This is a genomic window from Pseudomonas sp. S31, from assembly GCF_016648105.1.
Taxonomy (GTDB): domain Bacteria; phylum Pseudomonadota; class Gammaproteobacteria; order Pseudomonadales; family Pseudomonadaceae; genus Aquipseudomonas.
On record NZ_JACVVE010000020.1, the window covers coordinates 1 to 57,671 of the forward strand.

A 57,671-nucleotide genomic window follows, 5' to 3' on the forward strand; every position below is an offset into this window, starting at 1 on the left:
CCACCCCCCCCCCCCCCCCGGGCCCCCCCCCCCCCCCCCCACCTTGGGGGGGGGGGGGGCCCCCCCCCCCGCGAAGGTGCCCCCCGATGCACCTGGCTGGCGCAACCATTCATCCCCCCTGGTTGAAATCCTCCCCTCCTCCCCCCATATGAGTCTGCATCAGGCATTTTCGCCCCGCTGCGTGGAGACTCTCCCTTGACCACCATCGTTTCTGTCCGCCGTAACGGCAAAGTCGTCATGGGCGGCGACGGCCAGGTATCCCTCGGCAACACCGTGATGAAAGGCAACGCCAAGAAAGTCCGTCGCCTGTACCACGGCCAGGTCATCGCCGGCTTCGCCGGTGCCACTGCCGACGCCTTCACCCTGTTCGAACGCTTCGAAGGCCAGCTGGAAAAACACCAGGGCCACCTGATCCGTGCCGCCGTCGAGCTGGCCAAGGAATGGCGTACCGACCGCTCCCTGAGCCGCCTGGAAGCCATGCTGGCGGTAGCCAACAAGGACGCATCCTTGATCATCACCGGCAACGGTGACGTGGTCGAACCGGAAGACGGCCTGATCGCCATGGGTTCCGGTGGCGCCTACGCCCAGGCCGCAGCCCGCGCCCTGCTGAACAAGACCGACCTGTCGGCCCGTGAAATCGCCGAGACCGCCCTGAACATCGCCGGTGACATCTGCGTGTTCACCAACCACAACCTGACCATCGAGGAGCAGGACCTGGCCGAGTGAATCAGTTGTTTTGGCGTCCCGCTCGCAGCGGGACTTTTCCACACTGATCGCTCCGTACAAGGACCATTTTCATCATGTCCATGACCCCCCGCGAGATCGTCCACGAACTCAACCGCCACATCATCGGCCAGGACGACGCCAAGCGCGCCGTGGCCATCGCCCTGCGCAACCGCTGGCGGCGCATGCAGCTGCCCGCCGAGCTGCGCGCCGAGGTGACGCCGAAGAACATCCTGATGATCGGCCCCACCGGCGTCGGCAAGACCGAAATCGCCCGCCGCCTGGCCAAGCTGGCCAACGCACCGTTCCTCAAGGTCGAAGCGACCAAGTTCACCGAAGTGGGCTACGTTGGCCGCGATGTCGAGTCGATCATCCGCGACCTGGCCGACGCCGCGCTGAAGATGCTCCGCGAGCAGGAGATCATCCGCGTGCGCCACCGCGCCGAAGATGCCGCCGAAGATCGCATCCTCGATGCCCTGCTGCCGCAGGCACGGGTCACCAGTTTCAGCGAGGAAGCCGCGCAGACCAGCAGTGATTCCAACACCCGCCAGCTGTTCCGCAAGCGCCTGCGCGAAGGCCAGCTGGACGACAAGGAAATCGAGATCGAAGTCGCCGACAACGTGGGCGTCGAAATCGCCGCGCCGCCCGGCATGGAAGAGATGACCAACCAGCTGCAGAGCCTGTTCGCCAACATGGGCAAGGGCAAACGCAAGGCACGCAAGCTCAAGGTCAAGGACGCGCTGAAGATGGTGCGCGACGAAGAAGCCAGCCGCCTGGTGAACGAGGAAGAGCTCAAGGCCAAGGCCCTGGAAGCGGTCGAGCAGCACGGCATCGTGTTCATCGACGAGATCGACAAGGTGGCCAAGCGCGGTAACGTCGGCGGTGCCGATGTGTCCCGCGAGGGGGTCCAGCGCGACCTGCTGCCGCTGATCGAAGGCTGCACCGTCAACACCAAGCTGGGCATGGTCAAGACCGACCACATCCTGTTCATTGCCTCGGGTGCGTTCCACCTGAGCAAGCCGAGCGACCTGGTGCCTGAACTGCAGGGCCGCCTGCCGATCCGCGTCGAGCTCAAGGCACTCACCCCGCAGGACTTCGAACGCATCCTGCAGGAGCCGCACGCTTCGCTGACCGAGCAGTACCAAGCCTTGCTCAAGACCGAAGGCCTGAACATCGAGTTCGCCGAGGACGGCATCAAGCGCCTGGCCGAGATCGCCTACCAGGTCAACGAAAAGACCGAGAACATCGGTGCCCGCCGCCTGCACACCCTGCTCGAGCGTCTGCTCGAAGAGGTGTCGTTCAGTGCCGGCGACCTGGCCAGTGCTCACGACGAAGCGCCGATCCGCATCGACGCCGCGTACGTCAACGGCCATCTGGGTGAGCTGGCGCAGAACGAAGACCTGTCGCGTTACATTCTGTAAGACCGGCGCCGGCTTCTTCGCGGGTAAACCCGCTCCTACAGGGGGAGTGCTAAACCTGTAGGAGCGGGTTCACCCGCGAAAGGGCCCTTGAATCCCCGCCACAGAAGCTGGAAGCTTGCGCTATCAGCTCCGGAGAGATTCAGCCCATGGCCCGCCTGCCCACCGCCATCAACCTGCACAAAGCCTCCAAGACCCTCACCCTCACCTACGCCCCCGGCGAGGTCTACCACCTGCCCGCCGAGTTCCTGCGCGTGCATTCCCCCTCCGCCGAGGTCCAGGGCCACGGCAACCCGATCCTGCAATACGGCAAGCTCAACGTCGGCCTGAGCGGCCTGGAGCCAGCCGGCCAGTACGCCCTCAAGCTGACCTTCGACGATGGCCACGACAGCGGCCTGTTCACCTGGGAATACCTCGAGCAGCTGTGCCTGCGCCAGGAGCAGCTCTGGGCCGAGTACCTCGACGAACTGCACAAGGCCGGCAAGGCCCGCGACCCGGCGCAGGCAGTGGTCAAATTGATGCTCTGAAATGAGTCTGTCGCAATTTAGAGCGCATTTTCTAATGCCATTTGTTTGAATGCCTTACGCACAAGCTGTCTTGCGCACTCGAGCAAAGTCAGGTAACCAATGGATCTTGAATTTACCTGCCGCCCTTTCCAGGGCCCTCAGTAACACCGCTGTTTCTTATCACTGGTCACCCGAGTAGCAGTACCGGGCACAGCAACCGGTACTCGTCTCAGGACAACGGAGCGTCGTAGATGAGTAACAAGAACAACGATGAGTTGCAGCGGCAGGCCTCGTCGAACACCCTGGGCTTGAACCCGATCATCGGCATCCGCCGCAAAGACCTGCTGAGCTCGGCGCGTACCGTGCTGCGCCAGGCCGTGCGCCAGCCCCTGCTCAGCGCCAAGCACGTGGCGCATTTCGGCCTGGAGCTGAAGAACGTGCTGCTGGGCAAGTCCACCCTGCAGCCCGCCGGTGACGACCGCCGCTTCAACGACCCGGCCTGGGCCAGCAACCCGCTGTACCGCCGCTACCTGCAGACCTACCTGGCCTGGCGCAAGGAACTGCACGACTGGATCGGCAACAGCGACCTGTCACCCCAGGACATCAGCCGTGGCCAGTTCGTCATCAACCTGATGACCGAGGCCCTGGCGCCGACCAACACCCTGTCCAACCCGGCCGCGGTCAAGCGCTTCTTCGAGACCGGCGGCAAGAGCCTGCTCGACGGCCTCTCCAACCTGGCCAAAGACCTGGTCAACAACGGCGGCATGCCCAGCCAGGTGAACATGGATGCCTTCGAGGTGGGCAAGAACCTGGGCACCAGCGATGGCGCCGTGGTGTACCGCAACGACGTGCTGGAGCTGATCCAGTACCAGCCGATCACCGAACAGGTCCATGCGCGCCCCTTGCTGGTGGTGCCACCACAGATCAACAAGTTCTACGTCTTCGACCTGAGCCCGGACAAGAGCCTCACGCGCTTCTGCCTGCGCTCCAGCCAGCAGACCTTCATGATCAGCTGGCGCAACCCGACCAAGGCCCAGCGCGAGTGGGGCCTGTCGACCTACATCGATGCGCTCAAGGAAGCGGTGGACGCGGTGCTGGCGATCACCGGCAGCAAGGACCTGAACATCCTCGGGGCCTGCTCCGGCGGCATCACCTGCACCGCCCTGGTCGGCCATTACGCCGCCCTGGGCGAGAAAAAGGTCAATGCCCTGACCTTGCTGGTGAGCGTGCTCGATACCACGATCGACACGGAAGTCGCGCTGTTCGTCGACGAGCAGACCCTGGAAGCGGCCAAGCGCCACTCCTACCAGGCCGGCGTGCTCGAAGGCAGCGACATGGCCAAGGTGTTCGCCTGGATGCGGCCCAACGACCTGATCTGGAACTATTGGGTCAACAACTACCTGCTCGGCAACGAGCCGCCGGTGTTCGACATCCTGTTCTGGAACAACGACACCACGCGCCTGCCTGCCGCCTTTCACGGCGACCTGATCGAGATGTTCAAGAGCAACCCGCTGACCCGCCCCAACGCACTGGAGGTGTGCGGCACCGCCATCGACCTGAAGCAGGTGCAATGCGACATCTACAGCGTCGCCGGCAGCAACGACCACATCACTCCATGGCCATCATGTTACCGCTCGGCGCACCTGTTCGGTGGCAAGATCGAGTTCGTGCTGTCCAACAGCGGGCATATCCAGAGCATTCTCAACCCGCCGGGCAACCCCAAGGCGCGCTTCATGACCGGCGTCGACCGCCCCGGCGACCCGCTGGCCTGGCAGGAGAACGCGGTCAAGCATGTCGATTCCTGGTGGCTGCACTGGCAGACCTGGCTGGGTGAGCGGGCCGGCGAGCTGAAGAAGGCGCCCACACGCCTGGGCAATCGGGCCTATGCCGCCGGCGAGGCCGCGCCGGGGACCTACGTCCACGAACGTTGAGCCGTGCTGCCGTGGCGCCCTACGGCGCCACGGCGTTTTACCTACCACAGCGCTGCGGCGTTTCCCCCTAGATAGAGTCACGTGCATGCCGCAACCCTACGTTTTCAGGACCGTCGAGCTGGATGACCAGTCCATCCGCACCGCCGTACGCCCAGGCAAGCCACACCTGACGCCGCTGCTGATCTTCAATGGCATCGGCGCCAACCTGGAGCTGGTGTTCCCCTTCATCGAGGCGCTGGACCCCGACCTGGAGGTGATCGCCTTCGACGTGCCGGGCGTCGGCGGCTCGTCCACGCCGCGTCATCCCTACCGTTTTCCCGGCCTGGCCAAGCTCACCGCGCGCATGCTCGACTACCTCGACTACGGCCAGGTCGATGTCGTCGGCGTGTCCTGGGGCGGTGCACTGGCCCAGCAGTTCGCCCACGACTACCCGGAGCGCTGCAAGAAACTGGTGCTGGCCGCCACCGCCGCCGGGGCGTTCATGGTGCCGGGCAAGCCCAAGGTGCTGTGGATGATGGCCAGCCCACGGCGCTACGTGCAGCCCTCCCATGTGATCCGCATCGCACCGCTGATCTACGGAGGCGCCTTTCGCCGCGACCCGGAGCTGGCCATGCATCATGCCTCCAAGGTCCGCTCGGGGGGCAAGATGGGCTACTACTGGCAGCTGTTCGCGGGCCTGGGCTGGACCAGCATCCATTGGCTGCACAAGATCCACCAGCCGACCCTGGTGCTGGCTGGCGACGACGACCCGCTGATCCCGTTGATCAACATGCGCCTGCTGGCCTGGCGAATTCCCAATGCCCAGCTACACATTATCGACGACGGCCACCTGTTCCTGATCACCCGCGCCGAGGCCGTGGCACCGATCATCATGAAGTTCCTCCAGCAAGAGCGTCAGCGAGCGGTGATGCACCCGCGCCCTGCTTCCGGTGGCTAGCACCGCAAGCAGGACGGGGCAGACGAAGGAGTGTTGCCATGAAAGACAAACCGGCCAAAGGAACGCCAACGCTTCCCGCCACCCAGATGAACGTGCACAACGCCATGGTCGGCCTGCGCGGCCGCGACCTGTTGTCGACCTTGCGCCATGTCGGCCGTCACGGCCTGCGCAACCCTCTGCATACCGCTCGCCACCTGCTCGCTCTGGGCGGCCAGTTGGGCAAGGTGATGCTCGGTGACACGCCCCTGCAGCCCAACCCCCGCGACGCTCGCTTCAGCGACCCGACCTGGGCGCAGAACCCGTTCTACCGGCGTAGCCTGCAGGCCTACCTGGCCTGGCAGCGCCAGACCCGCCTGTGGATCGAGGAAAGCCAGCTCGATGCCGACGACCGCGCCCGCGTGCACTTTCTGTTCAACCTGCTCAACGACGCCCTGGCGCCCAGCAACTCGCTGCTCAACCCGCTGGCGGTCAAGGAGCTGTTCAATACCGGCGGCCAGAGCCTGGTGCGTGGCGTCGCCCACCTGATCGACGATCTGCGCCACAACGACGGCCTGCCGCGCCAGGTGGACGAGCGCGCCTTCGAAGTGGGCGGCAACCTGGCCGCCACGCCGGGCGCGGTGGTGTACCGCAACGAGCTGCTGGAGCTGATCCAGTACCTGCCGATGAGCGAGAAGCAGCACGCCCGGCCGCTGCTGGTCATTCCGCCGCAGATCAACAAGTACTACATCTTCGACCTGAGCCCGACCAACAGCTTCGTCCAGTACATGCTCAAGAGCGGTCTGCAGGTGTTCATGGTCAGTTGGCGCAACCCCGAGCCGAAGCACCGCGAGTGGGGCCTGTCGAGCTACGTCGAGGCCCTCGAGCAAGCCCTCAACGCCTGCCGCAGCATCAGCGGCAACCGCGATCCCAACCTCATGGGAGCCTGTGCCGGCGGCCTGACCATGGCTGCGCTGCAGGGGCACTTGCAAGCCAAGCACCAACTGCGCCGAGTGCGCAGCGCGACCTACCTGGTCAGCCTGCTCGACAGCCAGTTCGACAGCCCCGCCAGCCTGTTCGCCGATGAACAGACCGTCGAGGCCGCCAAGCGTCGCTCCTACCAACGCGGGGTGCTCGATGGCGCCGAAGTGGCACGGATCTTCGCCTGGATGCGGCCCAACGATCTGATCTGGAACTACTGGGTCAACAACTACCTGCTCGGCAAGGCGCCACCGGCCTTCGATATCCTCTACTGGAACGCCGACAACACCCGCCTGCCCGCTGCCCTGCACGGCGACCTGCTGGACTTCTTCAAGCACAACCCGCTGACCCGGGCCGCAGGGCTCGAGGTGTGCGGCACGCCGATCGACCTGGCCCAGGTCAACCTGGACAGTTTCACCGTGGCCGGCAGCAACGACCACATCACCCCCTGGGACGCGGTGTACCGCTCGGCCTTGCTGCTCGGTGGCGAACGGCGCTTCGTGCTGGCCAACAGTGGGCATATCCAGAGCATCATCAACCCACCCGGCAACCCCAAGGCCTACTTCCTCGACAACCCCGGGCTGCCGGGCGACCCGCGCGCCTGGTTCCACGACGCCCAGCGCCGCGAGGGCAGCTGGTGGCCGCTGTGGCTGGAATGGATCACCGCGCGTTCCGGCCCGCTCAAGGCGCCGCGCACGGCACTGGGCAACGGCACCTACCCCGCGCTGGCCCCAGCGCCGGGCACCTATGTGCGCACGCGATGAGCCAAGACCACGGATGAAGACCCGCGACCGTATCCTCGACTGCGCCTTGCAGCTGTTCAACCAGCAGGGCGAGCCCAACGTCTCGACCCTGGAGATCGCCAACGAACTGGGCATCAGCCCCGGCAACCTGTACTACCACTTCCACGGCAAGGAGCCGCTGGTGCTGGGCCTGTTCGAGCGCTTCGAAGAGGCGCTGCTGCCGCTGCTCGACCCGCCCCTGGAGGTGCGCCTCGACGCCGAGGACTACTGGCTGTTCCTGCACCTGATCGTCGAGCGCATGGCGCAGTACCGCTTCCTGTTCCAGGACCTGTCGAACCTGACCGGGCGCCTGGCCAAGCTGGCGCGAGGCATGCGCAGCCTGCTCAACGCGCTCAAGCGCACCCTGGCGGCGCTGCTGGCCAGCCTCAAGCGCCAGGGGCAACTGGTCAGCGACACCCAGGCGTTGGGGCAACTGGTGGAGCAGATCACCCTGACCCTGCTGTTCTCGCTGGATTATCAGCGGGTGTTGGGGCGCGAGGGGGACGTGGGGATCGTGGTGTATCAGGTGATGATGCTGGTGGCGCCGCACCTGCAGGTGCCGGCCAGGGAGGCGGCGGAGCAGTTGGCGAGGCGGTATCTGGAGGGGTAGGTGGTGGCGCATTCGCGGGTAAACCCGCTCCTACACAGATCCCTGTAGGAGCGGGTTCACCCGCGAAGCAGGCGGCGCGGATCAGACCTGAGTAACGCTGTTCTCTGGCGCTGCACTCGGCACCGCTGCCGCCGTGGCCGCAGGGGCTGCTGCCGGTTTCGCCGCAGCCGGCTTGGCTGGGGCTTTTCTCACCGCCGGCTTTTTCGCCGCAGCAGGCTTGGTCGCCGGCTTGGCGGCCGCCTTGGGCGCAGCAGGCTTGGCTGCAGGTTTTGCCGCCGCAGTCTTCGCAGCTGGTTTCGCCGCCGCGGTCTTGGCTGCCGCGGTTTTGCCCGCAGGCTTGGTGGCTGCCTTGGCCAGTGGCTTGGCTGCAGTCTTGCTGGCCGCAGGCTTGGCCGCTGCCGAGCGCGACGAAACCGGCGTCACCGAGGCCCCGGTCAGTTTCTCGATCTGCTTGGTCAGGCTGTCGACCTGCTGGTGCAGGGCCTTGATCTCGTTGCGGCTCGGTACACCAAGACGCGAGATGGCGCTGTTCAGGCGCTTGTCGAAGGCTTCTTCGAGTTCGCTCCACTTGCCCAGCGCGCGGTCCTTGACGCCGGAAACGCGCGAGGTGGTCGACGACTTGGCGCTGTCGGTCACGTCCTCGGCGGTCTTCTTCGCCTGTTTCTCGGCCTTCTCGCCATCCTTCACCAGCGAGTCGAACAGCTTCGAGCCGTCCTGGTCGATCTTCGAGTAGATACCCAACCCCGCCAGCCAGATCTTGCGGGAGTACTTCTCGATCCCGCCGACCCAGGAGCTGCCTTCTTTGTCGGTATTCTTCTTGCCAGCCATCCTGCTCTCCTTATGGTTTGTGCGCGACGCGCTCGAGCAGCTCATGCAGCTGTTCAAGCTTGATGGACAACGCCTCAACGTCATGTTTAGACGGAATGCCGAGGCGATTCAAGGCGCGCCCGACCCGAGCGTCGAACGCCCGCTCGATCTTGTCGAGCTGCAGCTCCACAAGGCCGGGCACGCGGCTGACCTCCTCGGTCGCTTCATCGATCTGATGGTTGGCGGCATCCAGCGCCTTGTCGACGCGTTTCTTGCCACGTTTCTCGACCCCTTCACCGGCCTTGACCAGCTCCTTGAAGTAGTCGGAGCCTTCCTGGCCGACCCGCGCATAAGCGCCGATGCCCGCCAGCCAGATCTTGCGCGCGTAGCCGCGCACCTCGCCCAGGGTGCCTGTGGCGTCGTCCTTTTTCTTCACGTTCACGTTGGCCATGCTCTGTACCTCATGCTCGTTCAAGGAGGGAGGGGTGCCCGTGGAGCCGGGCTTGAGCATAAGGTAGAGAGGGATTTTAGAATCTTCACCCTAAGGTGCTTGCAGCCGGTGCTTCAGGCCAGGGCCTTGTCCAGCGCGCGCTCGATCTCGCTCTTGATGCTGCTGCCCATGATCGACAGCATCATGCCCAGCTTGAGGTCGACACGAATGCTGTCGTCGAAGATCTGCACGCTGCCGCTGGCGCCGCTGCGCGCCACGTCGACCCGGTCGCCGTTCCAGGTCGCCTTGAGGTCGTATTCGCGAGCCAGTTTGTCCACCAGTGCTTCGGCCTTGGCACGGGCGGCGTCGCGGCCGAGGGAATGTTTGCGTTCGACGCTGATCTGAGTCATGCAGGCGGTCCTGTACTGAAAAGACAATGGGCGCATTATGCCCGTGCCCGGCGGGCCGTACACCCCGCCAAGACAAAACCGCCGGTACACCCTAGAATGGCGGGTAATTTTTTCCGGTGAAGCGATATGAACGACCAGCGCAAAGGCGAACACGCCGAACCCACCACCCATTTCGGCTACCAGGACGTCCCGGAAAGCCAGAAAGCGAAAAAAGTCGCCGAAGTGTTCCACTCAGTGGCCGCCAAGTACGACCTGATGAACGACGTGCTTTCCGGTGGCATGCACCGCCTGTGGAAGCGCTTCACCATCGAGCTGTCGGGCGTGCGCGCCGGCAACCGCGTGCTGGACATCGCCGGTGGCACCGGCGACCTGGCCGCCAAGTTCTCGCGTCTTGTCGGCCCGACCGGCCAGGTGGTACTCGCCGACATCAACGATTCGATGCTCAAGGTCGGCCGTGACCGCCTGCTCGACCGCGGCGTGGCCGGCAACATCGAATTCGTCCAGGCCGACGCCGAGAAGCTGCCGTTCCCGGACAACCACTTCGACTGCGTGACCATCGCCTTCGGCCTGCGCAACGTCACCCACAAGGACGAAGCCATCCGCTCGATGCTGCGCGTGCTCAAACCGGGCGGGCGCCTGTTGATCCTGGAATTCTCCAAGCCGACCAACAAGTTGATGTCCAAGGCCTACGATGCCTACTCGTTCGCCTTCATGCCGCTGGCTGGCAAGCTGATCACCAACGACTCGGAAAGCTACCGTTACCTCGCCGAATCGATCCGCATGCACCCCGACCAGGAAACCCTCAAGGCCATGATGGTCGACGCCGGCTTCGACCGCGTCACCTACCACAACATGACCAGCGGCATCGTTGCCGTGCATCGGGGAATCAAGCCCTGATGCTCCTGGCCGGGCTGCTCGCCAGCGTCGAACATGGCCTGAACCGCGTCTTGCGCATGGACAGCACGGCCCTGCCGCGCCTGGCCGCGCTGGAAGGCAAGGTCATCGAGATCGACTGCCGCCAGCCGGCCTTGCAGGTGTTCATCCTGCCCGATGAAGACGGCCTGATGCTCGCCGCCCACTGGGAAGGCGAGGTCCATTGCAGCCTCGTGGCGCCTGCCGGCAGCCTGGTGCAACTGGCCGTGGCCAAGGACAAGACCGCCGTGCTGCACAGCCCGCAGGTCGAGCTGCATGGCGACAGCGCCGTGCTGCTCGACCTGTTCGGCGTGCTGCAAGACCTGGAGCTGGACTGGGAGCATGAGCTGCAACGCTGGCTCGGCCCGGTCGCCACGGCGCTGCTGGCCGGCCACGTGCGTCTGCGCGCGCGCTGGACCCGGCAGGGCCTGGCGCGCTTCGGCCAGAACCTCTCCGAATACCTGGCAGAAGAGTCTCGCACCCTGGTCGGCAAGCGCGAAGCCGAAGCCGCCTTCAGCGAGCTCGATGCCCTCAAGCTCGACATAGAACGCCTCGAGGCGCGCCTGCTGCGCCTCTCCCGCCACCTTGATACCAGCGATAACGCATGAAGCTGCTCGCCGTCCGCCGTCTCTTCCGCATCCAGCGCGTGGTGATCCGCTACCGTCTCGATGACCTGCTGTTCGACATGCCCCTACCCTGGTGGCTGATGAGCCTGCGTCTGCTCATGCCCTGGCGCTGGCTGCCGCGCAAGCCCAGCGAACTCAGCCGCGGCGCGCGCCTGCGCCTGGCGCTGCAGGACCTGGGGCCGATATTCATCAAGTTCGGCCAGTTGCTGTCGACCCGCCGCGACCTGCTGCCCAACGACATCGCCGACGAGCTGATGCTGCTGCAGGACCGCGTCCCGCCGTTCGACCCCAAGCAGGCCGTGGCGCTGATCGAGGCACAGCTGGGCGCCCCGGTGGCGCAGGTCTTCAGCCGCTTCGACGTCGAACCGCTGGCCTCGGCCTCGGTGGCCCAGGTGCATGCCGCGCGCCTGAAGAGTGGCGAAGAGGTGGTGGTCAAGGTGGTGCGCCCGGGCCTGAAGCCGGTGATCGCCCAGGACCTGGCCTGGCTGTTCCTGATCGCCAAGGCCGCCGAACGCGCCTCGGCCGACGCCCGGCGCCTGCATCCGGTGGAAATCGTCGGCGACTACGAGAAGACCATCTACGACGAGCTCGACCTGCTCCGCGAGGCCGCCAACGCCAGCCAGCTGCGACGCAATTTCGAAGGCTCCGAGCTGATGTACGTGCCCCAGGTCTACTGGGACCTGTGCCGGCCCAAGGTGCTGGTGATGGAACGCATCTACGGCGTGCCGGTCACCGACATGGCGACCCTGGCCGACCAGCGCACCGACATGAAGCTGCTGGCCGAGCGTGGTGTCGAGGTGTTCTTCACCCAAGTGTTCCGCGACAGCTTCTTCCATGCCGACATGCACCCGGGCAACATCTTCGTCAGCACGGTCAAGCCGTGGAGCCCGCAGTACATCGCCATCGACTGCGGCATCGTCGGCAGCCTCACCGCCGAGGACCAGGACTATCTGGCGCGCAACCTGATCGCCTTCTTCAAGCGCGACTACCGCCGCGTCGCCGAGCTGCACATCGACTCGGGCTGGGTCCCGGCGCAAACCAAGGTCAACGAGTTCGAGGCGGCGATCCGCACCGTGTGCGAGCCGATCTTCGAAAAGCCGCTCAAGGATATTTCCTTCGGCCAGGTGCTGATGCGCCTGTTCCAGACCGCCCGGCGCTTCAACATGGAAGTCCAGCCGCAGCTGGTGCTGCTGCAAAAGACCCTGCTCAACATCGAAGGACTGGGCCGCCAGCTGTACCCCGATCTGGACCTGTGGAGCACCGCCAAGCCCTTCCTGGAACGCTGGATGCGCGAGCGCATGAGCCCCAAGGCGGTCATCGGCAACCTCTACAGCCAAGCCGAGCAACTGCCGCACCTGGCCGGCATGACCCGCGACCTGCTCGAGCGCCTGTCGCAACCGCACTTGCACGACCCGCAACTGCCCGAGAGGCGTCGCCAGGGCGACCGTTGGGCCCTGCGCCTGCTCGGCGCCGGCCTGCTCGGCGGTGGTGCGGTACTGGCCGCTGGCGCCGCCGAAGCCGCCAGCCTGGCCGCGCCAGCTGCCTGGCCGGCCTGGTTGATGCTGGCCGCTGGCCTTTACCTGATCGTGCGCCAATAGCCAGCAACGCTGCTGACTGGCACACTAGCGCAAAGGGCCCGGTACGGGAGCGGGCCTGATTTGGAGTCGACGATGAAAGACTGGCTGGACGAGATCAAGTGGAACGACGACGGCCTGGTACCGGCCATCGCCCAGGACCACAAGACCGGACGCGTGCTGATGATGGCCTGGATGAACCGCGAATCGCTGGCCCTGACCGCCGCCGAACAACGCGCCATCTACTGGTCGCGCTCGCGTGGCAAGCTGTGGCGCAAGGGCGAGGAATCCGGCCATGTGCAGAAGCTGCACGAAATGCGCCTGGACTGCGATGCCGACGTGATCATCCTGATGGTCGAGCAACTGGGCCACATCGCCTGCCATACCGGCCGCGAGAGCTGCTTCTATCGTGTCTTCGAGAACGGCCAGTGGAACACCGTCGACCCGGTCCTGAAGGACCCGCACGCCATCTACAATGCAGGACACTGACATGAGCGACACCCTCGCGCGCCTGGCCGAAGTGCTGGAACAACGCAAGCAAGCGGCCCCCGACAGCTCCTACGTGGCCAGCCTGTACCACAAGGGCCTGAACAAGATTCTGGAAAAGCTCGGCGAAGAGTCCGTCGAGACCATCATCGCTGCCAAGGACGCCGCCATCAGCCACGACTGCAGCGACGTCATCTACGAAACCGCCGACCTGTGGTTTCATAGCCTGGTGATGCTCAGCGCGCTGGGCCAGCACCCACAAGCCGTGCTCGATGAACTGGAGCGCCGCTTCGGCCTGTCCGGGCACGATGAAAAGGCCGCGAGACAGCCGTCTGCCTGAAGTGCCGGGGCGCATGCTGCCCCTGTGAGAGCGGGCTTGCCCGCGAAGAACATAACGCGATGGATGGCACCGGCTTTGCCGGTGTTCGCGGGCAAGCCCGCTCCCACAGGGTGCACCGCTAGCCCTTGGGTTGATTAGATAATTCTCAGGAGTATGGATATGGGTATTTTTGACTGGAAACACTGGATCGTCCTGCTGATCGTCGTGGTCCTGGTGTTCGGCACCAAGAAGCTGAAAAACCTCGGCGGCGACCTGGGCGAATCGATCAAGGGCTTCCGTAAGGCGATGAGCGACGAAGAGAACAAGCCCGCCGAGCACACCCCGCCACCAGCCCAGCCCGTGCCACCGGTGCAGGCGCAACAGCAGGCTACCCAGCCACAGAACAGCGCCCCGCAGAACCAGGGCCACACCATCGAAGGCCAGGCCCAACCGGTCCAAGAGCCACAACGGAAAGACTGACCCATGTTCGGCATCAGCTTCAGCGAGCTGCTGCTCGTCGGCCTGGTCGCACTGCTGGTGCTCGGCCCCGAGCGCCTTCCAGGTGCCGCGCGCACCGCAGGGCTGTGGATCGGCCGGCTCAAGCGCAGCTTCAACGCCATCAAGACCGAAGTCGAGCGCGAGATCGGCGCCGACGACATTCGCCGCCAGTTGCACAACGAGCACATCCTGCAGATGGAACAGGAAGCCAAGCGCATCCTCAACCCGCAGACGCCACCTGCCCAGCAACCCACTGAGCAACCCGCCGCCACTGCGAGCGAGGTACCCGCCCCTACCGCCCCGGCAACACCGGTGCCTCCGGCCAGTGCCCCTGAGCAGCCTGAACAGCCCCAACCGCCGCGAGCCCCATGAGCGAAAACCCGGACCACGACCAGCCCATGCCGCTGGTCTCGCACCTGACCGAACTGCGCACCCGCCTGTTGCGCTGCGTCGCTGCCATCTTCCTGATCTTCATCGGGCTGTTCTCCTTCGCCCAGCAGATCTACACCCTGGTATCGGCGCCCTTGCGCGAGCACTTGCCGGCCAATGCGACGATGATCGCCACCGACGTGGCCTCGCCGTTCCTGACGCCGTTCAAGCTGACCATGATCGTCTCGCTGTTCCTGGCGATCCCGTTCATCCTCCAGCAGATCTGGGGCTTCATCGCACCCGGGCTGTACCGCCATGAAAAACGCATCGCCATTCCGTTGCTGATTTCGAGCATCTTCCTGTTCTACGCCGGCATGGCCTTCGCCTATTTCCTGGTGTTCCCGCTGATGTTCAAATTCTTCGCCGCTGCCACACCGGCAGGCGTCGCGATGATGACCGACATCGCCAACTACCTCGACTTCGTCATGACCCTGTTCTTCGCCTTCGGCGTGGCCTTCGAGATCCCGGTGGCGGTGGTGCTGCTGGTGTGGATCGGCGTGGTCGACGTGAAGTACCTGAAGAAGATCCGCCCTTATGTGATCATCGGTTGCTTCGTGGTCGGCATGATCCTCACCCCGCCCGATATCTTCTCGCAGACGCTGCTCGCCGTACCGATGTGGCTGCTGTTCGAGATCGGCGTGCTGTGTGGCAGCCTGATCCGCAAGCGCGGCCACGAAGACCCCGCCGCCGACGACCACAACGACCAGCCGCCAGCGACCCAACCGTGAACCTGTTGCTATTGGAAGAGGCCGACTTCGTCTCGGCCGACCGCGTCGTGCTGGCCGACCGGCGCTTCACCCACATGCAGGAGATCCACGGCGTGGCCGTGGGCGACACCTTGCGCGTGGGCCGTATCGGCGGGTTGATGGGCCAGGCCACGGTGATGCGCCTGGAGCAGCATGAAGCCGAGCTGCAGGTGGCCTTCGACCAGCAACCGCCGGCCAAGCTGCCATTGACGCTGGTGCTGGCCGTGCCACGGCCGAAGATGCTGCGCCGGCTGTTCCAGACCATCGCCACCCTGGGCGTGCCGCGGCTGATCCTGGTCAACAGCTACAAGGTCGAGAAAAGCTTCTGGCAGACTCCTTTCCTCAACCCTGAAAACGTGCGCGAGAACCTCATACTCGGCCTCGAGCAGGCGCGCGATACGGTGCTGCCTGAGGTGATCATCGAAAAGCGCTTCAAGCCGTTCGTCGAGGATCGTCTGCCAGCCATCGCCCAGGGCAGCCTCGGGCTGGTCGCCCATCCGGGCGCCTATCCGGCCTGCCCACGCGGCATCGAGGGGCCAGTGACCCTGGCAATCGGCCCGGAGGGCGGCTGGATTCCCTATGAAGTGGATCTGCTGGCCAAGGCCGGCCTGGCCCCGGTGCAACTGGGTGATCGGATCCTGCGGGTGGAGACTGCAGTCACCGCCCTGCTCTCGCGGATTTTCTGACCAATCGGTTAACTTTATAGCCATCAAGTTTCCCCGGCGCGGGCCGATGCCCTGGCAACACAACAATAAATCGTGCTGCCACATGCCGGGGAGTCACCTATGTACCGATGGTTTGCCCAATCGCTGGGCAATGTAAGCGTCAATCGCAAGCTGGGGCTGGGCTTCGGCCTGGTACTGTTGCTCACGCTGCTGATCACTGCCACTGGCTGGACAGGCATGGACGGCATCGTCGCACGGGGCGACAAGCTGGGTAATATCTCGGTGATCCACCAGCACACCCTGGAACTGCGCGTGGCGCGCCAGGCCTATGTGATCAAGCCCGACAGCACCACGCAGGCCCAGATCGATACAGTGCTGGACAACCTCGAGCAACAGATCCAGCGCATGCAGCCGCTGATCGAAAAGCCCAGCGACCAGCAGCGTCTGACCCAGCAACTGGACGCCGCGCGCCAGTATCGTCAGGCCTTCGCCGACTACCGCCTGGCCGGCACCGGCAGCACTGGCGCCGCCCAGGCGTTGCAGCGCATGTCCGAACTGGGCAGCGTGTTGCTCGACACCAGCCAGGCCATGACCCTGTCCCAGACCAAGGTCCGCGACGCCGACGCCCGCCAGGCCAAGGCCCTGCTCGGCGGTGCCACCGCACTGGCCCTGGCCCTTGGCCTGCTTGCCGCCTGGGCGATCACACGGCAGATCGTCATTCCTTTACGCCAGGCCCTGGCGGCCGCCGAGCGCGTGGCCGATGGCGACCTGCGCGAATCGCCACCCGTGGACCGCCGCGACGAGATGGGCCAGTTGCAGGCCAGCATGCAGCGCATGACCGAGAACCTGCGCGGGCTGGTCGGCGGCATTGGCGACGGAGTCACGCAGATCGCCAGCGCCGCCGAGGAGCTGTCGGCGGTGACCGAGCAGACCAGCGCCGGGGTGAACAACCAGAAGGTCGAGACCGACCAGGTCGCTACCGCCATGAACCAGATGACCGCTACCGTGCATGAAGTTGCGCGCAATGCTGAGCAGGCCTCGGAGGCCGCGCTGATGGCCGACCAGCAGGCCCGCGAGGGCGACCGCGTGGTCGGCGAAGCCGTGGCGCAGATCGAGCGCCTGGCCGGCGAGGTGGTGAATTCCAGCGAGGCGATGAACCAGCTCAAGGCTGAAAGCGACAAGATCGGCAGCGTGCTCGACGTGATCAAGTCGGTGGCCCAGCAGACCAACCTGCTGGCCCTCAACGCCGCCATCGAGGCGGCCCGTGCCGGCGAGGCCGGACGCGGTTTTGCCGTGGTCGCCGACGAGGTGCGCAGCCTGGCCCAGCGCACCCAGCAGTCGACCGAAGAGATCGAGGAACTGATCGCCAACCTGCAGAGCGGCACCCAGCGGGTGGCCAGCGTGATGCAGAACAGCCGCGAACTCACCGACAGCAGCGTCGAGCTGACCCGTCGCGCGGGCGGCTCGCTGGACACCATCACCCGCACCGTGTCAGCGATCCAGGCGATGAACCAGCAGATCGCCACGGCCGCCGAGCAACAGAGCGCAGTGGCCGAGGAGATCAACCGGAGCGTGATGAACGTGCGGGATATTTCCGACCAGACGTCGGCGGCGAGTGAGGAGACGGCCAGCTCCAGCGTGGAGCTGGCGCGGCTGGGGACGCACCTGCAGGGACTGGTGGGGCGCTTCAGGCTCTGACGCAGGGCTGGCACCGGCAGCGCCGATGCCAGCCCCCACCCAACCCTGCCCCTTACAACACCTGACGCAAGAACGCCTGGGCTCGCGGATCTTTCGGTGCATCGAAGAACGCCGCGGGCGCGGCATCTTCCAGCAGCTTGCCATGATCGAAGAACAGCACCCGGTCGGCCACTTCCCGGGCAAAGCCCATTTCGTGGGTCACGCAGACCATGGTCATGCCTTCCTGGGCCAGGGTCTTCATCACGTCCAGCACCTCGCCGACCATTTCCGGGTCCAGCGCCGAGGTGGGTTCGTCGAACAGCATCACCTTGGGTTCCATGGCCAGCGCCCGGGCGATCGCCACGCGCTGCTGTTGGCCGCCCGAGAGCCGCGACGGGTACTCATCGGCCTTCTGCGCGATCCCCACCTTCTCCAGCAGTGCCCGCGCCTTGGCTTCGCGCTCGGCCTTGCCCCGCTTGCGCACCACCTTCTGCGCCAGGCACAGGTTCTCCAGCACGGTCATGTGCGGGAACAGGTTGAAATGCTGAAACACCATGCCGACTTCACGGCGGTAGGCATTGATATCGGTCTTCGGGTCATCCAGCCGAACGCCATTGATGGCGACATGGCCCTGGTCGAAATGCTCCAGGCCGTTGAGGCAGCGCAGGAAGGTCGACTTGCCCGAACCCGACGGGCCGAGCACCACCACCACCTCGCCCTTGGCCACCTGGGTGGTGACGTTGTCCACCGCACGCACCACCTGGCCGCGGGTATCGAAGACTTTCAGCAGGTCACGGACTTCAATCACTTTGCGCAAGCCTCCGCTCGAGCCGGCTGGCCAAGTGCGACAGCGGCAGGTTGATCAGCAGGTACAGGCCTGCCACGCAGAACCAGATCTCGAAGGTCGAGAACGAGGTGGTGATGGCCTCTCGGCCGCTCTTGGTCAGTTCGGTGATGGCGATGACCGACACCAGAGAGGTGTCCTTGACCAGGCTGATGAACTGCCCAGCCAGCGGCGGCAGCACACGCTTGAACGCCTGCGGCAGGATCACATGGCGCATCGACTGCGCGGCGTTGAGGCCCAGCGAGCGGGCCGCCTCGTTCTGGCCCTTGGCGATCGACTGCACACCGGCGCGCACGATCTCGGCCACGTAGGCGCCGGTGAACAGCGCCAGTGCCGCCACCCCGGCGAACTCGCGGGACAGGTTGAGCACGGTGCCGATGAAGAAGTAGAAGATGAAGATCTGCACCAGCAGCGGTGTGCCACGCACCAGTTCGACGTAGACGGTCGACAGGTCGCGCAGGGTCGGGTTGCCGGACAACCGGCACAAGCCGGCGACCAGGCCGATCACCAGGCCGAGTGCACCGGACACCACCGAAATCCACAAGGTGGTCCACAGGCCCCAGGCCAGCGGGCCGGCTGCCCAATGGCGGGTCACGCCGACCGGGTCGCCTTCGGCGACATCGTCGCCACGGCTCAGTTGCAGGCTGTCCTTGGCCACGTCGAGCACCTGCTCGTCGCCATTCTCGTCCTTCAGCGTCACACGGGCGCTGTCACCAGAGACGACGATCTCCTGCACGGTGCCATTGCCGGCGGCACGCTGCGCCTCTTCCGCCTGGTAGGCGAAATACTGCGGTACGCGGTTCCAACGCCACTCGTAGGAAATCATCAAAGTGGCCATGTACAGGCTCACCGCCAGGCCCACCAGGACCAGCGCGGTCAACCCATGCCAGGGCCACTGGGCTTTCTTGTGTTTGATCACGTGGGTACTTCCGTAAATGCGAACGCGCAGGTTGTGCCTGCGCGTCGGGGTCAAAGCCGGGGCTTGTGGCCGGGGCCTTATTCCATTTCCTTCAACCAGTCCTTGTTCTTGAACCACTTGTCGTGGATACGATCGTAGGTGCCGTCATGCTTGATCTGGTGCAGGAAGTTGTTGATGAAGTTGATGCTGTCGTAGTCGCCCTTCTTCAGGCCGAACGCCAGTGGCTCGAAGGTGAAAGGCTCGTCGAGGAACACCAGCTTGCCGGCACCGATCTTCTCCACGGCCACCACGTTGTAGGGAGCATCGTAGACGAAGGCGTCAGCCTTGCCGTTGACCAGGTCCATCACCGCTTCCGGCTCATTGTCGTAGCCGTGGTACTTGGCCTTGCTGATCAGCTTCTTGGTGATCATCTCGCCGGTGGTGCCGAGCTTGGAAGTGATGCGGTACTTCTCGTTGTTCAGGTCTTTGTACGACTTGATCTCGCCCGCCAGCTCCTTGCGGATCAGCAGGGTCTGGCCAACGACGATGAACGGTTCGCTGAAGTTGACGCGCAGGTTGCGCTCCTGGGTCAGGGTCATGCCGCTGCCGATCATGTCGAACTTGTTGGTCAGCAGGGCCGGGATGATGCCGTCATAGGCGGTGGAAACCGCTTCGAACTTGACGCCCATGGACTTGGCCATGGCCTTGAGGATATCGACCTCGAAGCCAATGATCTCGCCGCGCTTGTTGGTCATCTGGAACGGCATGTAGGTCGGGTCCATGCCGACCCGCAGGGTGCCGCGCTTGACTGCCTCATCGATGGCGCCGGCCTGGGCCGCCGAGACGGCGACCAGGGCGGTGACACCGACCAGCAATCGCGAGAGGTATTTCTTGATCATCACCAGGTCCCCTAGCAAAGGAATTAGCAGATTTTTTTGTGGGCACGGCCCCAAAGGCTTGTGCGCAATATCGGAGAGGGATGCTAACGCATGGCGGCCCTGGGACCTAGCGTTGGGGGGGACTTTGTTGGCCAAAAACCGGACTGGGGCCTGAAAAGCTTCGCGGGTGAACCCGCTCCTACAGGGACGACGCGATCCCTGTAGGAGCGGCCTTGCGCCGCGAAGGGCCGCATAGCGGCCCTGATTCGATCAAGCGCCGACGAGTTCCGGCTGGCCCTCATTCTCCGGATGCAACGGCAACAGCGGCGAATGCGGATCGCTGTCGATCGAAGTGCGCCAGGCATCGATCCAGGCCGAATGATGCCCTGCCCACACCTGCTCGTGCAGCCGCGACAAGGCCACTGGATCGCTCAGCAGCGCCAGGCGGGTGGCCAGGTCGAGACCTTCCGGGCCGACCTCCAGCGCCTTGGCCACGCGCTCGGCGCGGTAGCCCTCGATAGCCGCAGACTGGCCGTGCCGTGCGGTGCCCATGGCGCAGGCCAGAGCGTTCTGCCGCGGGTCGACCACGGCGCGCACGAAGCCGTCACGCAGCGCATGCCAGCGGTTCTCGTGGGCATACTGGTCGGTGGCCAGCAGTTCCTGCGGGGTGGCGTATTCCTCAGGGATCAGGAACAGCTTCTCGTCCTTGGCCGCCAGGCCCAGGCGCACGCGGCTGGAGATCACCGAAACCGGGATCGACAGCACCAGCGAGCCGACGATCGGCGCCAGCCACCACAGGAAGCTCGGGTTCAACCAGGCCACCAGTCCGGCCCAGGCGAAGCCCAGCAGGGTCTGCGGGCCATGCCGGCGCAGCGCTTCACTCCATGGCGTGGAGTCGTCGTCGCGGCTTGGCGAATTCCAGGTCGCCGCCCAGCCGAGGAACGCGGCCAGCACGAAGCGGGTGTGGAAGATCATCCGCACCGGCGCCAGCAGCATGGAGAACAGCATCTCCATCAGCATCGACAGGGTCACCTTGATGCGCCCGCCGAACTCCGTCGCGCCCTTGGCCCAGATCAAGATGACGCTGAGCAGCTTGGGCAGGAACAGCAGCACGATGGTGGTAGAGAACAGCGCCACGGCTTTTTCCGGGTGCCACTGCGGCCACAGCGGATACAGCTGGTAGGGCTCGATGAAGTACTGCGGCTCCATCAGCGTGTTGGTCGCCAACAGCGCGGTCGACAGCACCAGGAACAGGAACCACAACGGCGCCGACAGGTACGACATCACCCCGGTGAGGAATACCGCGCGGTGCACCGGGTGCATGCCCTTGACCAGGAACAGGCGGAAGTTCATCAGGTTGCCGTGGCACCAACGGCGGTCACGCTTGAGTTCGTCGAGCAGGTTCGGCGGCAGCTCTTCATAGCTGCCCGGCAGGTCATAGGCGATCCACACGCCCCAGCCGGCACGGCGCATGAGCGCGGCTTCGACGAAGTCGTGGGAGAGGATCGCACCGGCGAACGCGCCCTTGCCCGGCAACGGCGCCAGGGCGCAGTGCTCGATGAACGGCTTCATGCGGATGATCGCGTTGTGCCCCCAGTAGTGCGACTCGCCCAGCTGCCAGAAGTGCAGGCCGGCGGTGAACAGCGGGCCGTAGACCCGGGTAGCGAACTGCTGCATGCGCGCATACAGGGTGTCCATGCCCGAGGCTTTCGGCGCGGTCTGGATGATGCCGGCTTCCGGGTTGGCCTCCATCAGGCGCACCAGGCCGCTCAGGCATTCGCCGCTCATCACGCTGTCGGCGTCGAGCACGACCATGTACTTGTACTCGCCACCCCAGCGACGGCAGAAGTCGTCGAGGTTGCCGCTCTTACGCTTCACCCGGCGCCGGCGACGGCGATAGAAGATGCGGCCGAAGCCCTTGGTTTCGCGGCAGACGTCGAGCCAGGCCTGTTGTTCGGCCACGGCGATATCGGTGTCGTTGGTGTCGCTGAGCACGAAGAAGTCGAAGCGGTCGAGGTTACCGCTGGCAGCCACCGACTCGAAGGTGGCGCGCAGGCCGGCGAACACCCGCGGCACGTCTTCGTTGCAGATCGGCATCACCAGCGCGGTGCGTGCCTCGGGGGCGATCGGCTCGCTGCCCGCGCTGCTGCCGGAGATGCGGTACTTGTCACGCCCGGTGAGCAGTTCGAGGAAGCCCATCAGGGCCGTCCAGAAGCCTGCCGAGACCCAGCAGAAGAGGATACCGAAGAGGATCAGGATGGACGTCTGCAAGGCATACGGCCAGACCTGCACCACGGTGTCCCATACCGACTGGCTGAGGATCTCGTCGAGGTCGACGAACGACCAGCCCTGGTACGGCAGGATGCCCTTCATGTACCAGCCGGCGACGATGGTCTGGCCGATCATCAAGGCCAGCAGGATATAGCGGCGGATCGAACCGACAGTACGCCAGCGCGCTGGCGGCAGTTCGCGCTTGGGCGGCTGCGGGGCGTTGCTGCGGCCGGTCAGGCGCCGCCACATGCGGATCAGGACATTGGTGCGCCAGGGCTCGGGGACCACCCGGGTACGCTGGATCGGCGGCGCGATCTTCAGGCACAGCCGGCCATTGCCGTCGACGCCGAGCATCTCGGCATCTTCCAGCTCGGCGGCGCTGCCTACGGTCAGGCGCGCGCCAACCGAGGCCTGCACGGCCTCGGCGGGGGCGGCGGCCGGGTTGGCCGCCAGGCGTTGGTGCAGCTCACCGAACGAGGTGCAGCTGGCGAGTTCCGCGCGCTGCTCATCGCTCAGTGGGAGGTGGGCCAGGTATTCGCCAAGCGATTCCGGCCTTGCGCTTGAGTTACTCATCGGCAGGCAACTGATAGCTCCAGGTCTCGGTCAGCACCTGTTCGGTGGTGGCCGGGGTCCCGTTGGTGGACGCCGCATCGGCGGCAGGTTGTTCGGCCTTGGCGGTAGCGTCCGCCTTGGTGGCCTTGTCGGCCTTGGCATGCTTGGCAGCGGCCTTGTCCTGCTTGGCGTCCTGGGCAGCCTTGGGTGCTTCGACCGGCACGTCACGCACCAGCGCAGCACGCATTTCGGTCGACTTGTTGGCTTCCTTGACCTTCAATCGCAGGGTCAGGCGCCAGCCCTTGGTCTCCGGGTTGTAGCGCAGGTTGTTCTCGACCACCTCGGCGTTGTCGTCGACGCTGATCTGGCTGCGCAGCGCGGTATCTTCCGGCAGGGCGGCCAGCGCAGGGCCGGCGAAGTCGACCAGGAAGGCGACGCTGCCGTCAGGCTGGCGGATCAGGTTGGACTGCTTGACGTCGCCGGTGGAGCGCAGGGTCTGCTTGACCCAGCCCAGGTCGGGGGCCTGGAACTTCGGCTCGTCGATGGTCCAGTGCAGGCGGTAGGCGTATTCGATCGGCTCGCCGGCCTCAGGCAGCTTCTCCGGGCTCCAGAACGCAACGATGTTGTCGTTGGTCTCGTCGGCGGTCGGGATCTCGACCAGGTCGACGGTGCCCTTGCCCCAATCGCCCTTCGGCTCGATCCAGGCGCTCGGGCGCTTCTGGTAGTTGTCGTCGAGGTCTTCGTAGCCGCTGAAGGCGCGCTGGCGCTGCATCAGGCCGAAACCACGCGGGTTCTCGACGCTGAAGTTGCTCACGGACAGATGCTTCGGATTGTTCAGCGGGCGCCACAGCCACTCGCCATTGCCGGCATGGATCGACAGACCTTCGGAGTCATGCAGGGCCGGACGGTAGTTGAGGACCTTGGACGGCTGGTTGGGGCCGAACAGGTACATGCTGGTCAGTGGGGCGATGCCCAGGCGGCTGACGTGGTCACGCAGGAACACCCGCGACTGCACGTCGACCACGGTATCGTTGCCCGGGCGCAGGATCAGCTTGTAGGCACCGGTGGAACGCGGCGAGTCGAGCAGGGCATAGATCACCAGGTGCTTGTCGGTCGGCTTGGGCTTCTCGACCCAGAACTCGGTGAAGCGCGGGAACTCTTCGCCCGACGGCAGCGCGGTGTCGATGGCCAGGCCGCGGGCCGACAGGCCGTACACGTGGCCCTTGCCGACCACGCGGAAATAGCTGGCGCCAAGCAGGGTCATGATCTCGTCCTGCTTGTCGGCCTTGTTGATCGGGTAGAGCACGCGGAAACCGGCATAGCCGAGGTTTTTGGTGGTTTCCGGGTCGTGCGGCACGTCACCGAACTCGAAGCGGCTCGGGTCGTACTTGATTTCCTCCACCGTGGTGGCGGTGACTTCGTTGATTTTCACCGGGGTGTCGAAGTGCATGCCCTGGTGATAGAAGGAAAGCTTGAAGGGGGTCTTGTCCTTGGCCCACTCCGCTTTCTCTTGCAGGAAGTGAATCTTCTGATAGTCAGCGAATTTCATGTCACGGAAAATCGCCGGCAGATTGCTTTTCGGTGCTTCGTACTTCTGGCCGGCCAGATCCTTTGCCTTGGCTGCAACATCGTCAAGATTGAACGCCCACAGCTGGCCCGCGCTCATCAGGCCGAACAGTGCCACACCGGTCATTAGCGCGCTGCGCAGCCGGGTACCTGGGATTCTTGACGCTTTTTGGGGACTTACAATCACGAGCAACCCTCGCCGAAAACAGATCATGAAACCAACGGCCAGCTACCAAAGCCGGGTTGGCGAGCACTGTTCGGACCCCGTGAGGGCGTAATGATTCCCCAAACGGATCCACACAATGCTCGAGTGGGAGTGAAACGAACCTGCGAACGCAGGCCCACGCAGCGCGCGATTATCCAGCAGGTCGCGTGACAACGCATCAGGCTTGTACAACTATTTATCGTACAAAACCCCTTGTTTTCCTACAAACACGGGGTTTTTCGACCTCATATTTGTAACATAAATGTCACAGGGCCATCATTCACCAGGTGCACCTGCATGTCCGCGCCAAACCGCCCGCTAGCCACATCGCCATGCTGGCCCTGGGCTTGTTCCAGCAGATAATCGAACAGCTCGGCCCCCAGCGCCGGGGGTGCCGCCGTGGAGAAGCTCGGCCGCATGCCGCTGCGCGTGTCGGCCGCCAGGGTGAACTGCGACACCAGCAGCAGGCCACCGGCGACATCCTTGAGCGACAGGTTCATCTTGCCCTGCGGGTCGCTGAACACCCGGTAGTTGAGCAGCTTGTGCAAGAGTTTGTCGGCATGCTCGCGGGTATCGCCAGGCTCCACCGCCACCAGCACCAGCAGGCCCTGGTCGATGGCACCGACGATTTCCCCGCCGACCTCGACGCGCGCGCCACGCACGCGCTGCAGCAGGCCCTTCATGCTTCTTCCAGGGGCAGGTCGAGCAGGCGCCGGGCCATCTGGTCGGCGGCGCGCACCAAGGCATCGGTGATGCCTGGCTCGGAGGCCGCGTGGCCAGCGTCGCGAATGACCTTGAGCTCGCTGTTCGGCCAGGCCTGGTGCAGCGCCCAGGCGTTGTCCAGTGGGCAGATCACGTCGTAGCGGCCATGCACGATCACCGCCGGCAGGTGGGCGATCGTGGGCATGTCGCGGATCAGCTGGTCAGGCTCGAGGAAGGCATCGTTCATGAAGTAGTGGCATTCGATGCGGGCGATCGACAGCGCCCGGGTCGGCTCGGAGAAGCGGTCGACCACCAGCGGATTGGGGCGCAGGGTGGCGGTACGGCCTTCCCAGGTGGACCAGGCCTTGGCCGCGTGCATCTGGGCGATCTGGTCGTTGCCAGTCAGGCGCTTGTGGAAGGCTTTGACCAGGTCGCCGCGTTCTTCGGGGGGGATCGGTGCGATGTAGTCCTGCCAGTAGTCGGGGAACAGGCGGCTGGCACCGGCCTGGTAGAACCACTCGATTTCCTGCGGCCGGCACAGGAAGATGCCACGCAGGATCAGGCCATGCACCCGCTCGGGATGCTTCTGGGCGTAGGCCAGGGCCAGGGTCGAGCCCCACGAGCCACCGAACAGCACCCACTTGTCGATGCCCAGGTGCTCACGGATGCGTTCCATGTCCTCGACCAGATGCCAGGTGGTGTTGTTTTCCAGGCTCGCATGGGGCGTCGAGCGACCACAGCCGCGCTGGTCGAAGGTGATGATGCGGTACAGGTTGGGGTCGAAGTAGCAACGGCTCTGGGCATCGCAGCCCGCGCCAGGGCCGCCGTGGATGAACACCACCGGCAGACCTTCCGGCGAACCGCTCTCATCGACATACAACACATGCGGCGCTTCCACGGCCAGATCGTGCCGGGCGTAGGGTTTGATCTGCGGATACAGGGTCTGCATTGCGCACTCCGTGTGAGGATGGGTTCGGCCGTGGGCCATCATAAACCTGAATTGCGCTTTGAGCATGTATCTGTGGCGAGATCGAGCATACGCAGCTGACCGCAAGGCCTGCCCTAGGTATCTACCACTTGCCAGCCAGGCATCGCGCCATAGTCCTCTGCCCCTCCCCTGCAATGGACTACCGCATGTCGACATCAGCCAGTATCCCACTCGGGCGCCATTACGCGACGATCGAACAGAAAATCCCCACCTGGCTCAAGGAAAGCACGCCCGAGGCGCGCGCAGGCCTGCGCAACTGGCAGCATGCCCCCGCCTGGCTGGCTGCTGCTGTCCAGCGACACCCTGAGGTTGCCAAGGCATGGCAGGAAGAACATGCCCGCCATCGCCAGCACCAGGCCAGTGTCCGCGCACTGTTCGAACACCTCCCCGACCTGGAAACCTACGCCCGCCGGTTGCTGACCGACGCAATCAAGCAGCGCTTCGGCCTGGATCTGGACGTCGACAACACCTACCTGGTGGATGCCCGCCTGATCGACGCGTCCTCCGCCATCGATGGGCGCCAGGCGGTCGAAAAGGCGACCCGTTCGCTCCTGCAGTGTGCACTGCACAATTTCGACGCCGGCGCTGCGCAGGAAAATGGCATGGACGCGCCGGATGCGCCTCTGAAGAAGTCTGTGATTCTCGACCATCGCCGCTTCATGGGCAGCGTGCCGATCAGCAACGCGGTCGAGATGGGCGCCGAAGCATTTGCCGGTCTTTGCCGCAATCTGGATCTCGGCCGCAAGTATCACGACCTGGTGCACGCCATCTACTACCCTGCCGCTACGCCAGGGTCGAGCGCGGATGAAGCGGCGTTGAAGGTATACCAGACACTCGGGCGAGCGGAAGTATCGGCATTCAGGCAGTCGCTGCACTTTGCCCGCCTGAAAGGCGACATCAGCGCAGCGCTCTACACTGGCGCACTGGCCCTCCCACTCGACCAGGCCCCGGCGGCGGGCTCACCCGTCACGATCAGCAGGCTCAGCCTCTGGGAGGCCGAGCTGACCGGTCTCGCCATCCTCGAGCTGAACGCGCCAGGGCAAGCGAGCGTGGCCCTCTACACCCCGCAAGACAACGAGTTCCCACTGAAGGAATTCGCCACGTGGGAAGCGTTGCAGGCGCACTTGAGCGACAGACTTCGCAACGACATCCACTATCTCGACCCGCACATCGCCGAACGGGACAAAACCTCGGTCGCCCTGCGCCTGAAGGATCGCCTGACACCCACCGGCTGGAGCATCCGTGGCCTGCAAGAGCCTGTATCAGACCCGCACGCGACCCTGCACCCCGTCGCCCGGCCGTTTACCCATGCCTTCCAGGGCTTCATGGCCTTTCAGAAAGCAGAGCGCCATGAGAAAGACGCGCTGTACCACGCCACACCCACCGAGATCGTCGACCGACGCAGCGCCCAGGCCCACCGCCAACGGATTGCCAACGGTGTGCTGGCCGGTTTGAACATCGCCGGTTTCTTCGTACCTGGGCTGGGCGAAGCGATGCTCGCCCTGTGCGTGACCCAGTTGGCCTTCGAGCTCTACGACGGTATCGAAGCCTGGGAGAAAGACGAACGTGACACCGCCTATGGGTACCTGGTCGATGTCATCGAGAATGTAGCGGTAATGGCCACTCTTGCTGCGGCAGCCAAGGTGTTGAAAGGTCTGCACGGTGGGGCAGGCTCCGCAGCAGAAGCCCCACCAGCAGAGCTCCCGGAGATCGAACGCATGCCAGTGGAGACTCCGTCCTTCATCGAGGAGTTGGATCACGTCGAAATGCCCGATGGCCAGGTACGTCTCTGGAAGCCAGACCTCACGCCCTACCAGCACAGCGACGTGCTGCCCCCGGAGCTGGTACCGGATTCACTCGGCCTTCGCCATTACAACGGTAAGCGCTGGCTGGAGATACAAGGCGATCGCTACGTCGTCGAGCAGGTCCACCCGAGCGCGGACTACCGCCTGCAACACCCGGAAAACCCGCACCGCTACAGGCCGGTCGTCCGGCACAACGGCGCTGGCGCCTGGCTGCATCGCACCGACCAGCCAGCGACTTGGAAGGGTATGACCTTGCTGCGCCGGATCGGCCACTTGAGCGCGCATTTCGACGACTCGACTTTACAACGCATGCTGCTCATCAGCGATGTCCACGAAGATGCGCTGCGCCGGGCGCTGGTCGAGAACCAGCGGCTGCCGGCCTTGCTTGAAGACACCCTGCAGCGCTTCAGGCTGGACCAGACGATCAGTCAACTACCCGGCAGCAGCGCGCGGTTCGCCGATTTCACGCGGGCTTATGCCGACACTCCAGTTACCCAGGCGCCAGGCCCCGAAACCCTCCGGCGGGCGTACCCACAACTGCCGTCGAGCGTGGTCGACGAACTGGTGCGTAGCGCTGATGCCAACGAACGGCAGACGCTGGCAACCGGCAAGGTGCCTCTGCGCCTTGGCGAGGAAATCCGCGTTTACCTGCAACAGGTACGCCTGGCACGCGCCTACGAAGGCCTTTATCTGGACAACGTGCGAAGCTGGGACTGCGACCAACTGATCATCCACGCCCTGCAGCGACTGCCCGAATGGCCGGCCGAAACTCGCCTGGAATTGCGCCAGCACAGATTCTGGCCCGCGCAGCGCATGAGCATCGGCCCGACCGACGCCCGTTGGCACGGCACCATCACCTGTGCCGAACAGGGTTACATCGTCCATGCCACGCCACCGTCGGACACAGCCGTGACGGCCTTGGCCAACCTGTATGCCGCCTTGTTCGAAGCACTGCCTGAAGCCATGGGGCACCTAGGCGTCAGCGATGCCGACGCACTGCGCCTGAAGCTGCAACAAAACCCACCGCCGCGCGCGTCATCACGCCAGGCACTGGGCATGCGTCCGATAAAACCTGGCTATCGTTCCCCCATGCGCCTTGCCGATGGCCGCCTCGGCTACCCGCTCAGTGGGGGGCCGACGGCTGCGGGCATCAGCCCCCGGCCCCTGCTCGAGGCCGTTGCAGCAACAGGCCTGCCCGAACGCACGCGCTGGTCGGCAGAGCAAATCCTGATGCGGCTCACCAGCTCCGGCCGCACTCAAGTGGAAATCCTCGCGTACCTGCAGCAGTTGCTGGAACAACGCCTGGAACTCCAGAGCAGGCTGGATGAATGGTACGACGGTATCGTTTCGGGGTCGGACGATGCAGCGGCGCACGAGAACGTACGCAACCAGATCATGCAGCATTGGTTCGACACCGCCCTGGACGAGGGCGACCCACATACCGCACAGCTCAGCGTGACCCGCGTGCCCCTGGCCGATATCCCGATGAATCTGCCCGACCCCTTCACTTCGCGTGTGCGCAGGCTGCATTTGCTCGATCTGACATCGGCTGGCACCGCTGGCTGGGCCCAGCACGGCCGTCTGCTGCAGCGCCTGTTGCGCCAGCTGCCGCAGCTCGAGGAGCTGGTGATCACCCGCCCCTATGATGCCCGGGCAACGCCCTCGTCCTTTCTGTTCAGCCTCGGCACCATCAGCCAGCACTTGCCTGGCTTGCGATCGCTAACCTTCACCAACCAGAACATCCCGCTCAGTGCGCAGAACCTGGTCGACGTGTCCGGCCTGCCCGAACTCCGCCGCCTGGACCTCAGTGGCAATCGGTTCGCCCAGCGCGACAGCCCCAGCCTGCACGCGTTGTCGTTGGAGTACCTGGGGCTGGATGACATGCAGCTCAGCCAATGGCCCATCGGGCTTGGCAGCGATGCCATGGGGCGGATGGGGCATGTTTCGCTGCGCAACAACAACCTGAGGTCGCTGCCGACATTCCTCCTCGAGCAACCCGACCTTGCCCTGCACAACACGGTGCTCTCGCTGGAGGGCAACGATATCAACGACGACCACCTGCAGCGCCTGTTGCTGAATGAAAGCCGCCTCACGTCGCATGTCAACGTCGACCGCTCGCCCGAACTCACCGAACGGCTGGGGCGAGTCCGCCAGGAGCGACAACAGTTGCGCGACGCCATCGACGGCTGGGCCCAGGCATCGAGTTCCAGCACACCACTGACCCAGGCCATGCTGGAGGACCGACAACGCATCGCCCACGCGATCAACCAGTTCTGGGAGAACCAGGAACGCGGCCTGCGTTACCTGCGCTTGCAACTGGCAGATGTGGCACTGGAACACTTCCCGCGAAGGCTACCGTCATTCTTCAACGAACGTGTGAATGCGTTGACGCTGACCGGCGTGAGTGGCTCCAGCGCACAGCTCGAAGAACTACTCAGCCGCTTTCCCAACATCACCCGCCTGACCATCGACGCCCACGTGGCTGCCACGCCAACGCTCGCAACGGCCCTTACCCGCCTGCGCAGGCTGACGCACCTGGAGTTTCGCAGCATGGGGCTGGAGATCGACCAGGACATGTTCGAAGCGTTCGGCCGCCTGACCAACCTCACTTCGCTGGACCTCTCCGGCAACCGCCTGGGTGTGATTACCGAGGTGCCTGCAAGCCTGGCCACACGCTTGACTTCATTGAGCCTGAGCAACATGGATCTGCAAGCCTGGCCCGCCTGGTGTGACCGCTTATTGCCGCTGGAACTGCTGGACCTGAGCAGCAACCACATTCCGCAGTTACCGGACTACGTGCTGCACAACCTGGAAAACCGCATGCCAATCTCATCGATCGCATTGTTCGACAACCCCTTGGCGGTCGATACCGTCCTGCGTATGCGCGCTTACTCGGAGAGCCAGCATAGCTTCACCTTTGGCCTGGACCCTGACAACCTGCTGCTGACCGATACCACCAGTGAAGGCTCGCTGCCCGAGCATCCGCACTTTCCGCTGACCGGTGACGACACTCCAAGGGTCGAACTATGGGCGCTGGGCAACCCGGAGCAGAACGAGGCCCTGGAAGATTGCTGGGCGCAGTTGCAGCGACTGGATGACGGCGCCAACTTGCTGCGCCTGGCCGGGCGCTTGCGCAACGCCGCACCATACGTCGACCTGACGTCGCAAGCCGACTTCTGCGAGCGCGTGCGCCTGATGCTGGTCACTGCGGCGACACACCCGCAGATGCGACCGACCATGAGCGTGATTGCCGCAGAAGGGCTACCCGACCCGGTAACCGGCTGGCAAACCTGCCACGATGGCGCGCTTCAGGCCTTCAACAACATCGAACTGTACGTCATGAACAGCCGGGTGCTGACCGATGCCGGGGATAGCTTGCAGGCGCTTTTCCGGCGCCTGCGCCAGCTGTACCGGATGGGCCAGTTGGAGCTGCTGGCCAGCCAGCGCACGGCGCCAGGCGACCACGTCTCGGTACGTCTGGCCTACCGACGCGAGCTCGCCGCTGAACTGGACTTGCCGATTGCCGACAGCATGCGCTTTCGAAGTGCTGCCCAACTGGCCCCAGGTGAATTGGCGGGCGTGCTGGAGCAGGTGCGAGCAAGGGAAAGCGGAGACGCCTTCATGCAGTCCCTGATGGCGAACCCCTACTGGACCGATCGCCTGCGTCTTGAACACGCCGACCGCTTCGCCAGGATCGTCGAACGTTTCGGTGAGCGCGTGCAGGAGCTGAGCGCGCTGGACCTGCCTTTGCAGGAAGAGCTCACGCTGCAGCAGGGGCTGCAGGATGACAAGGACCAGGAAGACAGGGACTTGCTCCAGGATCTGACCCGGCCTTTTTTCAACCACGACTGAACGACGCCGGTGCCCCTTGGCAGGGGCACTTCCTGGCGGCTACCCGTAGTGCGCCCGCCCCCAGGCCAAAAAGACCTCCAGCAGCTTGCGCAAGACCGCCTGCGTGGGCTGGGCCAGGTCCTGTCGATAAGCGAACGGCGCCACTTCGTCCATGTAGGTACTCTGGGCCAACTCCAGTTGCACCGCATGGATGTGATGGGATGGGTCACCATAGTGTCGAGTGATGTGCCCGCCCTTGAATCGGCCATTGAGTACATGGCTGTACCCCGGTGCCTGGGCGCAGGCTGCCTGCAGCTGCTCAGCCAGGCGCGGGTCGCAACTGGCCCCATCGAAGGTGCCAAGGTTGAAGTCCGGCAGCTTGCCATCGAACAGGTTCGCAATCAGCGAGCGAATCGAGTGGGCATCCCACAACAGCGCGTAGCCATGGGCTTCACGCAGACGTGCCAACTCGCGGCGGATCGTATCGTGATAGGGCCGCCAGATCGTTTCCAGGTAGGTTTTGCGTTCGTCGGCGCTCGGCTCGAGCGTTTCCTTGAACAGCGGCTCGCCATCGAACAGGGTCGCCGGATACAAGCCAGTGGTGGCGCCGGCGTACAACGGCCTGTCGTCCTCTGGGCGGTTCAGATCGATGACGAACCGAGAATACTCCGCTGCCAATACGCTGGCGCCCAGTTCGCGGGCGAAGTCATAAAGACGCGGAATGTGCCAGTCCGTGTCGGGTAGGCCGCGTGCCTGCTCGACCAAGCCTTTCTCCACAGCCGGGGTCAGCTTGAGGCCGGCATGGGGGATGCTGATCAGCAGCGGCAAACGGCCTTGGTGGAAACTCAGTACCTTGTCCATCGTGCCTCACTCAGTTGGAAATCTCATGGCCCTTGCGCACCACGCGCTTGGGCAGCTCGCCACCCAGCCAGTAGGCCAGGTCGGCGGGGCGATCGATCTGCCAGGCGACGAAGTCGGCCAGCTTGCCCGCCTCCAGCACCCCATGGCTGGCGCTCAGCCCCAAGGCGGCTGCAGCGTGCACGGTGACACCGGCCAAGGCCTCCTCAGGGGTCATACGGAACAACGTGCAGCCCATGTTCAGCATCAGCCGCAGCGACAGCACCGGTGAAGTGCCGGGGTTGAGATCGCTGGCCAGCGCAACCTTCACGCCGTGGCGTCGCAAGGTGTCCAGCGGCGGCAGCTGGGTCTCGCGCAGGAAGTAGAACGCCCCCGGCAGCAGCACGGCGACAGTGCCGGCCGCCGCCATCGCCCGGGCATCGTCCTCGGTCATGAACTCCAGGTGGTCTGCCGACAACGCCTGGTAGCGCGCCGCCAGGCTGGCACCGCCCTGGGACGACAACTGTTCGGCGTGCAGCTTGACCGGCAGACCCAGTTCACGCGCCTTGATGAACACCCGCTCGACCTGCGCTGGCGAGAACGCCAGGTGCTCGCAGAAAGCATCCACCGCGTGCACCAGGCCCTCATCGGCCAACGCCGGCAGCATCTCATCGCAAATGTGGCTGATGTAGTCGTCGGCCCTGCCGCCGTATTCCGGCGGCAGGGCATGGGCGGCCAGGCAAGTGGCGCGCACGGTCAGCGGCAGCTCGTCGGCCAGGCGCCGGGCCACACGCAGCATCTTGCGCTCGTTGGCCAGGTCCAGGCCGTAGCCGGACTTGACCTCGATCGTGGTCACGCCATCGCGCATCAACGCCTGCACCCGTTGCCGGGCACTGGCGAAGAGTTCGTCTTCACTGGCTGCGCGGGTCGCCCGCACAGTGCTGGCGATACCGCCGCCCTGGGCGGCGATCTCGGCGTAGCTCACGCCTTGCAGGCGCTGCTCGAACTCGCCACTGCGATTACCACCGAACACCGCATGGGTATGGCAGTCGATCAGCCCGGGCGTGACCCAGGCGCCGCCCATGTCGACCTCGCGATCGGCCTCGACTGGTTGCAGCTCGGTACGCGGGCCGATCCACTCGATCAACCCGGCGCTGGTGACGATCGCCGCGTCCTCGATGATCGAGTACCGGCCACCGACCATGGTTGCCGCGTGGCAGTGCTGCCATAGGGTTCGCATCAACACTCTCCTCGACTAGCGGTGCGATTCGACCACGACCTCGGCCTGCGCGGCCTGCCCCGCCCTCGGCTTGCACCAGAGCAGGTAGGACGCCACCAGGAACACCACCCAGACCACCCCGACCAGCAGTGCCGCCTGGGTGTCCGGGAAGTAACCGAGCACACCGAAAATGAACAGCATGAAAGCAATCGCCAGGGCCGGGCCATACGGCCAGAACGGCACCGGGAAGCCGAGCTGGGCAACCTCTGCCTTGCTCATGCGCCGGCGCATGGCGACTTGGGTCAGCAAGATCATCAGCCACACCCACACCGTAGCAAAGGTGGCGATCGAGGCGATCAGCAGGAACACGTCCTCGGGGATCAGGTAGTTCAACACCACGCCGACCAGCAATGCAGCGCCCATCACCACCACGGTCATCCACGGCACGCCATGTTTCGACAGCTTGCCGAACCCACGCGGTGCCTGGCCGTGCTGGGCCAGGCCGTACATCATGCGACCGGCGCCGAAGATGTCGCTGTTGATCGCCGACACTGCCGCCGAGATCACCACGATGTTGAGCACCGCCGCCGCGGAGCCGATCCCGAGGTTGCTGAAGATCTGCACGAACGGGCTGCCCTGGCTGCCGATTTGCGGCCACGGGTACAGGCACATCAGCACCAGCAGGGTCAGCACGTAGAACAGCAGGATGCGCAGCGGCACGGCATTGATCGCCTTGGGGATCACCCGCTGCGGGTCCTTGGCTTCGCCGGCAGTGACGCCGATGATCTCGATGCCGCCAAAGGCGAACATCACCACGGCGAAAGAGGCGATCAGGCCTGCGACACCATTGGGCATGAAGCCGCCGTGCTCCACCAGGTTGGCGATGCCAACCGCAGGGCTGCCATCCGCCTGGCTGAAGCCGAAGGCGATGATGCCCAGGCCGGCAAGGATCATGGCGACGATGGCGGCGACCTTGAGCAGCGACAGCCAGAACTCCAGCTCACCGAACACCTTGACGTTGCACAGGTTCAGGCCACCGATGACGAAGACGATCCCCAGCACCCAGATCCAACGCGCCACCTCGGGGAACCAGAAGCCCATGTAGATGCCGAACGCGGTGACGTCGGCGATGGCGACGATGACCATTTCGAAGGCGTAGGTCCAGCCGAGGATGAACCCGGCCATCGGGCCCAGGTAGGTGCTGGCATAGTGGCCGAAGGAGCCGGCCACCGGGTTGTGCACGGCCATTTCGCCGAGCGCGCGCATGACCATGAACACTGCCGCGCCGCCAATCAGGTAGGCCAGCAGCACGGCCGGGCCGGCCATCTGGATGGCCGAGGCGGAGCCGTAGAACAGGCCGGTGCCGATGGCCGAGCCAAGGGCCATGAAGCGGATATGGCGAGCACTGAGCCCGCGCTTGAGACCTTGAGCTTGTTGCATGTCACGTCCTTATATTGTTGTTCTGGTCGTGAAATCGAGTGGGGCTGCCTTGCAGCCCGATCGCGGCGCAAGGCCGCTCCTACAGGCCCTACGCGACCTCCGTGGTAGGAGCGGGCTTGCCCCGCGAAGGGCCGCATAGCGGCCCCAGGGCCATCAAAGGCTAGGCAGCACCCCACCCGGCAGCAGCCCGGTCAGGCTGCCCGTGGCCAACAACGCGACGGCGGCCTCGATGTCCGGCGCGAAGAAACGGTCGCGGTCGTAGTGCGGTACCTCGCGGCGCAGCACCTGGCGCGCCTGCTCCAGCTTGGCCGAGGTCTTCAGCCCCTTGCGCAGGTCCAGGCCCTGGCAGGCACCCAGCCATTCGATGGCCAGTACGCCGCGGGTGTTCTCGGCCATTTCCCACAAGCGCTTGCCCGCAGCCGGGGCCATCGACACATGGTCTTCCTGGTTGGCCGAGGTCGGCAGGCTGTCGACGCTGTGCGGGTGCGACAAGGCCTTGTTCTCGCTGGCCAACGCGGCAGCGGTGACCTGGGCGATCATGAAGCCGGAGTTGACCCCGCCGTTTTCCACCAGGAACGGCGGCAACTGCGACATGTGCTTGTCCATCATCAGCGAGATGCGCCGCTCGCTCAGCGAACCGATCTCGGCGATCGCCAGGGCGATGTTGTCGGCGGCCATGGCCACGGGTTCGGCGTGGAAGTTGCCACCGGAGATCACGTCGCCTTCGGCGGCGAACACCAGCGGGTTGTCCGATACCGCGTTGGCCTCGATGCCCAGCACCTCGGCGGCCTGGCGCAACTGGGTCAGGCAGGCGCCCATGACTTGCGGCTGACAGCGCAGCGAGTACGGGTCCTGGACCTTGTCGCAGTTCTTGTGCGACAGCGACACTTCGCTCGAATCGCCCAGCAGGTCGCGGAAACAGGCGGCTGTATCGATCTGTCCGCGCTGGCCACGGGCTTCATGGATGCGCGCATCGAACGGTGCCCGCGAGCCCAGCGCCGCCTCGACGCTCAGGCCGCCGCAGGCGATGGCCGCGGCGTACAGGTCTTCGGCCTGGAACAGCCCGCGCAGGGCATAGGCGGTGGAGGCCTGGGTGCCATTGAGCAGGGCCAGGCCCTCTTTGGCGGCCAGGGTCAGCGGCTCGAGGCCGGCCACCGCCAGGGCCTCGGGCGCCGACAGCCACTGGCCCTGGTGGCGGGCCTTGCCCTCGCCGAGCAGCACCAGCGACATGTGCGCCAGCGGCGCGAGGTCGCCGGAAGCACCCACCGAGCCCTTCAGGGGAATATGCGGGTAGACCTCGGCATTGACCAAGGCGATCAGGGCGTCGATGACCTTGCGGCGGATGCCGGAGAAACCACGGCTGAGGCTGTTGATCTTGAGCACCATGATCAGCCGCACCAGCGCGTCGTCCAGCGGCGCGCCGATGCCGGCGGCGTGCGACAGCACCAGCGAACGCTGCAGGTTTTCCAGGTCGTGGCTGGCGATGCGGGTCGAGGCCAGCAGCCCGAAGCCTGTGTTGATGCCATAGGCGGTGCGGTCTTCGGCGATGATCCGCTCGACGCAAGCGACGCTGGCATCGATGGCTGGCGCGGCGCTGGCGTCCAGCCGCAGGTGAACCGGCGCGGCATGGATGGCGCGCAGTTGGGCCAAGGTCAGGGTGCCGGGCTTGAGGGTCAGTTCGATCACTTCGCTACTCCAGTTCTGGCGAGGCCCACGGGCCCCTTCTTATTGTTCAGTATCACTCGACTTCGCCCTATGGGGCGGCGATCAACCTGTGATCATCGGCAGGTCGAGGCCCTGCTCCCGAGCGCAGTCGACGGCGATGTCATAACCCGCATCGGCGTGGCGCATCACCCCGGTACCCGGGTCGTTGGTGAGGACCCGGGCGATGCGCTCGGCAGCCTCGTCAGTGCCGTCGCAGACGATGACCATGCCCGAATGCTGGGAGAAGCCCATGCCCACGCCGCCGCCGTGGTGCAGTGACACCCAGGTGGCACCACTGGCGGTGTTGAGCAGGGCATTGAGCAGCGGCCAGTCGGAAACGGCGTCGGAGCCATCGCGCATGGCTTCGGTTTCGCGGTTGGGGCTGGACACCGAGCCCGAGTCGAGGTGGTCACGACCGATGACGATCGGCGCCGACAGCTCGCCGCTGCGCACCATTTCGTTGAATGCCAGGCCGAGCTTGGCGCGCAGCCCCAGGCCGACCCAGCAGATGCGCGCCGGCAGGCCCTGGAAGCTGATGCGCTCGCGGGCCATGTCCAGCCAACGGTGCAGATGGGCGTCGTCGGGGATCAACTCCTTGACCTTGGCGTCGGTCTTGTAGATGTCCTCGGCCTCGCCCGACAGCGCCGCCCAACGGAACGGGCCGACGCCGCGGCAGAACAGCGGGCGGATGTAGGCCGGCACGAAGCCTGGGAAGTCGAAAGCATTGGCCACGCCCTCTTCCTTGGCCATCTGGCGGATGTTGTTGCCGTAGTCGAAGGTCGGAACGCCCTGTTTCTGGAAGTCCAGCATGGCCTGCACATGCACGGCCATCGACTGCTTGGCGGCCTTGACCACGGCAGCTGGCTCGGTCTGCGCGCGGTCGCGGTACTGCTCCCAGGTCCAGCCGGCAGGCAGGTAGCCGTTGAGCGGGTCGTGGGCGCTGGTCTGGTCGGTGACCAGGTCCGGGCGCACGCCACGCTTGACCAGTTCCGGGAGGATTTCGGCGGCGTTGCCGTGCAGGGCGATGGAGATCGCCTTGCCTTCAGCGGTGTACCTGGCGATGCGCGCCAGGGCGTCGTCGAGGTCATTGGCCTGCTCGTCGACGTAGCGGGTTTCCAGGCGGAAGTCGATGCGGCTCTGCTGGCATTCGATGTTCAGCGAGCAGGCGCCAGCCAGGGTTGCAGCCAGTGGCTGGGCGCCGCCCATGCCGCCGAGGCCGGCGGTGAGTACCCACTTGCCTTTCAGGCTGCCGCCGTAGTGCTGGCGACCGGCTTCGACGAAGGTTTCATAGGTGCCTTGGACGATGCCCTGGCTGCCGATGTAGATCCAGCTGCCGGCGGTCATCTGGCCGTACATGGCCAGGCCCTTGGCGTCCAGTTCGTTGAAGTGCTCCCAGTTGGCCCAGTGCGGCACCAGGTTGGAGTTGGCGATCAGCACGCGCGGGGCGTTGGCGTGGGTCTTGAACACGCCGACCGGCTTGCCGGACTGCACCAGCAGGGTTTCGTCCGCCTCCAGGCGGGTGAGGGTCTCGACGATCTTGTCGTAGCACGCCCAGTTGCGCGCAGCGCGGCCGATGCCGCCGTACACCACCAGCTCTTTGGGGTTTTCCGCGACCTGCGGGTCGAGGTTGTTCATCAGCATGCGCAGCGGCGCTTCGGTCAGCCAGCTCTTGGCAGTCAGCTTGTTGCCACGGGGGGCACGGATTTCTACGTCACGGTATTTGTTGTTGTCGGTCACGGGAAGGTCCTTGGCGGCGGTCCGCTGGCATGTGTGTCTGTGGTAAATAGATAAACACATATTTACTTGTATGTACAAGCATGGACAAGTGAAATCTTCGGACCATCCCCTGGGTTCATGAATGCATTGGGGCCGCTTTGCGGCCCCGGCTATCTCAGACTGGAATGAGCTCGATGAGGCAGAATCGCCCCTGCACCTCGAACCCCAACAACCCGTCGTTGCCATCCAGCCGCAGGCAGTCATACACCCCCAACCGCTGTGTCTCATGCCCCGCCATCACCACCTCGACCTGGCCGCTGGCAGCGAACAGCAACACCGTCGAAGCCGAACTGAACAACCGACTGGTCCCGTCCAACCACTGCAACCGCGCGCGATAGCGCAGTGGCGCATAGATCAGGTTGAAATCGCGGATCGGCCCGCCCAGCAGGTTGCAACCGACCTGGCTTTCGCCACTGAAGGCGAACGCATCGAACGCCAGCAGCGGTCGACTCACGTGACCATCGACCTGCAGGCGCATGCCATCGCCCTGCAGCACGCTGATGATGCGTTGATAACCGGCGAACGCAGAAAACCCACCCGACTCCTCGATATCGGCGATCGACAGGCGCCAACCGAAGCCGTCCAGGCCTTCGCCGGCGTCGCGGGTGATTTCCTCGGTGAAACCACCGCCGTTCTTCCAGGGCATGCGCGGGTAATCGCACGCGCGCAACACGCGCAACTGGCTCATTTGCTGAACCGCCCTTCCAGCCGATGACGCGAACCTGGGTGGATCAGCCGCGCGGCGGTCACCGGCTGGCGCCCCGACCAGGTGCGCCGGCGAATCAGCAGGCAGGGTTCGCCCCTGTCGATCTGCAGCAGCGCGCATTCGGCGGGCTCGGCAAGGATCGCCTCGACCACGTGCTCGCCCTCGGTCAGCGGTGCCACCTGGGACAGGTAGGCATAGGGCGTCTGGCGGGTGAAGTCCTGCTTGAGGTAGTCGGGAGCGATGGCTGCGTTGACGTAGCGGTCTTCGATCTGCACCGGCACGTCATTTTCGTAGTGCACGATCAGCGAGTGGAACACCCGCTGGCCTTCGCGCATATCCAGCGCCAGGGCGCGCTCGGAACCAGCGGCCTCCTCGGCCAGGGTGATCACCTGGCAACTGTGGCGATGGCCACGGCTGGCGATCTCGTCGGCGATATTGTTGACCTCGAACAGCGCAGAACGGGTCTTGGGCTCGGCGACGAAGGTACCGACCCCCTGCATGCGCACCAGCCGGCCTTCGGCGGTGAGCTCGCGCAGGGCGCGGTTGATGGTCATGCGGCTGAAGCCGAGCTCGCTGACCAGCTCGCTTTCCGACGGCACCCGATAGTGCGGCGGCCAGCTGCCGTTGTCGATCTGCTGGATGATCATCTGCTTGACCCGGGCGTACAGCGGCGCCGGCCCCTCGCCCATCTGGGCCACCAGCGCGGAGACAGTAGGTGTCGGCACGGCGTTGAGTCCTTGTACGGTTGAATGGACGGTAGCTTGCCGCAGTTTACCCGGGAGGCAAACGGCTGTATATGTATATACAACCTAGCCTCTCATTCGAACAACGACAGGAATCCACGATGCCCGCCTATTTCGCCGAACGCGCCTTGCTGCCCCAGGGCTGGGCCAGCCACGTCCGCCTGGAGGTGGGCACCGACGGCTTGCTCACGCGCATCGAGACCAATGCCTCGGCCGAGGATGCACAGCGCCTGGGCGGCCCTGTGTTGCCAGGCATGCCCAACCTGCACTCGCATGCGTTTCAGCGGGCCATGGCTGGCCTGGCGGAGGTGGCAGGCAATCCCAACGACAGCTTCTGGACCTGGCGCGAGCTGATGTATCGCCTGGTCGGGCGCATCACCCCCGAACAACTGGAAGTCATCGCCCGCCAGCTGTATATCGAGATGCTCAAGGCCGGCTACACCTCGGTGGCCGAATTCCACTATGTGCACCATGCCGCCGACGGTCAGGCCTACGCCGACCCGGCCGAACTGTCGCGGCGCATCAGCCAGGCAGCGGCCAGCAGCGGCATCGGCCTGACCCTGCTGCCGGTGCTGTACAGCCACGCCGGCTTTGGTGGCCAACCGCCCAGCGAAGGGCAGCGACGCTTCATCAACGGCACCGAGCAGTACCTGCGGTTGCAGCAGCAATTGGCCCCACTCCTGGCGGCGCAACCAGCCCAGCGCCTGGGCTTGTGCTTCCATTCGTTGCGCGCGGTCAGCCCCAGGCAGATCGCCGAGGTGCTGGCCGCAGGCGACCCGCACAGCCCCATCCATATCCACATCGCCGAACAGCAGAAGGAAGTCGACGACTGCCTGGCCTGGAGCGGCTTGCGGCCGTTGCAGTGGCTGTACCAGCATGTCGATGTCGATGAACGCTGGTGCCTGGTGCATGCCACCCATGCGCAAGCCGATGAAGTGACGGCGATGGTCCGCAGCCGTGCGGTGGCGGGCCTGTGCCTGACCACCGAGGCCAACCTGGGCGATGGGATCTTCCCAGCCGTGGACTTTCTGGCCCTGGGTGGACGCATGGGCATCGGCTCGGACAGCCATGTGTCGCTGAGCGTGGTCGAGGAGTTGCGCTGGCTGGAATATGGCCAGCGCCTGCGCGACCAGCGGCGCAACCGGCTGTACCGCAACGATCAGCCGATGGTCGGGCGCACGCTGTATGACGCGGCCCTGGTCGGTGGCGCGCAGGCGTTGGGGCAAGCGATTGGCGAACTGGCCGTGGGCAAGCGGGCCGACTGGCTGGTGCTGGACGGGCAGGACCCGTACATCGCGATCGCCGAGGGGGACGCAATTCTCAACCGCTGGCTGTTCGCCGGTGGCGATCGCCAGGTGCGCGATGTGATGGTCAATGGGCGATGGGTGGTGCGCCAGGGGCGACACGGGCAGGAAGAACAAAGCGCCGTGGCATTCAAGGAGGTATTGCGCCAGCTCCTGGCATAAGCGGTCATTCTGTAGGAGCGGGTTCACCCGCGAACACCGGCGACGCCGGTGCCATCCACCGCGTTATCGGTCTTCGCGGGTAAACCCGCTCCTACAGGGTGGGTGCCGACAAAGGCGACGTCAATGCATCTGCACGATCTGCCGGTCGGGCGTGCGCCAGATCAGCCGGCTGGTGTCGTAACCCTGCTGGCGCGCCTTGGCCATCAGGCTCTCGCGCTCCCAGGCCGGCATCGTCGGGGTGCGCGACAACAGCCACAGGTACTTGCGGTCCGGGCTGCCGACCACCGCCGTGCGGTAGTGCTCGTCGACGTAGAGGATCCAGTATTCGCCCTTGGCCACGCCGGGTACCAGGCGGGTGAACCAGTTGTCGAACTCGACCCACAGCCTGTCGGTGTGCCCCGGCTCCTGGATGTTGGCGTGACCTTCGGCGCGCAGCCATTCATCGCCCATCGTGCGGCAGCGGTTGAGCACGCCGTACGAACCATCGGGCTTGAGGTTGTAGTGCGCCTCGGACTGGACGCAGTCGGCCTGGTACTTCATCGGCAGGCGCGCCAGTTCGTACCACTTGCCTTGATAGCGCTTGAGGTCGACATTGCCGGCGGTCTTCGGCGACAGCGGGTCGCTGGCGGGCGTGGCGCAACCACCGAGCAGCAACACCAGGCACAAGCCCAGCAGCAGGTGCAGACGGGTCATTTGAGGCCCTGCCCGGAGTACATCAACACCTTGTCGGCCGCGTACTGCACGCTGATAAAGCTCTTCTCGTCGCCCCAGGTACAGCTGCTCATGCCCAGCGCGCCGGAGCACTCGGTGGGAGTGCCGAGCAGTTGCTCGACCTCGGCCTTGTTCATGCCGGCCTTGAGCTTGGAATAGTTTTCCTGATTGATCTTGCTGCACGCAGTCAGGACGACGCACAAGGACAACAGGGCGAGGGAACGCAACGACATGAAGGGACACTCCTGGACAGTAACTACAGGCAAGTGGCCTGCAGTGACCTTCGACGGGAAAATCGGTCCCTGGTTCCCTGCCCTCCCCCCTTTCGTTATAAGCCGTTGGTCGGCTGGCGCTGCGCAAACGATCAAGCTTGGCCTGGAAGTGACGACACAGCGAATACGCTGTGGCACATCGCCATGGCATTCCTCTCCGAATTGCCTTGCGCAGACCGAAAAATGACCAAGAACCTGAAGTTCAGCCACAAGATCCTGTTGGCTGCCGCCCTGGTGGTGGCCGCCGCCTTTACCTGCTTCGTACTGTTCAACGACTACCGGCAACGCCAGTCGTTGCGCGACGACGTACAGACCAACCTGCAGGACCTGGGCAACCTGACCGCAGGGACCATCCGCACCTGGCTCGACAGCCGTACCCAACTGCTCGACTCGCTGGCCCAGCAGGTGGCCGCGGACGGCCCGGGCAAGGCCAGCCTCGATCGCAGCCTGGCACTGCCGGTGTATGCGCGCAATTTCCAGCTCACCTACTTCGGCGGCCAGGACGGCAGCATGCAATCGGTACCAGCCGGCAATCGCGCCGCCGACTATGACCCGCGCGCACGCGGTTGGTACAAAGCCGCCAGCGGCGCCAGCCAGACCATCGTCACCGAGCCCTACGTGTCGGCTTCGAGCGGCAAGCTGGTGATCACCCTGGCCACGCCGGTGCAGCAGGGTGGCCGGCTGATCGGCGTCAGCGGTGCGGACACCGACCTGCAGACCATCAGCAACCTGGTCAACGCCCTCGACTTCGATGGCCATGGCCATGCCTTCATCGTCAACGGCGAAGGCAAGGTGCTCATCCACCCCAAGGGCGAGCTGGCGCTCAAGTCCCTGACCGATGTCTACCCGCAAGATACGCCGCGCATCGCTGCCGGCTTGCAGTCGGTCAGCGAAGGTGGCCGCGAGCAGTTCATCAGCTTCACCCACGTCGACGGCGTGCCCTCGGCCGACTGGTACGTGGCGCTGGTGCTGGACCAGGACGCCGCCTTCGCCATGCTTGGCGAGCTGCGCACCTCGGCCGTGGTCGCGACGCTGATCGCAGTGGTGGCGATCATCGCCCTGCTCGGCCTGCTGATCCGTGTGCTGATGGCCCCGCTGCATGTGATGGGCCGGGCCATGCACGACATCGCCGAAGGCGAAGGCGACCTCACTCGTCGCCTGACCATCCATGCTCAGGATGAGTTCGGCAGCCTTGGCCAGTCGTTCAACCGTTTCGTCGAGCGCATCCACGAATCGATCCGCGAGGTGGCCTCGGCTACCAGCCAGGTCAATGCCGTGGCCGCCCAGGTGGTGAACGCTTCCAATGCCTCGATCGACAAGGCCGACCAGCAGTCCAGCCGCACCAGCAGCGTGGCTGCGGCGATCAACCAGCTTGGCGCGGCCGCCCAGGAGATCGCCCAGAATGCGGCACTGGCTTCACAGCATTCGAGCGAAGCGCGTGGCCTGGCCGAGGATGGTCAACAAGTGGTGGGCAACACCATCGAAGTGATGAACCAGTTGTCGGCGCGTATCAGCGACGCCTGCGGCAACATCGAGACGCTCAATTCGCACACGGCCAACATCGGCCAGATCCTCGACGTGATCAGCGGCATTTCGCAGCAGACTAACCTGCTGGCGCTCAATGCCGCGATCGAGGCGGCACGTGCCGGCGAGGCCGGGCGTGGCTTCGCGGTGGTGGCGGACGAGGTGCGCAACCTGGCCCACCGCACCCAGGAATCAGCGCAGCAGGTGCAGCGTTTGATCGAAGAGCTGCAGGCCGGCGCGCAGACGGCGGTCAGCACCATGAACCAGAGCCGCCAGCACAGCGACCACAGCGTCGGCATCGCCAACCAGGCCGGTCAGCGCCTGGGCAGTGTGACCCAGCGCATCGGCGAGATCGATGGCATGAACCAGTCGGTGGCCACCGCGACCGAGGAGCAGACAGCCGTGGTCGAGTCGATCAATGTCGACATCAACGAGATCAATACGCTGAATCAGGAAGGCGTGCTGAACCTGCAAAGCACGTTGCGTGCCTGCACCGACCTGGAGCGCCAGGCGGAGCGGTTGAAGCATCTGGTGGGGAGTTTCCGGATCTGAACGGATCTGAAACCGTTGGGGCCGCTGTGCGGCCCCAAGGACCTAGAACCTCGACCCAGGCTCCAGCAAAAAGTCCATCTCTTCGCTGGTGCTCGGCCGGTTCAGCACCAAGTTACGGTGCGGGAAGCGCCCGAACCGGGCAATCACCCGCTGGTGCTGCTCGGCGTAGTCGAGGAAGCCTTCGAACAAGCGCTGGCTGGCCTCGGGCTGCTCTTCCAGCAGCACTTGGTAGCGCTCCACGCAGAGGTTCTGCCAGTCGAGCACTTCGGCGTGCTCCAGCACCAGCAGCACGAAGACCCGCTGGATCGGCAGCAACTGGTAGTCCCAGGCCTTCTGCAACCCCTGCATCGCCACCACTTGCGCCCGCCGGTCGCCCTCGAAGGCGCGCGGCGTGTCGCGGTGGATCATGCGCGGCAGTTGGTCCAGCAGGATCAACAGGCCCAGCCAGCCTTGCGGCGACTGCTGCCACTCGTCGAGCCCGCCCGCCAGGGCCTGCTCGACCAGATCGCCAAACAGCGCCTGGGCCTCGGCATCGTGATGCTTGCCGAACCACAGCGTACTCTTCTCGTCAGCCACGGCCTGGGCACTGGTGCCCCAACCGAACCACCATTCCAGCAACGGCTGCCAAGGTGCGAGCATGACTTACTCCTTGTGGTAGGCGGTGACGCGCTCGACCTCTTCCTTCGAGCCGAGGATCACCGACACACGCTGGTGCAGGCTCTCTGGCTGGACGTCGAGGATACGCTCGTAACCGTTGGTGGAGGCGCCGCCTGCCTGTTCGATGATGAACGACATCGGGTTGGCTTCGTACATCAGGCGCAGCTTGCCCGGCTTGCTCGGCTCGCGGGCGTCACGTGGGTACATGAACAGGCCGCCACGGGTCAGGATGCGGTGCACGTCGGCCACCATCGAGGCGATCCAGCGCATGTTGTAGTTCTTCTTCAGCGGCCCGGTCTCGCCGGCCAGCAGCTCGCCCACGTAGCGCTGCACCGGGGCTTCCCAGTGACGCTGGTTGGACATGTTGATGGCGAACTCGGCGGTGCTTTCCGGTACGCGGATGTTCTCGTGGGTCAGGACGAAACTGCCCAGCTCGCGATCCAGGGTGAAGCCCTTGACGCCGTTGCCCAGGGTCAGGATCAGCATGGTCTGCGGGCCATAGATGGCATAACCGGCGGCGACCTGCTGGGTACCTGGCTGGAGGAAGGCGTTCTCGTTGAGGGTTTCGTTCTGGCTCAGGTATTCGTTAGGGCAACGCAGTACCGAGAAGATGGTGCCGACCGAGACGTTGACGTCGATGTTCGACGAACCGTCCAACGGGTCGAAGACCAGCAGGTAGGCACCCTTGGGGTATTTGCCCGGGATCTGGTAGGCGTTGTCCATTTCTTCGGACGCCATGCCGGCCAGGTGGCCGCCCCACTCGTTGGCTTCGAGCAGGATGTCGTTGGAAATCACATCGAGCTTCTTCTGGACTTCGCCCTGCACGTTTTCAGTGCCCATGCTACCCAGCACGCCACCGAGGGCGCCCTTGGACACGTGATGGCTGATTTCTTTGCACGCACGCGCCACCACTTCGATCAGGAAGCGCAGATCGGCAGGGGTATTGTTGCTGCGGGTCTGCTCAATCAGATAGCGACTCAGGGTAACGCGGGACATGTATGGCTCCGAAGGCATAGGGGGGAGAAAACCCCCGCAGTTTACAGGGAGTGTTGCAGGCTAGCGAGTGATGAGACTCGCCACGGCTCTCTGACGGCACAATAGGTGGGTAGTTCAGCCTGCGCCAGGCCGATGGTCTGGTTGTGGGCCCATTCGCGGGCAAGCCCGCTCCCACTGGGTTCTCCACAGGCCTTGGGGTCTGTAGTGAATCCTGTGGGAGCGGGCTTGCCCGCGAATGGCCTCACATCAGTCCAGCGCTTTCCAGATCTCCCCGGCATACTCGCGAATGGTGCGGTCCGAAGAGAACCAGCCCATCCGCGCCGTATTCAGCACCGCCATGCGCCACCACTCCTGGGGCGTGTGCCACAGTTCCTCGACCCGGCGCTGGGCCTCCCAATAGGCCTCGAAGTCGGCGCACACAAGGAACCGGTCGTAGGCCACCAGGCCATCGACCAGGGCGGTGTAGCGCCCCGGATCATCCGGCGAGAATACCCCGCTGCGAACGGCCTGCAGCACGTCGTTGAGGCGGCTGGAGCTGGCGATCGCCGCACTGGCGCCAAAGTCGCCGTCGCGCCGACGCGCCTCCACCTGCTGCGCGGTCAGGCCGAAGATGAACATGTTCTCTGCGCCTACGTGCTCGCACATCTCGACGTTGGCGCCATCGAGGGTGCCGATGGTCAGCGCGCCGTTGAGGCCGAACTTCATGTTGCTGGTGCCGGACGCCTCGTAGCCGGCGGTGGAGATCTGTTCGGACAGGTCCGCCGCCGGGATGATGCTCTCGGCCAGGCTGACGTTGTAGTTGGGCAGGAACACCACCTTGAGCAGGCCGCGCAAGGTCGGGTCGTTGTTGACCACCCGGGCGATATCGTTGGCCAGCTTGATGATCAGCTTGGCTTGGTGGTAACTGGCCGCAGCCTTGCCGGCGAAGATCTTCACCCGTGGCACCCAATGGGTCCCAGGGTCGTTGCGCATGGCCTGGTACAGGGCCACGGTGTGCAGCAGGTTGAGCAGCTGGCGCTTGTACTCGTGGATGCGCTTGACCTGCACGTCGAACATCGCCTCAGGGTTGACCGTGATGCCCAGGCGGTCCTGGATGATACCGGCCAGGGCGCGCTTGCTGTGCAGGCGCTGGGCGGCGAACTGCTTGCGAAAGTCCGCCTTGTCGGCGAACGGCGCAAGACCGGCCAGCAACCGTTCGGGATCGTCCTTGAGCTCAGGCCCCAGCGCGCCGACGAGCATGTCGGTCAGCTGGGGGTTGGACTGGTACAGCCAGCGGCGGAAGGTGATGCCATTGGTCTTGTTGTTGATACGCTGCGGGTAGAGCTTGTGCAGCTCGGCGAACACCGTGCTCTTCATCAGCTTGCTGTGCAGCGCCGACACCCCATTGACGCTGTGCGAGCCAAGGAATGCCAGGTTGCCCATGCGCACCCGGCGGCCGTTGTCTTCCTCGATCAGCGATACCGCGCGCAACACGTCGAAGTCATGCATGCCCTTCGCCCGCAAGGCATCGATGTGGTAGGCGTTGATCAGGTAGATGATCTGCATGTGCCGCGGCAGCATGCGCTCCATCAATGCCACCGGCCAGGTTTCCAGCGCTTCGGGCAACAAGGTGTGGTTGGTGTAGGCAAGAGTGCCGACGGTCAGATCCCAGGCGGTGTCCCAGGGGATCTCGTGCTGGTCGACCAACAGGCGCATCAGCTCGGCCACGGCAATCGACGGGTGCGTGTCGTTGAGCTGGATGGCCGCCGCGTCCGGCAGGTTGAGCAGGTTGTCATGCATGTTCAGGTGGCGCCGCAGCAGGTCCTGCAGCGATGCCGAGACGAAGAAGTACTCCTGGCGCAGGCGCAGTTCCTGGCCGGCCTCGGTGCTGTCGGCCGGGTACAGCACCCGCGAGATGCTCTCGGCACGTGCCACCTCGGCCACCGCACCCAGGTGGTCACCGGCGTTGAAGCGCTCCAGGTGCAGTTCTTCCAGGGCCCGCGCCCGCCACAGGCGCAAGGTGTTGACGCTGGAACCGCGCCAGCCGACCACCGGCGTGTCGTAGGCCACCGCCCGCACCGTCTCGCCAGGCCACCACACCTGGCGCTGCTGGCCGTGGGTGTCGTGCACGGTTTCCACGCTGCCACCGAAGCTGATCGGGTAGATCACCTCGGCCCGCTCGAACTCCCAAGGGTTGCCGAAGTCCAGCCAGTTCTCGGTCTGTTCCTGCTGCCAGCCATCGACCACGGCCTGGCGGAACAGGCCATGTTCGTAGCGGATGCCGTAGCCATGGGCGGCGATGCCGAGGGTCGACATGCTTTCCATGAAGCACGCGGCCAGGCGCCCCAGGCCACCGTTGCCCAACGCCGCGTCAGGCTCGAGCAGACGGATGCGCTCGAGGTCGACGTCCAGGCCATCGAGCGCCTCGCGGGCGATGTCGAGCAGGCCAAGGTTGCTCAGGCTGTCGTAGAGCAGGCGACCGATGAGAAATTCCAGGGAGAGGTAGTACACCCGCTTCTGGCTGCGGCGGTAGGCCCGGCGGGTGTGGTCCATCCAGTGGTCGACCATGTGATCGCGCGCGGCCAGGGCGATGGCTTCGAACCAGTCGTGGTCGAAGGCATGCTCGGGGTCCTTGCCGATCGCGTAGGTCAGTTTGTCCAGCACAGCGGCGCGAAATTCGGCCACCTCGGCGTCACGAGCTTTGGGTTCCTGGGACATGCGGCATCCTCGAGCAAGTTGACGAATACGGAGGGAGACTGTTGAGCCTAGTCGGTTCGACCGGCAGCGACAGCCTGGGTTCGCGGTTTTCATGTGGATTTCGCGAAGCCCCACGCAATCGGCCAAAAGGTTGTTCACAAATTGAACAACTCCGGTATGATCGCGCGCCCCAAGACCGTGATTCGCCATAAATAACGATGAAAACCACCCTGATCGCCGCCGCCGAAGTCGACCGCCTGGAGACTTGGCAGCGCTATGCCAGCCATATGTGCCATGGCTGCCATTCGACCTGTTGCACCCTGCCCGTCGAGGTGAAGATCAAGGATCTGATCCGGATCGGCGTGGTGGACGAATTCGAAAAAGACGAACCGCCGAAGAACGTGGCCAAGCGCCTGCAAAAGGAAGGCATCATCGAGCGCTTCAACCAGAAGTCGGGCATCTTCACCCTGACCCGGATGAGCAACGACGACTGCATGTACCTGGATCGTAAAAGCCGGTTGTGCACCATTTATGACAAGCGCCCGGACACCTGCCGCAACCACCCCAAGGTCGGGCCTCGCCCGGGGTATTGTGCCTACAAGCCCAAGGTGATTGGGCGTTGACGGTCCCGCCAGGACTCAATAGACTTTTACCTGTCTCGATGTACACGGAGCTTCCGTCAGGAAGTGTCTAGACGCCGCCACCTGGTTCCGGCCGTGCCGGTTGATGGGATTAGTCCCTAAGGGCATCCGCGATACGACCCCCTTCATTGGGGGTTTCGTATTTTTACAGGCTGCTATCGCCTTACAGGCCGTCGAATCGGTTCATTTTTCAGTTTCTTCAACATCAGCAACCAGCCTTTGATCTTTTCGTGTCGTTTCAACGCTGTAGGCCGATTCGAAGACTTCCCCCATCCCTTGGTCAGCAAGGCCCGGGATCTTCACCTCATGTGAAATTGGGCGAAATGAAGCAGACTCCACGAACTGCCTGCGACCTCGATCTGGCCACGGGCCAAGTGCTCCTTCCACCCCTTGTCTGACCCTGACCGCGGTGATGGACAATGACTACCTCATTGCCCTGGCCAAGACTCTGCTGGACGCCGCCGAGCTAGGCACGGCCCGCTGATCATGCGCCAGACAAACAAAAACGCCCCCGGCCTTTCGACCGGGGGCGTTTTCATTCAGCCAGAGCTAACTCAGTTCTTGGCTTTCTTGGCAGCGCGGGTACGCTCGCCTTCGTCGAGGATCTTCTTGCGCAGACGGATCGACTTCGGCGTCACTTCGCACAGCTCGTCGTCCTGGATGAATTCCAGAGCCTGCTCGAGGGTGTGGCGAACCGGCGGAACCAGGGCGATGACTTCGTCTTTGCCCGAAGCACGCATGTTGTCGAGCTTCTTGCCTTTGGTCGGGTTCACGCCCAAGTCGTTGTCGCGGCTGTTCAGGCCGATGATCTGACCGTTGTAGATCTCCTGGCCGTGCTCGACGAACAGCTTGCCGCGCGCCTGCAGGGTTTCCAGCGAGTAGGTCAGAGCCTTGCCGGTCTCGACCGATACCAGTACGCCGTTCAGACGGCCGGACATCTGGCCCGACTTCATGGTGTCGTAGCGATCGAAGATCGAGGTCAGGATGCCTGCACCGTTGGTCAGGGTCAGGAACTGGTTACGGAAACCGATCAGACCACGGGCTGGGATGTTGTACTCCAGGCGAACACGGCCCTTGCCATCCGGAACCATGTTGGTCAGGTCGCCTTTACGCAGACCCATCTCTTCCATGACCTTGCCCTGGGATTCTTCAGGGATGTCGATGGTGACGTTCTCGAACGGCTCCTGCTTGACGCCGTCGACTTCGCGGATGATCACTTCAGGACGGCCTACGGCCATCTCGAAGCCTTCACGGCGCATGGTTTCGATCAGCACCGACAGGTGCAGCTCACCACGGCCCGATACCTTGAACTTGTCAGGGGAATCGGTTTCCTGAACGCGCAGAGCAACGTTGTACAGCAGCTCTTTGTCCAGACGATCCTTGATGTTACGGCTGGTGACGAACTTGCCTTCCTTGCCGCAGAACGGCGAGTCGTTGACCTGGAAGGTCATCGAAACGGTCGGCTCGTCGACGGTCAGCGGCTTCATCGCTTCTACCGCGTCCGGGGCGCACAGGGTGTCGGAGATGAACAGCTCGTCGAAACCGCTGATGCAGACGATGTCGCCAGCCTGGGCTTCTTCGACGTCGATACGGTGCAGGCCGTGGTGGCCCATCAGCTTGAGGATACGGCCGTTACGCTTCTTGCCATTGGTGTCGATGGCGACGACCGGGGTGTTCGGCTTGACGCGGCCACGGGCGATACGGCCAACGCCGATTACACCGAGGAAGCTGTTGTAGTCCAGTGCGGAGATCTGCATCTGGAACGAGCCTTCACGGTCGACGTCCGGCGCCGGTACGTTGTCGACGATCGACTGGTACAGGGCGGTCATGTCTTCGCCCATGGCGGTGTGGTCCAGGCCGGCGATGCCGTTCAGGGCCGAGGCGTAGACGACTTTGAAGTCCAGCTGTTCGTCGGTGGCGCCGAGGTTGTCGAACAGGTCGAAGATCTGGTCCAGAACCCAGTCAGGACGCGCGCCCGGACGGTCGACCTTGTTGATCACGACGATCGGCTTGAGGCCGGCTTCGAAGGCCTTCTTGGTCACGAAGCGGGTTTGCGGCATCGGGCCGTCCTGGGCGTCGACCAGCAGCAGCACCGAGTCGACCATCGACATCACACGCTCTACCTCGCCACCGAAGTCGGCGTGGCCGGGGGTGTCGACGATGTTGATGTGGTAGCCGTTCCAGTTGATGGCGGTGTTTTTCGCCAGAATGGTAATGCCGCGCTCTTTTTCCTGGTCGTTGGAGTCCATGACGCGCTCGTCGTTGAGCTCGTTACGCTCCAGGGTGCCGGACTGGCGCAGGAGTTTGTCGACCAGGGTGGTTTTACCATGGTCAACGTGGGCGATGATGGCGATGTTACGCAGATTTTCGATCACAACTGTATCTCGATCAGAGGATTCGGTTGCCGCCTAGTCTAGGCGACCAATATGTACTGTTTAAGGCTCAGCGGGCCCGGCGGTCGGGAGGGCGATGGCGGATACTGCCGCCATACAGCCCCGGCGTCTTATGTCGGACGATAAACACGCACATTGGCATGTCCCTCACTGAGCAGGTGGTGTGCGTGCAGACGGCTCATCACACCCTTGTCGCAATACAGCAGGTACTGGCGGTTGCCATCGAGCTGCTTGAATTTGCTGTTGATCGCGTAGAACGGCAGGGCCTGGACCTCGATGCCCTCCAGCACCAGGGGTTCATCCTCCTGGGCATCGGGGTGGCGGATGTCGATGACGATCTGGCCAGGCAGCGCCTCGGCCACTTCCTCGATCTCGATGTCCTTGCCCAGCTCGTCGATCACGTGGTCGATGGAGATCAGCTTGGCGCGTTCCAGCGCGCGCTCCAGCACCTCCATGTCGAACTGCTTCTCTTCGTGCTCCATGCGGTGGCGCTTGGCGTGGGTGGTCGGGTTCACCGAGATCACCCCGCAGTACTCAGGCATGTGCTTGGCGAAGTCGGCGGTGCCGATCGCGTAGGCCTGGTCGATGATGTCCTGCTTGTGGCTAGCCAGCAACGGGCGCAACACCAGCTTGTCGGTGGCCGAGTCGATGATCGACAGGTTCGGTAGGGTCTGGCTCGACACCTGGGAAATCGCCTCGCCAGTGACCAGGGCGTCGATCTCCAGGCGGTCGGCCATGCGCGCGGCGGCGCGCAGCATCATGCGCTTGAGGGTCACGCCCATGTAGCTGTTGTCGACCTTGTTGAGGATCTCGCCGACCACTTCCTCGAACGGCACGCTGATGAACAGCACGCGCTGGCTGCTGCCGAACTTCTTCCAAAGGTAGTGGGCCACTTCCATCACGCCCAGTTCATGGGCACGGCCACCGAGGTTGAAGAAGCAGAAGTGGGTCATCAGGCCGCGGCGCATCATCTGGTAGGCCGCCACGGTGGAGTCGAAGCCACCGGACATCAGCACCAGGGTCTGCTCCAGGGCGCCCAGCGGATAGCCGCCGATGCCCTGGTGCTGGTTGTGGATCACATACAGGCGCTGGTCGCGGATCTCGATACGCACCAGGACTTCCGGGTTCTTCAGGTCGATACCGACGGCGCCGCACTGCTGGCGCAGCTGGCTGCCGACATAGCGATCGACGTCCATCGAGGTGAAGTCGTGGTGGCCACCGCGCTTGCAGCGCACGGCGAAGCGCTTGCCGGCCAGCAGGTGGCCGAAGTGCTGCCTGCACTTCTCGACGATGTCGTCGAAGTCGCCCAGGGGGTATTCCTCGACCTGCAGGAAGTGGGTGATCCCCGGGGTGCAGGTTAGGCGCTCGATCATCTCGCGCTGGAGCTTCTCGTCCTCGACGCGGGTGACCACCTCGAGATTGTCCCAGACACCATCGACCGCGAGCTCTGGATCGAGATCCTTGAGCACGTTGCGGATGTTCTTGCCGAGCTGGCGGATGAAGCGCTTGCGCACCGGCCGGCTCTTGATGGTGATTTCTGGGAAGACTTTGACGATAAGTTTCATTGGGTTAACAGCGCGCGCAGGGCCTGCCGAAAATGAGGGGCGCGAATTATAGCGGAAATTGCTCAGGTTTTGAGCAACTTTTGATCAGGAGGTTTGAGATAGATGCCGGCGGCAGGTTCAGCGTGGCCTGCACCGGCCCTTTCGCGGGTAAACCCGCTCCCACAGGATAACCCCACCTGCTGTAGGAGCGGGTTTACCCGCGAAAGGGCCCTCAAACAATGCACAACCGTGCATATGCGCTCCAAATTGGTGCGCACCGTCTAAAATTCGCCTCTTAAAGGTGCGTTTTTCCTGGGCCAATGCCAACCAAATGCCCGCAAACGCCCCCTTTTATCCCCTGCTCGCCATTTTCGGGCACTGGCATGCAATTTGCTCCCTTGTGAGGCAGGTAAGCTTGGCCGACTATCCGCGCCCGGCAACACCCTTTTTCCAGGGCAGCGGCTCACCGCGCTCTCGTTCATCCGGAGGACAACATGTCGAAGTCGGTTCAACTCATCAAAGATCATGACGTCAAGTGGATTGATCTGCGTTTCACGGACACCAAGGGCACTCAGCATCACGTGACCATGCCAGCGCGTGATGGCCTGGACGAGGACTTCTTCGAAGTCGGCAAGATGTTCGACGGTTCCTCCATCGAGGGCTGGAAGGGCATCGAAGCTTCCGACATGATCCTGATGCCGGTCGACGAGACCGCCGTTCTGGACCCGTTCACCGAAGAGCCGACCCTGATCATCACCTGCGACATCGTAGACCCGGCGAGCATGCAGGGCTACGACCGCGACCCACGTGCCATCGCCAAGCGCGCCGAAGAGTACTTGAAGAGCACCGGCATCGGCGACACCGTCTTCGCCGGCCCAGAGCCTGAATTCTTCATCTTCGACGAAGTGAAGTTCCAGTCGGACATCTCCGGCTCGATGTTCAAGATCTTCTCCGAGCAAGGCTCGTGGATGACCGGCGCTGACGTGGAAGGCGGCAACAAGGGCCACCGTCCAGGCGTCAAAGGCGGCTACTTCCCGGTTCCGCCGTTCGATCACGACCACGAAATCCGTACCGCCATGTGCAACGCTCTGGAAGAAATGGGCCAGACCGTTGAAGTCCACCACCACGAAGTGGCGACTGCCGGCCAGAACGAAATCGGCGTCAAGTTCAACACCCTGGTGAAGAAGGCTGACGAAGTACAGGCCCTGAAGTACGTCGTGCACAACGTTGCCGACGCCTACGGCCGTACCGCTACCTTCATGCCGAAGCCTCTGTACGGCGACAACGGCTCGGGCATGCACGTGCACATGTCGATCTGGAAAGAAGGCAAGAACACCTTCTCCGGCGAAGGCTATGCCGGCCTGTCCGACACCGCCCTGTACTTCATCGGCGGTATCATCAAGCACGGTAAGGCCCTGAACGGCTTCACCAACCCGTCGACCAACTCCTACAAGCGTCTGGTCCCAGGCTTCGAAGCCCCGGTGATGCTGGCCTACTCGGCTCGCAACCGCTCCGCCTCGATCCGTATTCCTTACGTCGGCAGCCCGAAAGCCCGCCGTATCGAAGCACGCTTCCCGGACCCATCGGCCAACCCGTACCTGGCCTTCGCGGCCCTGCTGATGGCTGGCCTGGACGGCATCCAGAACAAGATCCACCCAGGCGATGCGGCCGACAAGAACCTGTACGACCTGCCACCTGAAGAAGCCAAGAACATTCCGCAAGTCTGCGGCAGCCTGAAAGAAGCTCTGGAAGAGCTGGATAAAGGCCGTGCGTTCCTGACCAAGGGCGGCGTGTTCTCCGACGACTTCATCGATGCCTTCATCGAACTGAAGAGCGAAGAAGAAATCAAGGTCCGTACCTTCGTGCACCCACTGGAATACGAGCTGTACTACAGCTGCTGATCCGGTCGGCCAGTACCACTGGCCCGAAGTAAGAAAAGGCCTCCCGCGTGGAGGCCTTTTTCGTTCAAGCGGCTCAGACCTTGCTGACATCGTCCAGCGTCATTACCGCGCAGGGTATACGGTCCATCCTTCAACGGAGCCACACCATGCGCGCCCCCCTACCTATCGCCCTCATTGCCGTCGCCCTACTCGCCGGCTGCAGCGCCAGCCCCTCCGAGGCCGGCAAGGTACAGTCCGAAGTACTGTACCGCACCAGCGCCAGCTGGGATGGCACTCCCTACCCCGCCTACCCCGAAGGCCAACCCGTGCTGTCCCTGGTGAAAGTCAGCATTCCGGCCAATACCACCCTCGACTGGCACTGTCACCAGGGCTTCAACCTGGGTTATCTGGCCGAAGGTAAACTCGAAGTGGAAACCCGCGACGGCAAGCAGATTCACCTCAAGGCCGGCGACACCCTGGCCGAGCTCGTCAACGAAGTGCACCGGGGCCACACCCGCGAACAAGCGGCCACGGTGATGGTGTTCCACGCAGCCACCGAGCAACTCGCCTTTTCCACCCCTGAAGCCCAATGCCCAAAGCCTTTCAATGCTGACGACAGTGCACTGAACACGCTGCTCAAAGGCATAGAGCAACGCCTGACCACCGCCCAGGACGTAGCACTGCACAAATGGGACAACGCCCAGCCGGTGTACGCGCAACAGCGTGAACGACAGGTGCTGGCCAACGTTCGCAATAACGCCTGGCGTTACCAACTCACACCAGAACGCGCCCAGGCTTTCTTCGCCGACCAGATCGAAGCACACAAGATGGTGCAATACAGCTTGATCAACCGCTGGCAGGTGCGAGGCGAAGCCCCGGACACCCCTCGCCGCGACCTGGAGCAAGCGGTCCGCCCCCAGCTCGACGACCTGCAAGCCGTCCTGTTGCAAAATCTCGCCAACTTCGACAATGCCTACCGACCCGATTGCGCCAGCAGGCTCGCAGCCACCATCGATGCCCGGGCAACGGACCCGGGACTGAAACAGGCCCTCGTGCGCGCCACCGGGCAACTGTGCCAAACCCCCTGAACCCTCTATGCTCTATATTGGTGCATTCATCGGCCAAACGCCCTTGAATGCACCCCATAACAGGTCATGAGCAACCAATGACCGGTGGTTTCTGGTCCGAATTTGCGCATATCCAGGGGTTCCTCGGCCAATTCCGCTTCTTTTCGGAGCCTTGGTTTGTTTCTTGCAGTTTCTCAAGAAGAGACTGGCATCTGCGGATCGTCCGCGCGCCCGGCCCTGGCCGGGCCATGCCTGACAAGCGCCAAAAGAGGTCGACGACGCCTTATGACCATCAGCGATGCACAGCACCGTCTGCTCCTGGATAACCTGACCACCGCGACGCTCCTGCTCAACGCCGAACTGCGACTGGAATACATGAACCCGGCCGCGGAAATGCTCCTGGCCGTCAGCGGCCAGCGTAGCCACGGGCAGTTCATCAGCGAGCTGTTCACCGAATCCAACGAAGCGCTCAACTCGCTGCGCCAGGCGGTGGAACAGGCGCACCCGTTCACCAAGCGCGAGGCACAACTGACCTCGCTGACCGGGCAGCCCATCACCGTCGACTATGCCGTGACGCCGATCCTGCACCAGGGCAACACCCTGCTCCTGCTGGAAGTGCATCCGCGCGACCGGCTGCTGCGCATCACCAAGGAAGAAGCCCAGCTGAGCAAGCAGGAAACCACCAAGATGCTGGTGCGCGGCCTGGCCCACGAGATCAAGAACCCGCTCGGCGGCATCCGTGGCGCGGCGCAACTGCTCGCCCGTGAATTGCCCGACGACGGTCTGCGCGACTACACCAACGTGATCATCGAAGAAGCTGACCGCCTGCGTAACCTGGTCGACCGTATGCTGGGTTCGAACAAGCTGCCTTCCCTGGCCATGAC

Annotated in this window: 49 protein-coding genes and 1 pseudogene (1 of these 50 running past the window's edge); 25 read left to right on the forward strand and 25 right to left on the reverse strand. The window is 64.2% G+C overall.

The annotated features are described in order from the left end of the window. The first annotated feature begins 195 nt into the window (after positions 1–195). The 7 genes from hslV (at position 196) to IAE37_RS15815 (ending at position 7,864) form a co-directional block, all read left to right on the forward strand. Complete coding sequence (gene hslV, locus IAE37_RS15785) at positions 196–726, forward strand: ATP-dependent protease subunit HslV (RefSeq protein WP_023533032.1); 531 nt, start codon at positions 196–198, stop codon at positions 724–726. A 74-nt stretch (positions 727–800) separates the two neighbouring features. Continuing rightward, on the forward strand, positions 801–2,144 hold the full coding sequence (gene hslU, locus IAE37_RS15790) for an ATP-dependent protease ATPase subunit HslU (RefSeq protein WP_201175046.1): 1,344 nt from the start codon (positions 801–803) through the stop codon (positions 2,142–2,144). A 146-nt stretch (positions 2,145–2,290) separates the two neighbouring features. Beyond that, positions 2,291–2,668: a gamma-butyrobetaine hydroxylase-like domain-containing protein gene (locus IAE37_RS15795; RefSeq protein WP_201175047.1), complete on the forward strand. Its 378-nt coding sequence runs from the start codon at positions 2,291–2,293 to the stop codon at positions 2,666–2,668. Between the two features lie 230 nt (positions 2,669–2,898). After that, on the forward strand, positions 2,899–4,578 hold the full coding sequence (gene phaC, locus IAE37_RS15800) for a class II poly(R)-hydroxyalkanoic acid synthase (RefSeq protein ID WP_201175048.1): 1,680 nt from the start codon (positions 2,899–2,901) through the stop codon (positions 4,576–4,578). A gap of 85 nt (positions 4,579–4,663) precedes the next feature. Next, positions 4,664–5,515: a poly(3-hydroxyalkanoate) depolymerase gene (gene phaZ, locus IAE37_RS15805; protein WP_201175049.1), complete on the forward strand. Its 852-nt coding sequence runs from the start codon at positions 4,664–4,666 to the stop codon at positions 5,513–5,515. Positions 5,516–5,553: 38 nt separating this feature from the next. Then, positions 5,554–7,236 carry a class II poly(R)-hydroxyalkanoic acid synthase gene (phaC, locus tag IAE37_RS15810; RefSeq protein WP_201175050.1) on the forward strand — a complete coding sequence of 561 codons (1,683 nt, stop codon included), beginning with the start codon at positions 5,554–5,556 and terminating at the stop codon, positions 7,234–7,236. A gap of 13 nt (positions 7,237–7,249) precedes the next feature. Beyond that, on the forward strand, positions 7,250–7,864 hold the full coding sequence (locus IAE37_RS15815; RefSeq protein ID WP_201175051.1) for a TetR/AcrR family transcriptional regulator: 615 nt from the start codon (positions 7,250–7,252) through the stop codon (positions 7,862–7,864). A gap of 81 nt (positions 7,865–7,945) precedes the next feature. On the opposite strand, the gene IAE37_RS15820 is transcribed toward IAE37_RS15815, so the two are convergent. The 3 genes from IAE37_RS15820 to IAE37_RS15830 form a co-directional block, all read right to left on the reverse strand. Next, a complete protein-coding gene (locus tag IAE37_RS15820; protein WP_201175053.1) occupies positions 7,946–8,692 on the reverse strand; it encodes a phasin family protein in 747 nt (248 codons plus the stop codon). Positions 8,693–8,702: 10 nt separating this feature from the next. After that, positions 8,703–9,122 carry a phasin family protein gene (locus IAE37_RS15825; RefSeq protein ID WP_201175054.1) on the reverse strand — a complete coding sequence of 140 codons (420 nt, stop codon included), beginning with the start codon at positions 9,120–9,122 and terminating at the stop codon, positions 8,703–8,705. Between the two features lie 113 nt (positions 9,123–9,235). After that, positions 9,236–9,511 (reverse strand): polyhydroxyalkanoic acid system family protein, encoded by a 276-nt coding sequence (locus IAE37_RS15830; RefSeq protein WP_201175056.1) that lies wholly within the window; start codon positions 9,509–9,511, stop codon positions 9,236–9,238. 126 nt (positions 9,512–9,637) lie between these two features. Between IAE37_RS15830 and ubiE the strand changes: the two genes are divergently transcribed. The 10 genes from ubiE (at position 9,638) to IAE37_RS15880 (ending at position 17,464) form a co-directional block, all read left to right on the forward strand. Next, positions 9,638–10,408, forward strand: a complete 771-nt coding sequence (gene ubiE, locus IAE37_RS15835) for a bifunctional demethylmenaquinone methyltransferase/2-methoxy-6-polyprenyl-1,4-benzoquinol methylase UbiE (protein WP_201175058.1) — start codon at positions 9,638–9,640, stop codon at positions 10,406–10,408. After that, positions 10,408–11,031: a ubiquinone biosynthesis accessory factor UbiJ gene (locus IAE37_RS15840; RefSeq protein ID WP_201175060.1), complete on the forward strand. Its 624-nt coding sequence runs from the start codon at positions 10,408–10,410 to the stop codon at positions 11,029–11,031. The genes ubiE and IAE37_RS15840 overlap by 1 nt, the downstream gene beginning before the upstream one ends. Further along, positions 11,028–12,647, forward strand: coding sequence for a ubiquinone biosynthesis regulatory protein kinase UbiB (gene ubiB, locus IAE37_RS15845; RefSeq protein ID WP_201175062.1), 1,620 nt, complete (start codon positions 11,028–11,030; stop codon positions 12,645–12,647). The genes IAE37_RS15840 and ubiB overlap by 4 nt, the downstream gene beginning before the upstream one ends. Before the next feature lie 72 nt (positions 12,648–12,719). Then, positions 12,720–13,112 carry a phosphoribosyl-AMP cyclohydrolase gene (hisI, locus tag IAE37_RS15850; protein ID WP_201175064.1) on the forward strand — a complete coding sequence of 131 codons (393 nt, stop codon included), beginning with the start codon at positions 12,720–12,722 and terminating at the stop codon, positions 13,110–13,112. A 1-nt stretch (position 13,113) separates the two neighbouring features. After that, on the forward strand, positions 13,114–13,449 hold the full coding sequence (locus IAE37_RS15855) for a phosphoribosyl-ATP diphosphatase (RefSeq protein ID WP_133324866.1): 336 nt from the start codon (positions 13,114–13,116) through the stop codon (positions 13,447–13,449). 159 nt (positions 13,450–13,608) lie between these two features. Beyond that, positions 13,609–13,908 (forward strand): twin-arginine translocase TatA/TatE family subunit, encoded by a 300-nt coding sequence (locus IAE37_RS15860; RefSeq protein ID WP_201175066.1) that lies wholly within the window; start codon positions 13,609–13,611, stop codon positions 13,906–13,908. Between the two features lie 3 nt (positions 13,909–13,911). Next, positions 13,912–14,298, forward strand: coding sequence for a Sec-independent protein translocase protein TatB (gene tatB, locus IAE37_RS15865; RefSeq protein WP_201175068.1), 387 nt, complete (start codon positions 13,912–13,914; stop codon positions 14,296–14,298). Continuing rightward, the gene (gene tatC / locus IAE37_RS15870; protein WP_201175070.1) at positions 14,295–15,083 is read left to right on the forward strand and encodes a twin-arginine translocase subunit TatC; all 789 of its coding nucleotides are present in this window, start codon (positions 14,295–14,297) and stop codon (positions 15,081–15,083) included. Before tatB ends, tatC begins: the two co-directional genes overlap by 4 nt. Beyond that, positions 15,080–15,787: a 16S rRNA (uracil(1498)-N(3))-methyltransferase gene (locus IAE37_RS15875; protein WP_201175071.1), complete on the forward strand. Its 708-nt coding sequence runs from the start codon at positions 15,080–15,082 to the stop codon at positions 15,785–15,787. The genes tatC and IAE37_RS15875 overlap by 4 nt, the downstream gene beginning before the upstream one ends. 99 nt (positions 15,788–15,886) lie before the next feature. Continuing rightward, positions 15,887–17,464, forward strand: a complete 1,578-nt coding sequence (locus IAE37_RS15880) for a methyl-accepting chemotaxis protein (protein ID WP_201175073.1) — start codon at positions 15,887–15,889, stop codon at positions 17,462–17,464. 52 nt (positions 17,465–17,516) lie between these two features. On the opposite strand, the gene IAE37_RS15885 is transcribed toward IAE37_RS15880, so the two are convergent. The 7 genes from IAE37_RS15885 to pip form a co-directional block, all read right to left on the reverse strand. Beyond that, positions 17,517–18,251, reverse strand: coding sequence for an amino acid ABC transporter ATP-binding protein (locus tag IAE37_RS15885; protein ID WP_201175170.1), 735 nt, complete (start codon positions 18,249–18,251; stop codon positions 17,517–17,519). Beyond that, positions 18,244–19,206, reverse strand: a complete 963-nt coding sequence (locus IAE37_RS15890) for an amino acid ABC transporter permease (RefSeq protein ID WP_201175075.1) — start codon at positions 19,204–19,206, stop codon at positions 18,244–18,246. Before IAE37_RS15890 ends, IAE37_RS15885 begins: the two co-directional genes overlap by 8 nt. Positions 19,207–19,283: 77 nt before the next feature. Then, positions 19,284–20,081 carry a transporter substrate-binding domain-containing protein gene (locus IAE37_RS15895; protein ID WP_201175173.1) on the reverse strand — a complete coding sequence of 266 codons (798 nt, stop codon included), beginning with the start codon at positions 20,079–20,081 and terminating at the stop codon, positions 19,284–19,286. 252 nt (positions 20,082–20,333) lie between these two features. Continuing rightward, a complete protein-coding gene (gene mdoH, locus IAE37_RS15900; RefSeq protein ID WP_201175076.1) occupies positions 20,334–22,907 on the reverse strand; it encodes a glucans biosynthesis glucosyltransferase MdoH in 2,574 nt (857 codons plus the stop codon). Continuing rightward, on the reverse strand, positions 22,900–24,639 hold the full coding sequence (locus tag IAE37_RS15905) for a glucan biosynthesis protein G (RefSeq protein ID WP_328822745.1): 1,740 nt from the start codon (positions 24,637–24,639) through the stop codon (positions 22,900–22,902). The genes mdoH and IAE37_RS15905 overlap by 8 nt, the downstream gene beginning before the upstream one ends. 263 nt (positions 24,640–24,902) lie before the next feature. Further along, the gene (dtd, locus tag IAE37_RS15910; RefSeq protein WP_201175080.1) at positions 24,903–25,340 is read right to left on the reverse strand and encodes a D-aminoacyl-tRNA deacylase; all 438 of its coding nucleotides are present in this window, start codon (positions 25,338–25,340) and stop codon (positions 24,903–24,905) included. Further along, positions 25,337–26,308 carry a prolyl aminopeptidase gene (gene pip, locus IAE37_RS15915; RefSeq protein WP_201175082.1) on the reverse strand — a complete coding sequence of 324 codons (972 nt, stop codon included), beginning with the start codon at positions 26,306–26,308 and terminating at the stop codon, positions 25,337–25,339. The genes dtd and pip overlap by 4 nt, the downstream gene beginning before the upstream one ends. 185 nt (positions 26,309–26,493) lie before the next feature. On the opposite strand from pip, the gene IAE37_RS15920 reads away from it, so the two are divergent. After that, the gene (locus tag IAE37_RS15920) at positions 26,494–32,004 is read left to right on the forward strand and encodes a dermonecrotic toxin domain-containing protein (RefSeq protein ID WP_236409996.1); all 5,511 of its coding nucleotides are present in this window, start codon (positions 26,494–26,496) and stop codon (positions 32,002–32,004) included. Positions 32,005–32,043: 39 nt separating this feature from the next. Here IAE37_RS15920 and hutG read toward each other — a convergent pair whose 3' ends face one another. The 7 genes from hutG to hutC all read right to left on the reverse strand — a co-directional run bounded on the left by hutG (position 32,044) and on the right by hutC (position 40,354). Beyond that, complete coding sequence (hutG, locus tag IAE37_RS15925; RefSeq protein WP_201175084.1) at positions 32,044–32,844, reverse strand: N-formylglutamate deformylase; 801 nt, start codon at positions 32,842–32,844, stop codon at positions 32,044–32,046. Between the two features lie 10 nt (positions 32,845–32,854). Continuing rightward, positions 32,855–34,060, reverse strand: a complete 1,206-nt coding sequence (gene hutI, locus IAE37_RS15930) for an imidazolonepropionase (RefSeq protein ID WP_201175086.1) — start codon at positions 34,058–34,060, stop codon at positions 32,855–32,857. Positions 34,061–34,075: 15 nt separating this feature from the next. Further along, on the reverse strand, positions 34,076–35,479 hold the full coding sequence (locus IAE37_RS15935) for an amino acid permease (RefSeq protein WP_201175088.1): 1,404 nt from the start codon (positions 35,477–35,479) through the stop codon (positions 34,076–34,078). A gap of 153 nt (positions 35,480–35,632) precedes the next feature. Next, positions 35,633–37,162, reverse strand: coding sequence for a histidine ammonia-lyase (hutH, locus tag IAE37_RS15940; RefSeq protein ID WP_201175177.1), 1,530 nt, complete (start codon positions 37,160–37,162; stop codon positions 35,633–35,635). Between the two features lie 84 nt (positions 37,163–37,246). Continuing rightward, positions 37,247–38,920, reverse strand: coding sequence for a urocanate hydratase (gene hutU / locus IAE37_RS15945; RefSeq protein ID WP_201175090.1), 1,674 nt, complete (start codon positions 38,918–38,920; stop codon positions 37,247–37,249). Between the two features lie 154 nt (positions 38,921–39,074). Then, entirely contained in the window at positions 39,075–39,647 is a 573-nt protein-coding gene (locus IAE37_RS15950; RefSeq protein ID WP_201175092.1) for a HutD/Ves family protein, read from the reverse strand. Next, entirely contained in the window at positions 39,644–40,354 is a 711-nt protein-coding gene (gene hutC / locus IAE37_RS15955; protein WP_201175179.1) for a histidine utilization repressor, read from the reverse strand. Before hutC ends, IAE37_RS15950 begins: the two co-directional genes overlap by 4 nt. 155 nt (positions 40,355–40,509) lie before the next feature. On the opposite strand from hutC, the gene IAE37_RS15960 reads away from it, so the two are divergent. Then, positions 40,510–41,874 (forward strand): formimidoylglutamate deiminase, encoded by a 1,365-nt coding sequence (locus tag IAE37_RS15960; RefSeq protein ID WP_201175094.1) that lies wholly within the window; start codon positions 40,510–40,512, stop codon positions 41,872–41,874. Positions 41,875–41,994: 120 nt separating this feature from the next. Here IAE37_RS15960 and IAE37_RS15965 read toward each other — a convergent pair whose 3' ends face one another. Continuing rightward, positions 41,995–42,567 carry a lipocalin family protein gene (locus IAE37_RS15965; RefSeq protein ID WP_201175096.1) on the reverse strand — a complete coding sequence of 191 codons (573 nt, stop codon included), beginning with the start codon at positions 42,565–42,567 and terminating at the stop codon, positions 41,995–41,997. Continuing rightward, complete coding sequence (gene bamE, locus IAE37_RS15970; RefSeq protein WP_079230016.1) at positions 42,564–42,818, reverse strand: outer membrane protein assembly factor BamE domain-containing protein; 255 nt, start codon at positions 42,816–42,818, stop codon at positions 42,564–42,566. Before bamE ends, IAE37_RS15965 begins: the two co-directional genes overlap by 4 nt. Positions 42,819–43,040: 222 nt before the next feature. On the opposite strand from bamE, the pseudogene IAE37_RS29215 reads away from it, so the two are divergent. Both IAE37_RS29215 and IAE37_RS29220 read left to right on the forward strand, forming a co-directional pair. Then, positions 43,041–44,078, forward strand: a pseudogene (locus IAE37_RS29215) (HAMP domain-containing protein); the annotation flags it as partial. A 129-nt stretch (positions 44,079–44,207) separates the two neighbouring features. Further along, complete coding sequence (locus tag IAE37_RS29220) at positions 44,208–44,933, forward strand: methyl-accepting chemotaxis protein (protein WP_442967826.1); 726 nt, start codon at positions 44,208–44,210, stop codon at positions 44,931–44,933. Between the two features lie 42 nt (positions 44,934–44,975). On the opposite strand, the gene IAE37_RS15980 is transcribed toward IAE37_RS29220, so the two are convergent. From IAE37_RS15980 to IAE37_RS15990, 3 genes are all read right to left on the reverse strand, one after another. Further along, positions 44,976–45,572 carry a DUF924 family protein gene (locus IAE37_RS15980; RefSeq protein WP_201175100.1) on the reverse strand — a complete coding sequence of 199 codons (597 nt, stop codon included), beginning with the start codon at positions 45,570–45,572 and terminating at the stop codon, positions 44,976–44,978. Positions 45,573–45,575: 3 nt separating this feature from the next. Then, positions 45,576–46,586: a class 1 fructose-bisphosphatase gene (locus tag IAE37_RS15985; RefSeq protein WP_201175102.1), complete on the reverse strand. Its 1,011-nt coding sequence runs from the start codon at positions 46,584–46,586 to the stop codon at positions 45,576–45,578. Between the two features lie 246 nt (positions 46,587–46,832). Then, on the reverse strand, positions 46,833–49,283 hold the full coding sequence (locus IAE37_RS15990) for a glycogen/starch/alpha-glucan phosphorylase (protein ID WP_201175104.1): 2,451 nt from the start codon (positions 49,281–49,283) through the stop codon (positions 46,833–46,835). Between the two features lie 197 nt (positions 49,284–49,480). On the opposite strand from IAE37_RS15990, the gene IAE37_RS15995 reads away from it, so the two are divergent. Next, the gene (locus IAE37_RS15995; RefSeq protein WP_201175106.1) at positions 49,481–49,885 is read left to right on the forward strand and encodes a YkgJ family cysteine cluster protein; all 405 of its coding nucleotides are present in this window, start codon (positions 49,481–49,483) and stop codon (positions 49,883–49,885) included. 201 nt (positions 49,886–50,086) lie between these two features. Here the strand turns inward: IAE37_RS15995 and IAE37_RS16000 are convergent, their stop codons facing one another. The 3 genes from IAE37_RS16000 to thiI form a co-directional block, all read right to left on the reverse strand. Further along, positions 50,087–50,323 carry a hypothetical protein gene (locus IAE37_RS16000; protein WP_201175108.1) on the reverse strand — a complete coding sequence of 79 codons (237 nt, stop codon included), beginning with the start codon at positions 50,321–50,323 and terminating at the stop codon, positions 50,087–50,089. A 134-nt stretch (positions 50,324–50,457) separates the two neighbouring features. Then, positions 50,458–52,278, reverse strand: coding sequence for a translational GTPase TypA (typA, locus tag IAE37_RS16005; protein ID WP_201175109.1), 1,821 nt, complete (start codon positions 52,276–52,278; stop codon positions 50,458–50,460). A 128-nt stretch (positions 52,279–52,406) separates the two neighbouring features. Further along, the gene (thiI, locus tag IAE37_RS16010; protein ID WP_201175110.1) at positions 52,407–53,861 is read right to left on the reverse strand and encodes a tRNA uracil 4-sulfurtransferase ThiI; all 1,455 of its coding nucleotides are present in this window, start codon (positions 53,859–53,861) and stop codon (positions 52,407–52,409) included. 473 nt (positions 53,862–54,334) lie between these two features. Here thiI and glnA point away from each other — a divergent pair, with 473 nt between their 5' ends. The 3 genes from glnA to glnL all read left to right on the forward strand — a co-directional run. Then, positions 54,335–55,741: a type I glutamate--ammonia ligase gene (glnA, locus tag IAE37_RS16015; RefSeq protein WP_201175112.1), complete on the forward strand. Its 1,407-nt coding sequence runs from the start codon at positions 54,335–54,337 to the stop codon at positions 55,739–55,741. Positions 55,742–55,887: 146 nt separating this feature from the next. After that, the gene (locus IAE37_RS16020; protein WP_201175113.1) at positions 55,888–56,808 is read left to right on the forward strand and encodes a chorismate mutase; all 921 of its coding nucleotides are present in this window, start codon (positions 55,888–55,890) and stop codon (positions 56,806–56,808) included. 264 nt (positions 56,809–57,072) lie between these two features. Further along, on the forward strand, positions 57,073–57,671 hold the 5' portion of the coding sequence (gene glnL / locus IAE37_RS16025; protein ID WP_201175114.1) for a nitrogen regulation protein NR(II). 487 nt of this gene lie beyond the right edge of the window; 599 of the gene's 1,086 nt are visible here — the first part of the coding sequence; the start codon lies at positions 57,073–57,075; its stop codon lies off the right edge, out of view.

Coding starts and splice junctions, on each gene's coding strand:
- hslU (WP_201175046.1), top strand. CDS start 801: ATGTCCATGACCCCCCGCGAGATCGTCCACGAACTCAACCGCCACATC.
- IAE37_RS15795 (WP_201175047.1), top strand. CDS start 2,291: ATGGCCCGCCTGCCCACCGCCATCAACCTGCACAAAGCCTCCAAGACC.
- phaC (WP_201175048.1), top strand. CDS start 2,899: ATGAGTAACAAGAACAACGATGAGTTGCAGCGGCAGGCCTCGTCGAAC.
- phaZ (WP_201175049.1), top strand. CDS start 4,664: ATGCCGCAACCCTACGTTTTCAGGACCGTCGAGCTGGATGACCAGTCC.
- phaC (WP_201175050.1), top strand. CDS start 5,554: ATGAAAGACAAACCGGCCAAAGGAACGCCAACGCTTCCCGCCACCCAG.
- IAE37_RS15815 (WP_201175051.1), top strand. CDS start 7,250: ATGAAGACCCGCGACCGTATCCTCGACTGCGCCTTGCAGCTGTTCAAC.
- IAE37_RS15820 (WP_201175053.1), bottom strand. CDS start 8,692: ATGGCTGGCAAGAAGAATACCGACAAAGAAGGCAGCTCCTGGGTCGGC.
- IAE37_RS15825 (WP_201175054.1), bottom strand. CDS start 9,122: ATGGCCAACGTGAACGTGAAGAAAAAGGACGACGCCACAGGCACCCTG.
- IAE37_RS15830 (WP_201175056.1), bottom strand. CDS start 9,511: ATGACTCAGATCAGCGTCGAACGCAAACATTCCCTCGGCCGCGACGCC.
- ubiE (WP_201175058.1), top strand. CDS start 9,638: ATGAACGACCAGCGCAAAGGCGAACACGCCGAACCCACCACCCATTTC.
- IAE37_RS15840 (WP_201175060.1), top strand. CDS start 10,408: ATGCTCCTGGCCGGGCTGCTCGCCAGCGTCGAACATGGCCTGAACCGC.
- ubiB (WP_201175062.1), top strand. CDS start 11,028: ATGAAGCTGCTCGCCGTCCGCCGTCTCTTCCGCATCCAGCGCGTGGTG.
- hisI (WP_201175064.1), top strand. CDS start 12,720: ATGAAAGACTGGCTGGACGAGATCAAGTGGAACGACGACGGCCTGGTA.
- IAE37_RS15855 (WP_133324866.1), top strand. CDS start 13,114: ATGAGCGACACCCTCGCGCGCCTGGCCGAAGTGCTGGAACAACGCAAG.
- IAE37_RS15860 (WP_201175066.1), top strand. CDS start 13,609: ATGGGTATTTTTGACTGGAAACACTGGATCGTCCTGCTGATCGTCGTG.
- tatB (WP_201175068.1), top strand. CDS start 13,912: ATGTTCGGCATCAGCTTCAGCGAGCTGCTGCTCGTCGGCCTGGTCGCA.
- tatC (WP_201175070.1), top strand. CDS start 14,295: ATGAGCGAAAACCCGGACCACGACCAGCCCATGCCGCTGGTCTCGCAC.
- IAE37_RS15880 (WP_201175073.1), top strand. CDS start 15,887: ATGTACCGATGGTTTGCCCAATCGCTGGGCAATGTAAGCGTCAATCGC.
- mdoH (WP_201175076.1), bottom strand. CDS start 22,907: ATGAGTAACTCAAGCGCAAGGCCGGAATCGCTTGGCGAATACCTGGCC.
- dtd (WP_201175080.1), bottom strand. CDS start 25,340: ATGAAGGGCCTGCTGCAGCGCGTGCGTGGCGCGCGCGTCGAGGTCGGC.
- pip (WP_201175082.1), bottom strand. CDS start 26,308: ATGCAGACCCTGTATCCGCAGATCAAACCCTACGCCCGGCACGATCTG.
- IAE37_RS15920 (WP_236409996.1), top strand. CDS start 26,494: ATGTCGACATCAGCCAGTATCCCACTCGGGCGCCATTACGCGACGATC.
- hutG (WP_201175084.1), bottom strand. CDS start 32,844: ATGGACAAGGTACTGAGTTTCCACCAAGGCCGTTTGCCGCTGCTGATC.
- hutI (WP_201175086.1), bottom strand. CDS start 34,060: ATGCGAACCCTATGGCAGCACTGCCACGCGGCAACCATGGTCGGTGGC.
- IAE37_RS15935 (WP_201175088.1), bottom strand. CDS start 35,479: ATGCAACAAGCTCAAGGTCTCAAGCGCGGGCTCAGTGCTCGCCATATC.
- IAE37_RS15950 (WP_201175092.1), bottom strand. CDS start 39,647: ATGAGCCAGTTGCGCGTGTTGCGCGCGTGCGATTACCCGCGCATGCCC.
- hutC (WP_201175179.1), bottom strand. CDS start 40,354: ATGGGCGAGGGGCCGGCGCCGCTGTACGCCCGGGTCAAGCAGATGATC.
- IAE37_RS15960 (WP_201175094.1), top strand. CDS start 40,510: ATGCCCGCCTATTTCGCCGAACGCGCCTTGCTGCCCCAGGGCTGGGCC.
- IAE37_RS15965 (WP_201175096.1), bottom strand. CDS start 42,567: ATGACCCGTCTGCACCTGCTGCTGGGCTTGTGCCTGGTGTTGCTGCTC.
- bamE (WP_079230016.1), bottom strand. CDS start 42,818: ATGTCGTTGCGTTCCCTCGCCCTGTTGTCCTTGTGCGTCGTCCTGACT.
- IAE37_RS15980 (WP_201175100.1), bottom strand. CDS start 45,572: ATGCTCGCACCTTGGCAGCCGTTGCTGGAATGGTGGTTCGGTTGGGGC.
- IAE37_RS15985 (WP_201175102.1), bottom strand. CDS start 46,586: ATGTCCCGCGTTACCCTGAGTCGCTATCTGATTGAGCAGACCCGCAGC.
- IAE37_RS15990 (WP_201175104.1), bottom strand. CDS start 49,283: ATGTCCCAGGAACCCAAAGCTCGTGACGCCGAGGTGGCCGAATTTCGC.
- IAE37_RS15995 (WP_201175106.1), top strand. CDS start 49,481: ATGAAAACCACCCTGATCGCCGCCGCCGAAGTCGACCGCCTGGAGACT.
- thiI (WP_201175110.1), bottom strand. CDS start 53,861: ATGAAACTTATCGTCAAAGTCTTCCCAGAAATCACCATCAAGAGCCGG.
- glnA (WP_201175112.1), top strand. CDS start 54,335: ATGTCGAAGTCGGTTCAACTCATCAAAGATCATGACGTCAAGTGGATT.
- IAE37_RS16020 (WP_201175113.1), top strand. CDS start 55,888: ATGCGCGCCCCCCTACCTATCGCCCTCATTGCCGTCGCCCTACTCGCC.